Here is a 56422-nt window from a genome sequence, read left to right on the forward strand (position 1 = left end):
ACTTCGCCGTACGTCTGCCACCCCTGATCGCGGATGTAGTCGTGCAGGTGCTTGGCGAACGCCTTGCTGGTGAGCTCGGGATCTGCGACGAGTTGCTCGTGATCGGAGGTGGCGACGGTTATCACATAACTGTTCGGCGCGAGCAGGTGCCCGCCGCCGACGTCCTGGACCCGATCCGAGGCCTCACGCTGCAGCGCCGCCTCCACTTCCTTGGGGACGACGCTGCCACCGAAGACGCGAGCGGCCGCATCACCGACGGCGCCTTGCAGGCGCCGTTCGAATCGATCGACGATGCCCATCTCAGCCTCCCTCCGGTGTGTGAACTCCTACCGATCCGTAACAACGACACAACTGGTTGGCGTGTCGTGGTTCGAGCACGTTCACTGCATGATATCCACGATCCTCCACCCCTGTAACTCCCGGAAAGCCCAGGAGGTTCCCGGAGTGGTCAAGGACTGGTCACAGCTTGTCAACAGGCGATTTCGGTTTGGCCGACGGTGCGTGATACGGTCTTCGAGTCGCTCGGGCGAGTGGCGGAATGGCAGACGCGCTGGCTTCAGGTGCCAGTGTCCGTAAGGACGTGGGGGTTCAAGTCCCCCTTCGCCCACAGTATGAGAGCCCGGTCCCTCGGACCGGGCTTCTCGCGTTTCCGGGTGCTGTTTCGGGGGTGCTAATCGACCCCGCGCCGCCCGGCGAGCACGTGGAACGGGAGCTGGGTGCCCTCCGGGTTGCTGCGCTGCACCCGGAAGCCGCTCTGCTCCAGCGCGGCTGCCACCTCGTCGGCGGGGCGCAGCCGGAAACCGTGCGCGGTGAAGGGCAGCTTCGCCATCGCCTCCGGGTCGCCGATGCCGACCACAGCGACGCCGCCGGGGCGGATCGTCCTGGCGAGTTCGGCGAAGGCGGCGGGCAGGTCGTCGACGAAGTAGACCGTGTTGACGGTGATCGCGGCGTCGAGCACGCCGTCCCGCAGCGGCAGCGCGGTGAGCGAGCCCTCGGCCACCTGCAGGGTGCCGGAGCGCACCTGCGGCGCGTACCGCTTGCGCGCGCTCGCGATCATGTCCGGGGAGATCTCGACGCCGTGCACGATGCCGCTGGAGCCCACCTTGTCCAGCAGCATGGCCAGCCCGGCCCCGCCGCCGAAGCCGAGGTCGGCGACGGTGGCCCCCGGTGTGATGCCCGCCGCGGCGACGGCGGCCGCCACCGCGGGGCGATTGCCCCGATTCAGCATCCCGGCCACCACCGTGCCGAGGATTCCGTGCGGATTGCCGAGCTGCCCGGCCAGGGTGCCGAGGGCGCGAGCGCGCAGACCTGCCATACCGCCATGCTAGCGCCGGGCGGCGCGGTGAATTGCGCTCTGCGCGGCTCGAACTCGCCGGGTCAGCGCGCGCCGGGGCCGGTGGCGAGGCCGCGCGCGACCATCCCGAGCACGGCATCGATCGCGGCGTCGCGCTCCATCCAGGTGGAGACCCCGTCCAGGAGCAGCCCGGCGACGCCGTGCACCGAGGCCCAGGCCGCGATCTCGGCGTCGGGGCGGTGCTCCGGCGCTGTGTAGCCGGTCTCGACCAGCTCGTCCAGGAGCGTGGACAGCAGCGCGAAGGCGGGCTCGTCGTCGGCGGGCGCGCCGGTGTTCGCCGGGGCGCAGAAGGCGGTGCGGAAGAGCCCCGGCTCGCGCAGCGCGAAGGTGATGTAGCCGCGGCCGGCCGCGCGCAGCCGCTCGATCGCGGGGGCGCCGGGATCCACGTCGGCGGACATGGCGGTGAAGAGCGTGTGCTGGGCCTGCTGCTGGGCCGCCCGCAGCAGCGCCTCCTGGTTGGTGAAGTGCCGGTACGCCGCCGTCGGCGTCACCCCGACCTCGCGCGCCGCCGCCCGCACCGTCACCGCGCCCGGCCCGCCGCGCACCGCGAGCGCGCCCGCGGCCTGGACCAGCGCATTGCGCAGGTCGCCGTGGTGGTAGACGCCGGCAGGCTTCTTCTTCGTCACCCGCTCGATGTTGACGCCTGTGCACATCGTATGGCAAGTTAACGCTCACAAAGTTTATGGTCGTACACATTGAAGGAGCGGGGAGTCGGGGATGTTCGAGAAACTCGGTGGATTCGTCGTCCGCCACGCGCGGCTGGTGCTGATCGCGGGCGTGCTCGCGCTGATCGGCGGGGGGCTGCTCGGCGCGACCGCCTTCGGCAAACTGCAATCCGGGGGCCAGACCGATCCCGGCGCCGAGTCGAGCCTGGCCGCGAGCAGGCTCGCCGCGGAGTTCGGGACCGACAGCGACTACGTCTTCCTGGTCACGGCGGACCGGGGGGTCGACGACCCGGAGGCCGCGGCGGCGGGGCGGGCGCTGGCCGCGCGGCTGGCCGCCGACGACCGGTTGGTGAACGTGGTCTCGTACTGGGACACCGGCTCGCCCGCCATGCGCGCCGCCGACGGCGGCGCCGCGGTGGTGCTGGCCGGGAACGCCGCCACCGACCCGGCCGAGCAGGACCGCGCGGCCGCGCGGATCGTGGCCACCTACCAGGCCGACGGGCCACCGGTGCGGGTGCTGGTCGGCGGCGGCTCGGCCGTCTTCCACGCGGTCTCCGAGCAGATCGGCTCGGACCTGGCGCTGGCCGAGGCGATCGCGGTGCCGCTCATCCTGATCCTGCTGGTCCTCGCCTACGGCAACGTGGTGGCCGCACTGCTCACCCTCGTCGTCGGCGGGATCGCCATCCTCGGCACCTTCGCCGAGCTGTCGGTGCTCGGCTCGATCACCGACGTCTCGATCTACGCGGTCAACCTCATCACCGGGCTCGGGCTCGGGCTCGCCGTCGACTACGGGCTGCTCATGGTGGCGCGGTTCCGGGAGCACCGGGCGGCGGGCCGGAGCCCGGACGAGGCGGTGGTCGGCGCGGTCGCCACCGCGGGCCGCACCATCGCGTTCAGCGCCGCGACGGTGGTGGCCGCGCTGGCCGCGCTGGTGATCTTCCCGCAGTACTTCCTGCGCTCCTTCGCCTACGGCGGTATCGGCGTGGTCGCCATCGCCGCGGTGGCGGGCGTCGTGGTGCTGCCCGCGCTGCTCGCGGTGCTCGGCGCGCGGGCGGACGCCTGGAAGGTGCCCGGCGTGCGCGGCATCCGCGGCGCGGCGGCGCCGTTCTGGCAGCGGGTGGCCGGCTTCGCGCTGCGCCGCCCGGTGCTGGCCGGGCTGCCGGTGCTCGCGCTGCTCCTGCTGGCGGCCGCGCCGCTGCTCGATGTGCGGTTCGGCACCCCGGACGACCGGGTGCTCCCGGTCAGTACCGAGGTGCGGCAGGTCGGCGACGCCATGCGCGCGGACTTCGGCGGCGGCGACCTCAACTCGCTCACCGTGGTGACCACCGGCGCGGTCGCCCCCGACGCGCTGGCCGGGTACGCGACGGCGCTCTCCGCGGTGCCCGGCGTGACCCAGGTCGACTCCGCCGCGGGCACCTTCGCCGACGGCGCGCTCCGGGCGAGCTCGCCCGCCGACGCCCGCTTCGCCCGGCCCGATGCCGAGCGGCTGACCGTCCGCACCGAGCTGGACCGGGAGACCCCGCAGGCCCGCGAGCTGGTCGACCTGGTGCGCGCGGTGCCCGGCCCGGCGGGCAGCACCGCGCTGGTCGGCGGCCAGGTGGCCGAGCTGCGGGACAGCCTCGCCTCGATCGGGTCGCGGCTGCCGTACGCCGTCGGCTGGATCGTGCTCTCCACCTTCGTGCTGCTCTTCCTCTTCACCGGGAGCGTCGTGCAGCCGCTGCGCGCGCTGCTCTCCAACGCGCTGAGCCTGGCCGCCACGCTCGGGCTCATGGTCTGGGTGTTCCAGCAGGGGCACTTCGCCGGGCTGCTCGGCTTCACCCCGGCGCCGCTGGACGTCTCGATGCTGCTGCTGCTCTTCTGCATCACCTTCGGGCTCTCCATGGACTACGAGGTCTTCGTGATCAGCCGGATCAAGGAGCTGCGCGACGGCGGCGTCGGCGACGAGGAGGCCGTGGTCGAGGGGCTGGCGCGGACCGGGCGGCTGGTGACCACCGCCGCGGCGCTGATCTCGATCAGCTTCCTCGCCTTCGTGGTGAGCGACGTGCGCTTCATCCAGTTCTTCGGCCTCGGCGCCGGGCTCGCGATCCTGATCGACGCCACCCTGGTGCGCGGCGTGCTGGTGCCGGTGACCATGCGGCTGCTCGGCGGGGCGGCCTGGTACGCGCCGCAGCCGCTGCGGCGGGTGCACCGCCGCTTCGGCCTGGCGGAGGCGTGACGCCGGGTACCAGAAGCTGATCTTGATTTCTGCCCGCATAACCGGATTTCGGGTCTGTTGTGCGGGCAGAATCGCGTGGCTACCGGGGTCTATCCGACCCTGGACTGCTGAATCAAGGGCTGTGGCGGGCTGACGCGGCAGTGGCCGCTAACTGCTGGCGATCGTGATGCTGTCCAGCGGGCCCGGAGCTTCATAGGATGTCCACCCCGGCGGCCGTCAATCGTTCGCGTTGCCGACGGTTCATATCGTTTCCGCAGGTAGCGGTGTAGGTGAGGCGAAGATCACACCGCGAATTCGGGTTGCGGTATCGGTGCTCGGGAGCCCTTCCCGAGGGGGTTTTCGGGGCTCTTTCACGGCCGGTGAAAATCGCGGTCGTACAAATGCAAGTACATCTGTATGAACCGCCACGGACGCGGCATGTGGTGAATTGCATCCGGAACCAACTTCAGGTTTTTTTCTGCTTGTCCAACCGGTGGCTATCTGCGTGAACTTCCGGAAAACCCCTGGTGAAACTGGGTGTCATGGAAACATTCCGATTCCTTCGGTCCTGGTCCGCAAACGGCCGCGGAGCGCCCCCGGAAGTCGGGGCGCGTGCTCCGCGGGGCTCGGTGCCCGGGGGCGGAAAAGGGGGTTCCGATGGCCGTCCGGCGCGGCCGCGAATGTGCGGAAACGGGTCGGCCGAAGGGGTTGCCGAGGGGCTGCCGCACCCCCGCTGACCTCGCAGGAGAGGGTTGCGTCCCGATAACGACTGTGTAGAGTTGTCGGTAACGCTGGCCGCAGTTGAGCGGCGACTCGCTGCGGCCAGCGGAACTCAATGGGGGAGTAGGGAATTCATCCCGGCAGGAGCCTCGGTGCAGGCCGCTTTCCGGCCCCGTGGTAGCCCTCCCCGAACCTCCGCTCCGCAGCCCGTTCACCGGTGTGGCTGCTCGGAGTTGGCTGGAGTTGCGGTATTCGGTTCGCGGGATGATGTCGCGAGGTGTGCCGGATGCTGATTCGGAAACGAGTTCCTCAGCGCGCGAGCGCTTTCTGGTCGGCCGCTGCCGCCGCCCTGCGGCCGGGGCCGAAGACGTAGGCGAGGAAGGCGAGCTCGGCGGCGAGCCCCACCCCGATCCGGATCGGGGTCGGCCAGCCGCTCGGCGTCACGAACCCCTCCAGCAGGCCGGAGACGAGCAGCACGAACACCAGCCCGAGCGCGATCGTCGCGGTGGCCCTTCCCTGCCTCGCTGCGGCCTCGATCCGGCTCAGCCCGCCCGGGTCGATGATCGTCCAGCCCAGCTTCAGCCCGGCGCCGCCCGCCACGAAGACCGCGGTCAGCTCGAGCATGCCGTGCGGCAGGATGAAGCCGAAGAAGGCGTCCAGCCTGCCCGCGTCGGCCATCAGCCCGGCGCTCACCCCCACGTTCACCGCGTTCATCACCAGCACGTAGACCGCGGGCAGGATGAGCGCGCCGGTGAAGAGCGCGACCGCGGCCACCAGGGCGTTGTTGGTCCATACCTGGGCCGCGAAGGCGTCGTTCGGGTGCTCGGAGTAGTACGACTCGAAGGCGCCGCCCGCCGCGGTGAGCTGCGAGGTGTCCGCGGGCAGGCCGAGCGCCGAGCGGGCGGAGCCCGACCCGGCCACCCAGCCGGCCACGCCCGTGGCGACGGCGAGGAAGAGCAGCGTCACCGTGGTCCACCACGGCCACGCGCGGTAGACCGCGGCCGGGAAGCGGTGCGTGCAGAAGCGGCCGACCTGCGACCAGTTGTCCGAGCGGGTGCGCAGCACCCGGACCCGGGCCCTGGTCAGCACCGCGCTCAGCCCGGCGACCAGCTCGGGGTCGGGGCTGTGCTGCTGCAGCCGGGCCAGCTGCTGCGAGGTGAGGCGGTAGCGGGCGAGCAGCTCGTCCACCTCCTGGCCGGTCAGGCGGCGTTTGGTGGCCAGCTCGTCGAGCCGGGCCCAGGACCGGCGATGGGTGTAGCCGTACGCGTCGACGTCCATTCGGTTGCCTCCCACTCCCGCCGGTAGCAAGAATGCTAGGCGACATGGCTGCCTTCACCACGGGCGAAGCGGTCGCGCTCGAACTGCCGATCGCCCGCATCCCCACTCGCGCCACCGCGTTCCTCATCGACGTGGTGCTCCAAATCGTGCTCGCACTCATCGCGGCGGGCGGGCTGCTGGTGCTCGGCACCAGGTACGACCTGGACTCCGCCTGGTTCGAGGCACTCGTCGTCGTGCTGATCGTCGCCGTGCTGATCGGCTACCCGGTGCTCTGGGAGACGCTGACCACCGGCCGCACCCCCGGCAAGTTCGTGCTCGGGCTGCGGGTGGTGCGGGCCGACGGCGGGCCGGTCGACCTGCGGCACACGCTGACCCGCGGGCTGGCAGGGGCCATCGTCGACTTCTGGCTGCTCGGGGTATTCGGGGCGGTCGCGGTGGTGACCTCGCTCTGCTCGCCGAACGCGCGGCGGGTCGGGGACGTGCTCGCGGGCACCGTCGTCGTGCACGGGCAGCGGCGGTTGCCGCTGCCCGCGCTCGCGGTGCCGCCACCCTGGTTGGCCGGGTGGGTCGCGCGCACCGACCCGACCGCGCTGCCGGACGATCTGGCGCTCTCGGTGCGCCGCTACCTCACCAGGCTGCCCGACCTCACCCCCGCCGCGGCGCACGAACTCGGGGTCGCGCTGGTGCGCGCGGTCTGCGCGGCGCTCGGCGTCCCCGCGCCGGGGGAGCTTCCGCCGGTGCAGATCCTCGGCGCCGTCGTCGCCGAGCGGCAGCGCAGGGCCCTGCCCGGTCTGCGCGGGCCGGTGCTGGTTCCGGGGGCGGGCAACGGTTTCGGGCCCGCGGTGCCCCAGCCCCTCGCCGCACCGGGCGTGGCGACCGGCGGGCCGTCGCCGTGGAGTGCGCACGCACCGCTGCCGGATAGTTCGGCCGCCGGGAGCCCGCAGGACGGGAACGGCTTTCTTCCGCCGCCGGTGGGCTGAGCCCTACAGCGTCCCGGACCGCTTGAGTTCCAGGTACTCGTCGGCGAGCGCCTCCGGAAGGCGCTCCGGCCCGGCCGCGACGACGGCATAACCACCGCGCCGCAGCGCCTCGGCGACGACGGCGCGCTCCGCCAGCACCTGCTCGGCGGCGGCCGCCGTGTACGGATCGGCGCCGCGCCCGGCGACCGCGGCGGCGATCTCCGGATCGGTCACCGAGACCAGCAGCACCCGGTGCCTGCGGGCGAGCACCGGGAGCACCGGGAGCAGGTTCTCCCGGACGGCGGCGCCGTCCAGCGCGGTGAACAGCACCATCAGGCTGCGCCGCCTGCTGCGCCGGATGGCCGCGCGCACCAGCCCGGCGCAGTCGGTCTCCACCAGCGCCGGGGTGATTCCCGCGGTGGCGTGCAGCAACCGCTGCTGCAGCTTGTTCCCGGTGACCCCGCGCACCTCGGCGCGCACCTCGCGGTCGAAGGCGAGCAGGTCGACGGTGTCGCCCGCCGCCGCGGCCAGCCCGCCGAGCAGCAGCGCCGCCTCGATGGCGGCGTCCAGCCGCGTCCCGTCGCCGACCCGCCCCGCGGCCTGCCGCCCGGTGTCCATGAGCAGCACCACGTGCCGGTTGCGCTCCGGCCGCCAGGTGCGGACGAGCACGTCGGTGGCGCGGGCGGTGGCGCGCCAGTCGATGGCGCGCACGTCGTCGCCTGCCACGTACTCCCGGAAGGAGTCGAACTCGGTCCCCTGACCGCGCATGTTCGCGACATTGCGGCCCTCCAGGTGCTGTAGCCGCTTGACCGCCGAGCGCAGCAGCTTCTCCGCGCGGAAGGCGGGCAGCGCCCGCACCCGCGCCGCGGCCTCGTAGCGGAACTGCCTGCCCGCGAGGCCGAGCGGGCCGCGCAGCCGCACCGTGACCGGCCCGGCGGTGCGATCGCCGCGGTAGGTGGGGGTGAGCGTGGTGTGCAGCCGGGTGGTGGTGCCCGCGGGCAGGTCGAGCGGGTGCTCGCGGCCCGCGGCGCGCGCGCTGTCCGGCCAGTCGTCCCAGAGCGTGCCGCGCGCCGCGCGACCGCCGGTATTGGTGACGACGAGCTCGACGCTCGCCTCGCGGCCGAGCCGGACCGTGGTGATCGGCGCCCGGCGCAGCGTCAGCTCGTCCCGCCGCGGCAGCCCGAGCACGTCGACCAGCACCGCGAAGGCCAGCGCCGCGGTGGCGCCTGCGACGCCGACCCAGGAGGGAAACACCAGCGCGACGAGCAGCCCGAGCACCGCCGCCGCGGCCGCCGTCCGGCCGGTGACGACCATCGGGCTAGACCGGAACCGGGACGGCGTGCAGCAGCGCCGCCATCACCGCCTCGGTGCTCGCACCGTCCAGCTCCGCCTCCGGCTTCAGCTGCAGCCGGTGCCGCAGCACCGCCACGGCGACCACCTTGACGTCGTCCGGGGTGACGAAGCCGCGGCCGTTCAGCCAGGCGAAGGCGCGGGCCGCCGCCATCAGCGCGGTGGCGCCGCGGGTGGAGGCGCCGTGCTGCACGGCGGGCGCGGTCCTGGTGGCCCGGCACAGGTCGACGATGTAGGCGAGCACCTCGGGGGCGAGCGTCACCCTGGCGATCGCGGCGCGTCCGGCGGCCACGTGCGCGGCGCCGGCGACCGGGCGCAACCCGGCGGCGTTCAGGTCGCGCGGGTCGAAGCCGCTCGCGTGCCGGTGCAGGATGCGGAACTCGTCGTCCCGGCCGGGCAGGTGGATGTCGACCTTGAACAGGAAGCGGTCGAGCTGCGCCTCGGGCAGCGGGTAGGTGCCCTCCTGCTCGATCGGGTTCTGCGTGGCGACCACGACGAACGGGTCGGGCAGCGGGCGCGGCGTCCCATCCACCGACACCTGCCGCTCCTCCATCGACTCCAGCAGCGAGGACTGGGTCTTCGGCGGGGTGCGGTTGATCTCGTCGGCGAGCAGCAGGTTGGTGAAGACCGGGCCCTGCCGGAAGGTGAACTCGGCCGAGTGCGGGTCGTAGATCTGCGACCCGGTGACGTCGCCCGGCATCAGGTCGGGGGTGAACTGCACCCGGGTGTGCGTCAGGTCGAGCGCGGTGGCCAGCGCCCGGACCAGCAGCGTCTTCGCCACGCCCGGTACCCCCTCCAGCAGCACGTGCCCGCGGCAGAGCAGGGCGAGCACCAGGTACATGACGGCGTCGTCGTTGCCGACCACCGCCTTCCCGATCTCGGCGCGCAGCGCGGTGAACGCGGCGTGCGCGTCCGCCGCGGTGGGGGTGTGCGTGGTGTCCGTGCTGGTCATCCGACCTCCGCTTCGATCAGATCAAGGTGGGTGGCGACGTGGTCGATGGTCGGTGCGTCCGGCACCGGGCCGTAGAGCACGCCGTACAGCAGCGCGGGCTCGACGCGCAGCCGGGTGGCGAGCACCGCGACCACCCGCTCCGGCCCGTCCTCGGGGTGCAGCCCGAGCCGCGGCCGGACCCGGCGCAGGGTGGCGCGGCGCAGCGTGGCCGCGATGTGCTCGTGGTCGCCGGAGCGGCGGTACAGCGCGGCCTGCCCGGCGAGCAGCTCGTTGGCCCGCACCTCGATCGGGCGCGGCTCGCCGACCAGCGCGCCGCGCCGCCGCGCCCGCCACCAGACCAGTACCGCGGCGGCGATGAGCAGCTGCAGCCCGCCGAAGGCGAGCGGGGCGGGGAGGCGGCTGAAGATCGAGTCCGAGCCGGGGCCGAAGCCGGGGAAGTCGATATCGTCCGGGTAGTCGGTGGGCGGCGGCGGTAGCTCGGGCGGCGGTTGCTGCGGCGGGATCATCGGGGCGCTGCACGCCTGGAGCAGGGCGTAGAGCAGGAAGCCGATGGCGATCGCGGCGGCGAGCATGCCCCAGAAGCGCGGGTTGCGCAGCAGCCGCGGCAGTTCCGGGCGGGCGCGGCGGCGTTTGCGTCCGTGGCTCTCGACCTCGGGGCGCTCCGCCGGCTCCGGGGCCGGTGGCGGTGCGCCCGCGGAGTAGCGGTCGGCGTACTCGAGCCGGCGGTACTCGTCCTCGGTGGCGTGCCTGCCGCCGTAGACGACCTCGTCGAACGAGCCCGCCGCCGGGTGCAGCGGGGTCGCGGACTCCAGCGGGAGCGTGGTGGAGGCGTCGTCCGCGGTCTCCTGCGCGGTGCGCGAGCGGCGGACCTCCAGCGTGCCGTTCTGCTCCAGGCCGCGCAGTACCGCGCGGAAGCGCTCGCGCAGCGCGGTGTCGTAGTCGCGGCGGGCCGCCGCCGCCTCCGACGCGGCCCGGTGCTCGGCCGCTGGGCCGAGCCGGGGAGTGGCGGGCGTCTCGGGGCCGCGTTTGCTCAGGTCGGGGCTCACCGGGCGCCGCCGGTGACGACGATGTCCAGCCCCTCGCGGCGGCAGCGCCGGTCGACGTAGCAGACGACCCGGCCCGCGGCGTCGATCAGCTCGCCGATCGCGGCGATCAGCAGCACACCGCCGGTGATCAGCAGGATCACCGCCCAGCGGCGCGTGCCGGTGTAGTCGGAGAGGTAGAGCGGGATGGCGAGCAGCGGAACCGCGAGCACGGTGAGCAGCAGCATCCGGCAGATCCAGAGCCAGGCCAGCGACCAGCTCGCGCGGTCGGCGAGCAGCCGGGAGCGGGCGACGGCCGCTCCGTACGGCAGCCGCTCCCCGAGCAGCAGCGGGATCACCAGGTAGTACCGCGCCCGCAGGTAGGCGAGCCACAGCACGCCCGCCCCCCCGGTCAGCGGCAGCACGAACCCGCCGATCAGCACACCGACGCCGGTGAACCAGAGCTGGTAGCGCAGCAGCCCGCCGAGGCGGGGGCGCAGCGCCGCCAGCGCGGCGATCGGGCCCGGCTTGTCCCCGCGCAGCGTCGCCAGCCCGAGCGCGACGGTGCAGCCCCGGATCAGGAAGCGCAGCAGCAGGATCGCGAGCGCGCTGCCGAGCACGGCTCCCCACGCGATCCCGGCATCCGACCCGCCACTCAGTTCGGAGAACAGCGCCGTGATCCCGAAGACCAGCGCCTCGGCCAGCGCGACCCCGGCGCCGGTGAGTACCGCGAGCGCGACGACGCATCCCTGGAGCAGCGCGAACGGCTCGTCCAGCTGTTCGCGGAAGGTGAGCGGGCGCACCGGGACCGTCGTGCCGGGGGAGCCCGGTACCGGATCACCTCCCACCCCGACGGCACCGGCCGGGGCAGCGGCAGGTAGCACGCGGCGAGTCTAACCGGACGGACGGGCCAGCCGCGTCGGCTCCGGACGCCCGCGCAGCGTCACCGATTCGCCGAGTTCCCAGTGCGCGGCCTCGGCCGGGTCGGCGGCGCGCACCGTGCTCGCCGAGCTGAGGACGAGCAGCGGCTCGCGCTTGGCGAGTTCGCAGAGCCGGGCCGCCTGGTTCACCGCGTCGCCGATCACGGTGAACTCGTAGCGCTGCCGCGCGCCGACATTGCCCGCGACCACCCGCCCGGCCGCGACCCCGATGGCCGCGGTGAAATCGCTCGCGCCGACCAGCCTTTCGCGGATGGCGCGGGCGCAGGCCAGCGCCGACCCCGCCGCGTCGGCGAGCGGCGCCGGGGTGCCGAAGACCGCGAGCGCGGCATCGCCCTCGAACTTGTTCAGCAGCCCGCCGTGGCGCTCCACCTCGGCCACCACCACGTCGAAGAAGCGGTTCAGGATGGCGACGATCTCCGGCGCCGGCCTGCTCGCGGCCATCGCGGTGGAGCCGACGATGTCGATGAAGAGCGTGGCGGCGTCGGTCTCCATGCCGCCGAGCACCGGGTCGCGCTCCAGCGCGGCGGCGGCGACGTCGCGGCCGACGTGCCTGCCGAACAGGTCCCTGAGCTGCTCGCGCTCGCGCAGCCCGGCGACCATGCGGTTGAAGCCGCTCTGCAGCTCGCCGAGCTCGGTGCCGTCGTAGACGACGACGGCGGCGTCCAGGCTGCCGTCCTCGACCAGCCGCAACGCGCGGCGCACGCCGTTGATCGGCGCGACCGTGGCGGAGAGCGTCTGCGCCAGCAGCACCAGGCCGAAGACCAGGGTGGCGCCGCCGAACGAGAGCACACAGACCGCGAGCCGGGCCGCGCTGACGTCGTCCCTGGCCAGCGCCAGGATCGCGACCACCATGGTGCCCGCGACCGGGACACCGGAGCCGAGCATCCAGACCAGCAGGGTGCGGCCGAAGACGCCGATGCCGCGCCTGCTGCGGGTCGGCGCCGCGTCGAGCACCCGCGCGGTCACCGGCCGCAACGCGAATTCGATCAGCAGGTAGCTGTTCGCGCACACCACGATCGCGCTGAACGCGATGCCGAGCGCGACCTTGGGGATGAAGCGCGGATCGGCCAGCCCGGCGAGCACGGTGAGCAGCGTGACCCCGCCCAGCCAGAGCGCCGCCTGGTAGAGCACGAGCGTGCGCGGCACCCGGCCCGCGGCGATCTGCTCGGCCTCGGTCGGCACGTGGTCCGGGTCGATGGCCCAGCGCAGCGCGCGCAGCCCGCCGGTGGTGCCCCACCAGACCCCGATCAGAATCGCGACCAGTGCGTAGACCGGGGCCGCGATCACGCTCAGCAGCAGCTCGCCGGTGAAGACCGACGGACCGGGCAGCACGAAGCCGATCAGCGCGATGGAGACGACGACGCCGACGAAGTTCGCCAGCACGATGGAGACGGTGAGCAGCCCCTGGATCCGGAGCCGGCGCAGCCCGGCAGGCTCCTCGACGGTGCCGAGCAGCGGCGAGCCCCACGGCGCGCCGACCACCGTCGGCGCGGCGGGGGCAGGCTGCACCGCGGCGTCAGTCTCGGGCATATCGGTCACCGAAGGTCATGGACGCAGCCTAGAGACCGGGGTAGCGCCCGGCTCGGGCTTGTCCGCCTGGCGGCGGGAGGGGTCGGTCGATGCGCGGGGGCGGTGGCGTCGCCGGGGCGCCGGCCGATCGACCGTTTCGCCGGGGCGCCGGCATCGGGCTCGGTCCGAGCCCGGGCGGGAGCGCCGGGTTCACCGGGCCGGGGGCAGGGCGGGGTGCTTCGTCCGGGCGCTGGCATCCGACCCGGAGCGGCCCGGGTGCCGCACCGGCGCGGCGGCGACGCCCGGGTCTCGAGGGCCGGGGGCGGCCACTTCCGGCCCGGACAGGGCGGGGTGCCGACCCGGACCGGCGGGGTCCGGCTCGAACGGGGGCGGCACGGTGGCGACCACCGGATGCTCCGGCTCGCCGTCCAGGACCGCCCCGACCACCACGGTGCGGGTGCGCCGGACGGTGAAGGTGATCTCCTCCCGCTCCTCCAGCGCCCGCACCGCGATCCGCAGCGGCTGGGCGGCGGTGCCGATGGCAGCGGCGACGACGCCGGGCACGAACGGCCGGACGAGCCGGACGGCGGTGCCGGAGAACGGCACCGTGCCGAGGACAGGCAGGTGCACGGCGTCCGGGTCGGTGCGCGCGGGCAGGCCGGTGACGCGCGCCGGCTCGACCGGCACGGCGGCGGGCAGCGCGGGCGTGCCTGCCCGGTCGCCGGGCAGGGCGAGCCCGGCCGCCCGCGGCGACGGCTCGGTGATCCCGATCTCCAGCCCGCCGATGGCCGCGATCACCCGGGTGCGCTGGCGCTCCCGGTCGATCGCGGTATCCGCGTCGGCGACCAGCTTGACGGCGGTGAGCTCCTGCTCGGCCCGCACCCGCTCGGTCTCGGTGCGGGTCTGCGCGCGCAGTACCGCGATGGCCGCGTCCGCCTCCCGCTCGGCCCGGTCGCGCACCAGGTCGGCGGCGATCCTCCGGTCGAAGGTGGTGTCCCCGCGCCAGCGCCGCAGCAGCAGCGGGAGCAGCGCCAGCGCCACGAAGACCAGCAGGCAGAGCAGCCGGGGGAGCAGCGCGGCGCGCTCGTTCATGGCCGACCAGCGGGCGCCGAGCCCGCGATCGGTGGTGGCGGCCGCCGCCCTCGTGCTCAGCTCCCGCTCGGCGATGCCGACCCGCTGGTCCAGCGCGGGCGCGCGCTGCTCGGCGGTGGCGAGCCGGTTGCGGGCGTCGGTGAGCAACTCGTTGGCGGTCCGCGCCTCCGGCCCGTCGCCGGGCACCCCGGTGATCCTGGTATCCGGGCAGCCGGGGCCGGGGTTGAATTCGCAGCGCGCGGTGACAAGGGCGGTGTCGATATCGGCGCGCGCGGCGGCGACGGCGGCGTCCAGCGCGGTGCGCTCGGCGCGGGCCAGCTCCAGCTCGGCGCGGGCGGCGGTGACCGCGGGCCCGGACTCCGCCGCGGCGAGCGCGCGGTCGTCGAGGGCGCGGTCGACGGCGCCTGCGAAGAGCACGGTCGCGGCGAGTTCGGCGAGGACGACGCCGGTCAGCACCGCGAGCAGCGCGCGCCCGGCCGTGCCGAGCGGGTCCGGCATCCGCCCGGGGCGCGCGGTGGCGCAGGCCCGCCCGACCAGCGCGGCGAAGGCGGCGGCCGCGGTACCGGCCGCGACGGCACCGGCGACCGGGAGCGCGGGAGCCGAGGCCGCTGCCGTGACGCCGCCCGCGACCAGGGCGAAGCCGAGCACGGCCGCACCGGTGGTGACGTAGCCCGAGCGCTCGTGCGGCAGCGCGGGAGCATCGGCAGGCGCACCGCCGAGCCGGGTGAACAGTCCGGTCGCGGTCATGGACTCCACATCCTCGGTGTCGGTGGCGGACCGGGGCGTTCACAGAGTGACAGCATCCGGCCGACGCTTCGAGGGGGTGCGCGGCGATGTGGTCGAGTTCACACGGAAGCCCTTGCCTCCCAGGACGACAGGGCGCCGCCGCTGGACCGGACGCCCGGTCTGTGGTGAACCCCACTCGACGGGTTAGCTGAAAGTGTGCCGGACTCCGCGCCGGAACAAGGATGCCGTACGGTCGGATCGCGTCACCCGCTTGTCACATCCCTGTCATATCCGTCTCAGCCAGCACGCGCCCGAGTTAGCCGCGGTGCGGCTGGTTTGTTCTCCCCTCCGCGGGGGAAATCTGTATCGACGCAGGTGGGCGCTGCTTCTTCAGTTCCGCACCCGGGTTTCGCCGCCGAAACCCGGGTGCGTCGCGTCGCTGGCACCCGGTGCCAGGGGATCGATCGACCCGCGAGCCCTGCCTTACACTGGACAACGCGCACAAAGTGGAGGACCGCATGAAGAAGCCCAGCTAGACCTGATTTCCATTGAATCTGAGTTGGTTGGGCTTCGGACCTGACTTATCGTTTGCTCTTACGCCGGACACCGTCCGGCCTGCCGCCCCGCGCGCCGCAGCCCCGAGTCGGTGCTCAGGTAGCGGGCGGCCACCCGCACGGAGGTAGCGATCGCCCCAGCGCTTCGCTATCACCGAGCAGCCCACACGTAACACCCTGCGGGTGGACAACTGGAGACGTGACTGCACGCCGAGACCATCAGCGCGGCTGGATTCGGAACGTACGGACGCAGTCTTGACCAGGCGTTCGAACGAGATGGCCGCCACCGCGATGGCCCCGCTCCTCGATCGCCTACTTCCTGAAGGCAGAGGCATGACGCAACTTCCCGGCCACCGGTCACCCGGACCCATCGGTCTCTACGATCCGGCGAACGAGCACGACTCCTGTGGCGTCGCGTTCGTCGTCGACATGCACGGCCGCCGCAGCCGCGACATCGTCGACAAGGCCATTACGGCTCTGTTGAACCTGGAGCACCGCGGTGCCGCGGGCGCCGAGCCGAACTCCGGCGACGGCGCGGGCATCCTGATCCAGCTTCCGGACCGCTTCTTCCGTGCCGTGGCCGGCGTCGAGTTGCCCGCCGAAGGCTCCTACGCCTCCGGGATCGCCTTCCTGCCGCAGGCCCGCCGCGAGGCGGCAAGGGCCGCGTACGGCGTGGAGAAGATCGTCAAGGAGGAGGGGCTCGAGGTCATCGGCTGGCGCGATGTGCCGATCGACGAGAGCTCGCTCGGCGCGCTCGCGCGCGACGCCATGCCCACCTTCCGGCAGATCTTCATCGCCTCCCCGAAGAACGCCGCCGAGCAGCTCTCCGGCATGGACCTGGAGCGCCGCGCCTACGTCATCCGCAAGCGGGTCGAGCACGAGCTCGGCAAGCAGGGCGCGGGCGAGGGCGCGACCGGTCGGGAGACGGTCTACTTCCCCAGCCTGTCCGGGCAGACCTTCGTCTACAAGGGCATGTTCACCACCCCGCAGCTGCGCGCCTTCTACCTGGACCTGCAGGACGACCGGGTGGAGAGCGCGCTCGGCATCGTGCACTCCAGGTTCTCCACCAACACCTTCCCCTCGTGGCCGCTGGCGCACCCGTTCCGCCGGGTCGCGCACAACGGCGAGATCAACACCGTCACCGGCAACGAGAACTGGATGCGCGCGCGCGAGGCGCTGCTGCGCAGCGAGGTCTTCGGCATCGACCAGGCGGGCAAGAACCGGCTGGAGAAGATCTTCCCGGTCTGTACGCCGGGGGCGAGCGACACCGCCCGCTTCGACGAGGTGCTGGAGCTGCTGCACCTCGGCGGCCGCAGCCTCCCGCACGCCGTGCTGATGATGATTCCCGAGGCATGGGAACGCAACGAGACGATGGACCCGGCCAACCGGGCGTTCTACCAGTACCACTCGATGCTGATGGAGCCGTGGGACGGCCCGGCATCGGTCTGCTTCACCGACGGCTCGGTCGTCGGCGCCGTGCTCGACCGCAACGGCCTGCGCCCGAGCCGGATCTGGGTCACCGACGACGGCCTGGTCGTGATGGCCTCCGAGGTCGGCGTGCTCGACATCGACCCGGCCAAGGTGGTCAGGAAGGTCCGGCTGCAGCCGGGCCGGATGTTCCTCGTCGACACCGCCCAGGGCCGGATCGTCGGCGACGAGGAGATCAAGGCCACGCTGGCCGCCGAGCACCCCTACCAGGAGTGGCTGGACGAGGGCGTCAAGAAGCTCTCCGACCTGCCCGACCGCCCGCACGTGCACATGTCGCACGACCGGGTGCTGATCCGGCAGCAGATCTTCGGCTACACCACCGAGGAGCTGAACCTGCTGCTCTCGCCGATGGCGAAGACCGGCGGCGAGGCGCTCGGCTCGATGGGCACCGACACCCCGATCGCGGTGCTCTCCGCGCGGCCCCGGCTGCTCTTCGACTACTTCTCGCAGATCTTCGCGCAGGTCACCAACCCGCCGCTGGACGCGATCCGGGAAGAGGTCGTCACCAGCCTCAAGCGCAACCTCGGCCCCGAGGGCGACCTGCTGCACCCCAGCGTGGAGTCGTGCAGGCAGATCGCCATCGAGGGCCCGATCCTGGACAACGACGAGCTCGCCAAGCTGGTGCACATCAACGACGACGGCTCGCAGCCCGGGCTGCGCTCGGTGGTCGTGCGCGGGCTGTACCCGGTCGCCAAGGGCGGCAAGGGGCTGCGCCAGGCGATGAAGGCGATCAATACCCAGGTCTCGGCCGCGATCGAGGGCGGGGCGCGGATCATCGTGCTCTCCGACCGCGAGTCCAACGAGAAGCTGGCGCCGATCCCGTCGCTGCTGCTCACCGCCGCGGTGCACCACCACCTGGTGCGCGAGCGCACCCGCACCATGGTCGGGCTGATCGTGGAGGCCGGTGACGCCCGCGAGGTGCACCACATGGCCACCCTCGTCGGCTTCGGCGCGGGCGCGGTGAACCCGTACATGGCCTTCGAGTCGCTGGAGGACATGCTGGAGCGCGGCGCGCTCGCCATGCCGGGCAGCACCGGCGACACCGGGGCCGACTACCGCGCGGCCGTCGCCAACTACATCAAGGGCGCGGGCAAGGGCGTGCTCAAGGTGATGTCCAAGATGGGCATCTCCACCCTCGCCTCGTACAACGGCGCGCAGCTCTTCCAGGTCATCGGCCTGGCGCAGGAGCTGGTCGACGAGTACTTCACCGGGCTGCGCTCGCACCTGGACGGCATCGGCCTCGACGAGATCGCCGCCGACGTCGCCGCGCGGCACGGCGTGGCCTTCCTGGAGAACCGCAACGAGCGCGCGCACCGCGAGCTCGAGGTCGGCGGCGAGTACCAGTGGCGCCGCGAGGGCGAGTACCACCTGTTCAACCCGGACACCGTCTTCAAGCTGCAGCACGCCACCCGCAGCGGGCAGTACTCGGTCTTCAAGGAGTACACCAAGCTGGTGGACGACCAGTCCGAGCGGCTGGCCTCGCTGCGCGGGCTCTTCCAGTTCCGCAACGGCGCGCGCTCGCCGATCCCGATCGAGGAGGTCGAGCCGGCCACCGCGATCGTCAAGCGCTTCTCCACCGGCGCGATGAGCTACGGCTCCATCTCGGCCGAGGCGCACGAGACGCTGGCCATCGCCATGAACCGGCTCGGCGGCCGCTCGAACTCCGGCGAGGGCGGCGAGCACCCGGCCCGCTTCGAGGTCGAGGAGAACGGTGACTGGCGGCGCAGCGCGATCAAGCAGGTGGCCTCCGGCCGCTTCGGCGTGACCGCGCACTACCTGACCAACTGCAGCGACATCCAGATCAAGATGGCCCAGGGCGCCAAGCCGGGCGAGGGCGGCCAGCTGCCCGCGCACAAGGTGTACCCGTGGGTCGCCGAGGTGCGGCACTCGACGCCGGGCGTCGGGCTGATCTCGCCCCCGCCGCACCACGACATCTACTCCATCGAGGATCTGGCGCAGCTGATCCACGACCTGAAGAACGCGAACCCGCAGGCTCGGATTCACGTGAAACTTGTCGCGGAGCCCGGCGTCGGCACCGTCGCCGCAGGCGTCTCCAAGGCGCACGCCGACGTGGTGCTGATCTCCGGGCACGACGGCGGCACCGGCGCCTCGCCGCTCACCTCGCTCAAGCACGCGGGCGGCCCCTGGGAGCTCGGCCTGGCCGAAACCCAGCAGACGCTGCTGCTGAACGGGTTGCGCGACCGGATCGTCGTGCAGGTCGACGGCCAGATGAAGACCGGCCGCGACGTGATGATCGCCGCGCTGCTCGGCGCCGAGGAGTACGGCTTCGCGACCGCGCCGCTGGTGGTCTCCGGCTGCATCATGATGCGCGTCTGCCACCTGGACACCTGCCCGGTCGGCGTCGCCACGCAGAACCCGGTGCTGCGCGAGCGCTTCACCGGCAAGCCGGAGTTCGTCGAGAACTTCTTCCTCTACATCGCCGAGGAGGTGCGCGAACTGCTGGCCTCGCTCGGCTTCCGCACCATCGACGAGGCCGTCGGCCGGGTCGACCTGCTCGACACCAGCAAGGCCAAGCAGCACTGGAAGGCGAGCAAGCTCGACCTCTCGCCGATCCTGGACGACGTCGAGACGGCGTTCATGTACCAGGACCGCCGCTGCACCAAGACCCAGGACCACGGCCTGGACAAGGCGCTCGACCAGCAGCTCATCACGCAGAGCCGGGACGCGCTGGAGCGCGGCAAGGCGGTGAGGTTCGAGACCAAGATCTCCAACGTGAACCGCACCGTCGGCACCATGCTCGGCCACGAGGTGACCAAGCTCTACGGCGGCGCCGGGCTCCCCGACGACACCATCGACATCACCTTCACCGGCTCCGCGGGCAACAGCTTCGGCGCCTTCGTGCCCGCCGGCATCACGCTGCGGGTGCAGGGCGACGCCAACGACTACGTCGGCAAGGGGCTCTCCGGCGGCCACCTGGTGGTCCGGCCCTCGCCGAACGCTCCGGCCGATTTCGTGGCCGCGGAGAACATCATCGCGGGCAACGTGATCCTGTTCGGCGCGACCAACGGCAAGGCGTTCATCAACGGCGTGGTCGGCGAGCGGTTCGCGGTGCGCAACTCGGGCGCCGTCGCGGTGGTCGAGGGCGTCGGTGACCACGCCTGCGAGTACATGACCGGTGGCCGGGTGGTGATCCTCGGCGAGACCGGGCGCAACTTCGGTGCGGGCATGTCCGGCGGCGTCGCCATCGTCTACGACCCGGACGGCACCTTCGCCGCGAAGGTGAACCCGGAGCAGAGCGAGGCGGTGGAGCAGCTCTCGGGTGACGATTTCACCTGGCTGCGCGACATCATCGCCGAACACCGCGAGCAGACCGGTTCCGCGGTGGCCGATCGCATTCTCGGCGATTGGTCGCAGCAGGTGAACCACTTCGTGAAGGTCATGCCGCGCGAATACAAGAAGGTCCTGTTGGCGATCTCCGAGGCCGAGAAGGCCGGCCGGGACGTCGACGCTGCGATTATGGAGGCCGCTCGTGGCTGACCCTCAGGGTTTTCTCAAGCACACCGCACGGGAGCTGCCCAAGCGGCGTCCGGTCCCGCTCCGGCTGATGGACTGGAAGGAGGTGTACGAGGATTTCTCGCACGACACCCTCCGCACCCAGGCCAGCCGCTGCATGGACTGCGGTATCCCGTTCTGTCACAACGGCTGTCCGCTCGGGAACCTGATCCCGGACTGGAACGACCTGGTGTACAAGGACAACTGGCGCGACGCCATCGACCGGCTGCACGCCACCAACAACTTCCCGGAGTTCACCGGGCGGCTGTGCCCGGCGCCGTGCGAGGCGTCCTGCGTGCTCGGGATCAACCAGGACCCGGTGACCATCAAGCAGGTCGAGGTCGAGATCATCGAGAACGCCTTCGACGAGGGCTGGGTCGCCCCGGTGTACCCGACCCGGCTCACCGGCAAGAAGATCGCGGTCGTCGGCTCCGGCCCGGCGGGCATGGCCGCCGCGCAGCAGCTGACCCGCGCGGGCCACACCGTCACGGTGTTCGAGCGCGCCGACCGCATCGGCGGGCTGATGCGCTACGGCATCCCGGAATTCAAGATGGAGAAGCGCTTCATCGACCGCCGGATGGCGCAGATGGAGGCCGAGGGCACCATCTTCCGGGCAGGCGTGAACGTCGGCGTCGACATCACCGCCGACCAGCTGCGTGAGCAGTTCGACGCGGTCGTCCTCTCCGGCGGCGCCACCCAGGCCCGCGACCTGCCGATCCCCGGCCGCGAGCTGGACGGCATCCACCAGGCCATGGAGTTCCTGCCCTGGGCCAACCGGGTGCAGCTCGGCGACGAGGTCACCGACGAGCGCGGCCTCCCGCCGATCAACGCGCGGGACAAGAAGGTCGTCATCATCGGCGGCGGCGACACCGGCGCCGACTGCCTCGGCACCTCGCACCGGCAGGGCGCCGCCTCGGTGCACCAGTTCGAGATCATGCCGCGCCCGCCGGAGGAGCGGGCAGGCTCGACCCCGTGGCCGACCTACCCGCTCATGTACCGGGTCTCCTCGGCGCACGAGGAGGGCGGCGAGCGGGTGTTCTCGGTGAACACCGAGCGCTTCGTCGGCGCCGACGGCACCGTCACCGGGCTGCAGGCGCACGAGGTGAAGATGGTCAACGGCCGCTTCGAGAAGGTCGACGGCACCGAGTTCACCCTCGAAGCCGACCTGGTGCTGCTCGCCATGGGCTTCGTCGGCCCGGAGAAGGGCGGGCTCCTCACCGACCTCGGCGTCGGCTACGACCAGCGCGGCAACGTCCAGCGCGACAAGAGCTGGGCCACCAACGTCCCCGGCGTCTTCGTCGCGGGCGACATGGGCCGCGGCCAGTCGCTGATCGTGTGGGCCATCGCCGAGGGCCGCGCGGCCGCCGCCGCCGTCGACCGCTACCTGGAGGGCGAGACCGCGCTGCCCGCGCCCATCACCCCCACCATGGTCGCCCAGCGCTGACCCCGATTTCCCCGGCAGGGGAATGCGGGCGCCTGTGGACAACGGAGTCCACAGGCGCCTTTCGCGTCTCGCGGGCTGTCATCCGACCAGCTCGCCGGGGTTGTCCGCGGGTATCGAGGTAATCGGACAAGTCCGGGGTTCGGATGGCGTCGCCTCGGCGGTACCTCTATTGTGGTCGGCGGTGTGCCGGTGATCTTGGGATGGGTCCGGTGGCAACGACCCGGGGTGAGAACTGTTCACCCGCCGTGCACAGGCGTGAAACGCATCGAGGACAGCATCGAGGCGGCAACTTGTCGGGCTCGCTCCTGCGGGGGCAACGGTTTTGGAACTGGAGCGGAATGCAGTTGAAGAAGGTCGTCGCGGCTCTCGGTGCGTCCGCGGCACTCGTTTCCGGCATGGTGCTCGGCGGCACCGGATCCGCGGTCGCGGATCCCGGCTGCCCCAGCCTGTACGTGGTCGCGATCCCGGGCACCTGGGAGACGGGGCGCGACAAGGAGCCGGGGCCGGGGATGCTGGCCGGGGTCACCAACAACCTGCCGCGCTCGGTGGAGGTCGACTACGTCACCTACTCCGCCACCGCGTTCCCGTGGGAGGGCGAGGTCTACGGCAACTCCAAGAAGGAGGCCGTGAACGCCGCCCGCGGGCTGATCGGCGACATGGCGCGGGCCTGCGGGGCCACCCAGATCGCGCTGGTCGGCTACAGCCAGGGCGCGGACGCCGCCGGTGACCTGGCCGCCGACATCGGCACCGGGCTCGGCGTCGTCTCGCCGGACCGCATCGCGGGCGTCGGGCTCATCTCCGACCCGCGCCGCTCCCCGACCGACGTGCAGGTCGGCCCGGTGGCGGGCGGCGCGGGCGCGGGCGGGCCCCGGGTCGGCGGCTTCGGCTGGATCAGCGACCGCACCCGCACCATCTGCGCGGTGGACGACCTCTACTGCGCCACCGCGACCGACGACTTCATCACCCGCTTCGCCGGCTTCCTCGCCATGAGCTCGGAGGCCAACGTCGCGAATATGGGCCGCTACCAGCAGGAAGCCGGCAACATCTTCAACGACCTGATGGCGCACGGCGGCGTGCCGACGCTGCAGGGCCAGCTCAGCGAGTCGGCCAACGAGCAGCGGGTGAAGGATCTGGAGCGGTTCTACAGCTCGCAGGCGCACACCCTGTACGGCAGCTACCGGGTGGACGACGGCAAGAGCGCGGTCCGCTGGATGCACGACTGGATCGCGGGCATGGCCTGACACCTCCTTGACCACGACGAAGGCCACCGCCCGATCCGGGCGGTGGCCTTCGTCGTACTCAGCTCAGAGCGCCGAGCCGGTCGGCGGCAGGAACTGCTGCTGGAACTGCCGGAACGTCTCCGGCGCCCGGTGGTCGTCGCGGCGGTCGTTCCGCTGCCCGTCCCACGGGCGGTCGCCGTCGCGATGGTCGGGGCGGGCGACCTCGGTGCCGGCGGGGTCGACCTGGACGGTGGCCGCCGGTTCGGCGGCGGAGGCGGTGCCGGCGAGCAGGGCTGCCGGGGCGGCGAAGAGCGCGCCTGCCAGCGAGACACCGGCGACGCGTCGAGCGATCTTCGAGGAGAGCAACACGGTTTCCTTTCCTGGGAACAGCGCGCCGTGGAGCGGCGCACTGCACCCATCGAAAGGCTTCTCCCTGGGACCGCGGTGCGACCAGTCTGGCAGTCCGCTGTGCGGGGTCAGGACTCGAGGTTGCGCGGGAGCAGATCCCAGACGTGTGCGTTCTCGTTCACCGTCGCGACCGTGCGATCGCCGTTGCGCGAGTACAGGATTCGGGTGATCGAGCAGTAGTCGATCGGGAAGGTGAGCGGGCGGGGCAGCCCGAGCACGTCCTGCAGCGTCACGTTCACCACGCCGCCGTGCGCGAAGGCGAGCACGGTGTCGGCGGGGTCGGCGGCCTTCACCAGATCGGTGACGACCGCCGCGACCCTGGCCGCGAAGGCGGGGCCGTCGATCTGCTCCGGCAGGTGGCCCGCCTTGATCCGGTCGTAGGCGGCGCGGAACTCGGTCTTCGCGTCCTCGATCGGGATGTAGGCGGGCAGGTCGCGGTCGTACTCGGCGAGGTCGTCGAAGACCTCGACCCCGAGGCCGAGCGCGGCCGCCGCGGGCGCCGCCGTCTCCAGGGCGCGCCGCTGCGGGCTGCTCACGATGCGGGTGATCCGGCGGTGGTGCAGCAGCGCATCGGGGACCCGCGCCGCCTGGCTGATCCCGAGCGGGGCCAGCTCCGGGTCGGCGGGGGCCTGTGAGCCCACGATGCGGACCGGCTGGGCATGGCGGACGAAGATGAGCTGCACCCGTCCACCGTATCCGGCGCTACTGCTGCTTCTTGCGCTTGGTGAGCAGGTAGATGCCGACCACGATCGCCACGACGACCAGCAGGCAGCAGATGCCGCCGAAGATCAGGCCGCCGCCACCGCGTGACTTCTTCTTCTTGGCGGCCTCGTAGTCGATGACCGAGGTCAGGACGTCCGGGCTGGCCCAGACGTGCGGGTCGAGCAGCGGGGCCTGGGTGAGCAGGTCGAGATACATGGTGTTCCCCTCGTCGGCGGGTTCGGCCTCCTCCCGGAGCCGAATGTCTAGGCTAGCCGCCGGGTTTGCCCGCGGGAGCGGTTCCGGCCCGGTGGCCTGCCTTCAAGATCGCGGGTTCGCCGCCGGGCGTTTACATCGCGGGCGCGAAATTTTCTCGCTCAGTGCGGGGGCCACTGGCCGCCCGGGCGACCGCGGTCGTGAGCGCCCGGTTGCACCGGGGCGCCGTACCCCGGCTGTGGCCCCTCGCCGTACCCCGGCTGTGGCCCTTGCCCGGCAGGGGGGCCGTAGCCCGGGGGCGGACCGTAGCCGGGCTGGGCACTGCCGTAGCCGGTTTGCGGGCCGTAGCCCGGTTGACTGCCGTGACCGGGTTGCGGGCCGGGGCCGTAGCCCGGCTGACTGCCTTGACCGGATTGCGGGCCGGGGCCGTAGCCCGGCTGACCGCCATGACCAGGTTGCGGACCGGAGCCGTACCCCGGCTGACTGCCGTGACCGGATTGCGGACCGGGGCCGTACCCCGGCTGACCGCCTTGACCGGGCTGCGGACCGGGGCCGTACCCCGACGCCTGCGGGTTCGGGGTCCCCGACCCCGACTTCCGACTGCGGAGCACCAACCCGATGACGATCGCCGCGACGAGCCCGAGGCAGACGATCCCGACGGCGAACGCGCCGATCCCACCACCCCCGCTCCCGCGGCTGCCCCCGCGCTTGCGCGCCTCGAGTGCGTCGGCGAGCAGGGCCGGGTCTGGTTGAGCGGACAGGAGCGGATCGAGCAGCCCCGATGTTACGAGCAGGCCGACAGGCACGACGAATTTCCCTCCGAGATGTGAGCGGCGTCCTCCCTGGCGCCGAATGCCGAACCCTAACAGGGTGATTCGGCCTTCACCGCCCCCAGTTCGGGGGGCAGGACGCGGTCAGCGCGGCTTGACCAGCGGGAACGGCAGCGTCTCCCGGATACTGCGGCCGGTGATCAGCATGACGATCCGGTCGACGCCCATGCCGAGCCCGCCGGTGGGCGGCATGGCGTGCTCCAGCGCCTGCAGGAAGTCCTCGTCCAGCTCCATCGCCTCCGGGTCGCCGTTGGCGGCGAGCAGCGACTGCTCGGTGAGCCGCTGCCGCTGGTCGATCGGGTCGGTGAGCTCGCTGTAGGCGGTGCCGAGCTCGACGCCCCACGCCACCAGGTCCCAACGCTCGGCGACGCCGGCGATGCTGCGGTGCGAGCGGGTGAGCGGGGAGACCGAGGTGGGGAAGTCGCAGTAGAAGGTGGGGCGCTCGGTGCGCGACTCCACCAGGTGCTCGTACATCTCCAGCACGATCTGCCCGGCGTCCCAGTTGTGCTGGAACGGGATGTCGGCGCCGTCGCAGAGCTCGCGCAGCCTGGTCACCCCGGTCCCGGGCGTGATGTCGGTGCCGAGCGCCTCGGAGACCGCGCCGTGCACCGTCTGCACGGTCCACTCGCCGGAGATGTCGACCTCCTCGTACCCGCCGCCGTCGGTGGGGCGCAGCGCCACCTCGGCGCCGTTGGCGGCGACCGCGGCCTCCTGGATCAGGCGCCGGCAGAGGTGCATCATGCGCTGGTAGTCGCTGTGCGCCTCGTACGCCTCCAGGATGGTGAACTCGGGGTTGTGGCTGAAGTCGACGCCCTCGTTGCGGAAGGTCCGGCCCAGCTCGAAGACCTTCTCCATGCCGCCGACGCAGAGCCGCTTGAGGTACAGCTCGGGCGCGATGCGCAGGTAGAGGTCGAGGTCGTAGGCGTTGATGTGGGTGCGGAACGGGGTGGCGTTGGCGCCGCCGTGCACCTGCTGCAGGATCGGCGTCTCCACCTCGAGGAAGCCGGCGCCGTGCAGCGAGTCGCGCAGCGAGTGCAGCACCGCGCTGCGCTTGGCCATCACCTCGCGGGTGTCGGCGTTGATCGCCATGTCCACGTAGCGCTGGCGGACCTTGGCCTCGGGGTCGGCGAGCCCCTTCCACTTGTCCGGCAGCGGGTGCAGGCACTTGCCGAGCATCCGCCAGTCGGCGGCGAGCAGCGAGAGCTCCTCGCGCCTGCTGACCCCGATCTGGCCGCTCACCTCGATCAGGTCGCCGAGGTCGAAGTACTCGGTGAACTCGGCGCTGTGCTCGGCGCCGACCCGGTCGCGGTCGATGAGCAGCTGGATGTCACCGGACCAGTCGCGCAGCAGCGCGAAGATCACCCCGCCGTAGTCGCGAATCCGCAGGAGCCGCCCGCAGACCCGGACCGTGGTCCCGCGCGGGGTGCGCCGCGCGCCCGCGATGCTGTGCGTCGGCGGGTAGGCGACCGGGTACGCCTCGATGCCATGGTCGGAGAGTTTGCGGAGCTTGTCCAGCCGCACCCGGACCTGCTCCGGGCGCCGGGAGCGGACCTCCTCGTCCTCGTCCTCCGGCCAGTCCGGCGGGCTGCCGTCGGCGTGCAGCCCGGCGACGCTCGCGGGCACGGCGCTGTGCAGCCCGGTGTGCACGGCGGTGTCGCCCTCCGGGCCGAAGCGGGGCAGGAAGCCCTCGGCGAGCGCGCTGGCCAGCGCCACCCGCGGCAGCTGCCTGCGCTCCTCGAAGAGGAAGAAGCGCGGCACCCAGGTCGGCTGGTACTTCACGTTCGAGCGGTACAGCGCCTCCAGCTGCCACCAGCGGGAGAAGAAGAGCAGCACGCCGCGCCACAGCCGCAGCACCGGCCCCGCGCCGATCCGGCCGCCCTCCTCGAAGACCGAGCGGAACACCGCGAAGTTCAGCGAGACCCGGGTGACGCCGTACTGCTCGGAGTTCAGCGCGAGCTGCGAGATCATCAGCTCCATCACGCCGTTCGGCGCGCCCGGGTCGCGGCGCATGAGCTCCAGCGAGGCGCCGGTGCGGCCCCAGGGGACGAGGGAGAGCATGCCGAGCACCCGCTCCTGCGGGTTGACCGCCTCGACCAGCAGGCAGTCGGCGTCCTGCGGGTCGCCGAGCCGGCCGAGCGCCATCGAGAAGCCGCGCTCCTCGGCGGTGTCCCGCCAGGCGTCGGCGCGCGCGGTGATGCTCCCGAAATCCCGCGCGGGGATGTCGCCGTGCCGCCGGATGCGCACCGTGACGCCCTGCTTGCGCAGCCGGTTGGCGGCCTGGCGCACCTGCTTGAGCTCCGGCCCGGCCAGCGAGAAGGAGCGGGTATCCAGGATCGCCTCGTCGCCGAGGCGCAACGCGGCGAGCCCGGCCCGCCGGTACGCGGTGGCCCCCGGTTCGCTGGCGCCCATCACCGCGGGCGCCCAGCCGAAGCGATCGGCCAGCCGCAGCCACTCGTCGATCGCCTGCGGCCAGGATTCGCGCCTGCCGATCGGGTCGCCGCTGGCCAGGCAGGTGCCGAGCTCGACGCGGTAGGTGATGGCCGCCTTGCCGTTCGGCGCGAAGACGACGGCCTTGTCCCGCCTGGTGGCGAAGTAGCCGAGCGAATCCTCGATGTCGGAGTGCGCGAGCAGGCCGCGGATCGCCGACTCGTCCACGCCGGTCATGGCGTTGGCGGCGCGCTGCGAGCGCAGCAGCACCAGCACCGCGGCGAGCAGCGCGAGCGCGCCGAAGAGCCCGAGCAGGAAGTTCACGAAGGGGTGCGGGTGCCCGTCGAAGTGTTCGTTGTCGGCGAGCACCGCCGCGGTGACCCGGTACAGCGACCAGCCGGGGCGCTGCCAGCCACCGGGCAGCGAACCTGGGAAGAGCTCTAGCAGCCCCCAGCCGACCAGGAACCCGAGCGTCAGCCCGCCGAGCAGCACGCCGAGCGCCTTCAACCCCGCGCCCCGCCGGACCCGGGTGTAGAACTCACCCCACGAGGCCAGCAGCACGCCGATCACCGCCAGGTGCAGCACCATGGCCACCAGCGCGTTGACATCGCCCTGGGTGGTGAAGGTGACGACATTGATGATCGTGTACAGCGCCAGGTAACCGACCAGCAACCACCAGGCGATGCGCTTGCGGCTGGCCAGCGCACCGGCGAGCAGCCCGACGAGCAGCGCCCACATGAGGTTGGTGTCGGGCGCGTCGAAGTAGTAGTCGTCGATGTAGCGGCGCGGGGTCGCGGTGATCCAGCGCAGGGTCGGCGAGAGGCTCCACAGGAAGATCAGCACGGCGAAGACGCCGAGCACGGTCGCGGCGATGTGCGGAACCTCGCGCAGCCTGCCGTGGCCGCGGTGCGGAACCGGCGGTGTCGGCCGATCCGGTGGTAGCTCGGTGTCGGCGTGCGGAGCGGCCTGCGTGGAAGTCACCGGACCAGTGTGCGTGCCGATCGGGCGGAATGCCGAGCCTTTCGCCCGCCGCGTGTCCGACCGTTCGCCGGATGGTAACTGAATCGGAACGCCGTGCTCAGCCGCCCGGCCCGGTGCCCGACCCGTTCGGACGGGGGAGTATGCATAGTGGCATGGCGGATACAGTCGACGTCCCGATTCAGGACGAGGCCATCAAACTCGGCCAATTCCTCAAGCTCGCCGATCTCATCGAGTCCGGCGCCGAGGCCAAGACGGTGATCGCGGCGGGGCTCGTCCGGGTGAACGACGAGGTCGAGACGCGTCGCGGCAGGCAGCTCGAGGTCGGTGACACGGTCGCCCTCGCGGGCAGGCAGGTCCGGGTGATCGCGCCGCGCCGCCGCTAGGCGGTGTCGTCCTCGGCGCGCACCACGACGCCGTCGTGGTCGCTGTAGAGCACCTCGCCGGGCACGAAGGTGACGCCGCCGAACTCCACCGGCACGTCCTTCTCGCCGGAGCCGGTCTGGGTGCTCTTGCGCGGGTTGGTGCCGAGCGCCTTGACGCCGATGTCGAGGGTGCGCAGGATCGCGGAGTCGCGCACGGCGCCGTTCACGATCACCCCGGCCCAGCCGTTGTCGACGCCGCGCCCGGCGATGATGTCGCCGACCAGGGCGGTGTGCACGCTGCCGCCGCCGTCGACGACGAGCACCTTGCCCGCGCCCGGCTCACTCAGGGTCTGCTTCACCAGCAGGTTGTCCTGGAAGCAGCGGATGGTGGTGATCCGCCCGGAGAACGCGGCCCTGCCACCGAACTGCGTGAACTGGGTGTCGCAGCTGCGGATCTCGGGGCCGATCTCGTCGGCCAGGTCGGCGGTCGCCACGGAATCGACGTTCGAAGTATCGGTCACGCCCCCGATTGTGCCCGGTCACCCGGTGTGACCGGCGCCTCCCCGGCCGTGTCTGCGCTCGTACTCGGCGCGCTCGGCGGCACCCCGGGCGCGGGTTTCGGCGTCGGCGAGCGCGGGGTCGAGGCCGTGCTGGACCAGCCGGTGCCGCCGGTAGACGTACATCAGCGCGACGGTGAAGTAGACGAGCGGGATGTAGAGCAGCGCCATCATGGCGGCGCCCATCCAGAGCGGGCCGGGCAGCAGCAGGAAGAGCAGCAGCGGCGGAAGCACCGGAATCAGGATGCGCAGCAGGTACCTGCGGGTGGCGCCGGGGCCGGTGAGGTCGCGCAGCACCCAGTCCGACATCGAGGCGGGCAGGGTGCGGCCGAACAGGTAGCCGAGGCGCTGGGTGAGCGAGGGCGTCACGGCTCGCGGGTCAGGTGGAAGGCGGCGATCTGCGCGACCAGGTTGTCGGTGGTGTGCTTCACCGCGAGCTTGACGAAGGGCTCGATGGTGCGGCCGAGCGCCTTCCCGGCGAGCCCGCCGGGCACCCGGTACTCGACGATGGCGTCGATGGTGCAGAGCGCGGCGGCCTTCGGATGGAAGACGAAGGTGCCGGCGATCTCGAAGCCCTTGATCGAGGTCACCTCGATGAGGGCGTTCTCGGTCCAGCGGGTGACCTCCACCCGGGAGGTCAGCGCGACCGGGCCGAGCTTGATCCTGCCGTCGAAGACCGCGCCGAGCCCGGAGTCCTTCGCGCCGACCGGCGTGAAGGACTCCAGGCCGTGCAGGAAAACAGGCAGATTGCGGTAGTCGTTCACGTAGGCGAAGGCGGATTCGGCCGATGCCACGCAGTCCTCGACGATCGTCACCACGGTCACGCCGCCACTGTAATCGCCCGATTCCGGCTACGCCGTGCCTGCGAGCGTCGCGGCGAGGCCGAAGGCGAGCGCCATGACCAGCGTCTCGGTGATCGCCCGGCGCAGCGAATCCTCGGCGCGCACCCGGTGGTCGGCGGCGCGCGGCACCCAGCTGCGCCGCCACCACCAGCCGAGCCCGGCCAGCACCAGCAGCACCGCCGTCTTGGCGAGCATGATCCGGCCGTACCCGGAGCCGACCAGCCCGCTCACCCCGCCGAGCCGGACCAGCCCGTTCAGCACCCCGGTCAGCGCGACCACCGCGATCAGTACCCCGGCCAGCGCGGAGTAGCGGGGCAGCGCGGCGGCCCACTCGCCGCGGCCGCGCAGCACCAGCGCGAGCGCGACGAGCAGCCCGAACCAGAGCCCGGCGGCCAGCGCGTGCGCGGCGGCGAGCACCGAGCCGAACGCCTGCTGCGACATGTGCCCGGTGATCGGCCGCAACGCCAGCGCCACCGCGGCGAAGACCAGCACGAGATCGGGCGAGCCGTCCCCGGTGCGGAAGGAGTACGCGCCGTAGCAGGCGATCAGCGCGGTGGCGGCCAGGACCGCCACCCCGACCTGGCCGCCGCTGGTCTCCCGGACGAAGGCACCGAACGCACCGGCCCCGAGCTCGCCGACCGGCACGTCGACCACCTCGGCCGCCTCGAGGACGAGCACCGCGAACTCGGCCGCGCACCAGCCGCCCGCCACGGCCGCGAGCAGCCGCCACGGCGGCCGTAGCCGCTCGCCGAGCCGGGGCAGCGCCGCCAGCCCGAGAACGGTGGCACCGAGGCCGTCGGCGAGCATCCGGACCGGCGCCTCGGCCGGGGCGCCGCGGCCGAGCAGCCACGCCACCCCGACCCCGAGCAGCCCGGCCACCGGGAGCAGCCAGATGGCGCGGCGCCGTGCGGTGGAGGGCGGGGTCACGCGCGTTTTCCGCGGCCCCTGCCGCCGGCCAGCGCGACCGCGAGGCCACCGGCGAAGACGAGCACGCCGCCCGCGACGAAGATCCAGACCGGGATGCCGCCCGACCCCTCGTCGGCCGCCGACACCTCCGCGCCGGGCGTACCGCTGCCCGCCCTGGTCAGGGTGAAGGCGCGCTTGCCGTTCACCGCGTGCCCGTCGGCGGAGGTGACCCGGAAGGCGATCGTGTAGGTGCCGGCGGGGCCGAGCTCACCGACCGGGACGCTCACCGTCGCGCCGTCGACCACCGGGTCGCCCCGCTGCCAGAAGTGGTTGTCCGGGCCGACGACGGTGAGCGCGGGGAAGCTCGGCTGCAGCGGTTCGTTGAAGGTGACGCTGACCCGCTCCGGGCCGACCTCGACCGCCGAGCCGTCCGTCGGCACGCTGCCGACCACGATCGAGTGCGCGGCCGCGGTACCGGCGCCGACGGTCACGAGCAGCCCGGCCAGCGCGGCGAGGGCGAGCGCGCGCAGCGGTCTCACGGCCGGCGCCCGCGGAACACGGAGCCGAGCCCGAGCGCCACCGCGAAGAGCCCGAACGCGAGGCCGATGCCCGCGAGCCAGCGCGCGGTCTGGTCGGTGCTGTCGGGGGCGGCGGCCTCGGTGTCGCTGCCGCCGTGCGAGTGGCCGTCGGCGGCGGCCTCGGCGAGGTGCACGCTGGGGGCGGGGCGCTCCGGCTCGGAGCCGTCCGCGGCGGCGGGCTGGTCCCAGCGCACCACGCTGCCGTCGCTGTAGCTCTGCGTGGCCGGGAAGCTCACCTCGTGCTCCTTCGGCAGCGGGCCGATGGAGACGACGAAGCGCTGGAACTGGCCGGGGCCGACGCCCGCGTTGCCGGGGTCGGCGGTCCAGGTGACGGCGGTGACCTCGCCCGCCGGGTTCTTGTCCACCTTGGCCGTCCAGCCGGGCAGCGGCTCGGTGCGCACGCTGCGCACGCCGGGGATGGTGACGGTGAGCGCGGTGGTGCTCGCGGTGTCGGATTCGGTCGGCACCCGGAAGGTGGCGACGGAGTAGCCACCCTGGGCCGCGCCCGGGGCGTCGACGGTGACGTGCGCGGCGGCGCTGCCACCGGCGGTGAGGATCAGGCAGGCGGCGGCCGCGGTCGTGACGGAGGCACGGGTGAGCGTCGAGTGCATGGGGGATTCGCTTTCGGTCGGTGCGGGTGTCGGTCGGGGTTCAGCGCCCGACCGGCGGGGCCCGCGGACCGATCGCACCGAGCGGTCCGGCCGCGCGGAGCAGGGGAGTGCCGGGGAACCAGGCGGGGCGGGTTGGCAGCGGCTGCGCGCGGGGTGGGCCGAGCAGCGCCCGCAGCGTGCCCGCGGCGAGCGCCGCGAACCGCTCCGCCGCCGGAATCGCCGATGCGATCAGCAGCGTCGCCACCACGTGCGCACCGGCCATCAGAGCTGTGCGCACGGTCGAGGTGCCGTGTTCGTGCGCGGTGAGCAGCAGGTGCGTCGCGTACTGACCGCAGCCGAGCACCGCGAGCAACCCCGCCGCGTCGGCGAGCCGCCCCGATCGCCGGACCAGCACCGCGACCGCCCCGGTCAGGACCGAGACAGCTTGCAGCAGCGCGAAATCGGCACCCGAGGGAAAAACCCCACCGGCCGCGCCGTGCGCGGCGACGGCGAGCGCCGCCACCAACCCCCCGACGACCGGGCCGCGGAGCCCGGCGGGATCGGGGGCGGTGCGCACGGGACGGTCAGCGCACGCCGAGGCGTGCGAGCACGTCGGCTTCGAGCCCGGCCAGCTCGCTGGAGACGGCGGTGTGCACCGCACGCCTGCGCGCGGCGGGCATCTGGTCGGCGGTGCGCACGGCGGAGCTCAGGCTCTCCAGCCGCTCCTTCGTCGTCCCGACGAAGGAGCGGGTGTCGTCCGCCTTGCCCTCGCCGCTCACCTTCTCCAGCGCCGCTTCGGTATTGGCGATCCGCGCCTGCAGCCTGCCGCCGTGGCCCGCGTAGTCGCCGAGCTGGTCGATGCCGATCCCGAGCTGCTGCGCGCGCCGCACGTCGAGCTGCCCGCGCACGTAGGTGGCGGCCCGGTAGGCCAGCGGGGCGAGCACCGGGATCAGGATCCGCGCGACGCCGAGGTACTTCTTCACCTGGCCGGGGCTGAACGGATCCCGCTCGGCCTTGGCGGCCAGCTTGTCGGCGGCCTTCTCCTCGGCCTGGTAGGCGGCGATCTGCGCCTTGGCCACCTTGCGCTGGGTGCGCGCCTCGGCGCGCCGTGACTTCCGGTCGTTCTTGGCCACCAGCTTGGCTTCCAGCCCCGCCTTGTGCTTGAGAGCCTTGGCCTCGGCCCGTCGGCTCGGGCGCCGCTTGCGCTTGGTGAACAACCCCATCGAAGGCCCTCCGTCATGCCATGGTCACGAGCACGCAATTCGCGCCCAACCCTACTTGCTCGGCAGCGGGCCGCCACCGTCGGATTCGCGGAACTGTCGGGGGTAGGGCTCATACTGCTTCACGTGATCACGGGTGATGGCGGGGGCGGTGCCCCCGGGGCCGACGGACCGGGCGAGCGCGTGCCCGCGTTCATCGATGCCCGCTCCCTGATCGGGTGCAGGCACCGGCTGCACCTGGACGCGGCATACGGGCAGCAGATCGCGGGGGTCAGGGAGGACGCGGGGGTCATCGAGCGTCGCGAGGCGGCCGCGCTGCACCGGCAGCAGGTGCGCGCGGCGCTGGTCGGCGCGGCGCCGGAGCAGTGGGTGGTGATCGACCCGGCGGGCCGCGCCGCCGATCGGGCCGCCGCCACGCTGCGCGCCTGCGCGGACGCCGCGCCGCGGATCTGGGGCGCGCTGCTGCCCCAGGAGCCGGACACCGGCCGCCGCGGCGGCGTCGAGATCCTGCTCCGCGACACCGAGCGCGGCGGCTACATCCCGGTGCTGGTGGTCAACCACAAGGTCACCGACCCGCGCAGGCCGGAGCCGGCCGACTTCCACCCGACCACCACCGACCCCTACGTCTGGAACCCCGCGCCCGACCCGTACCGCAAGCTGCGCCAGCAGCCGCGCGACCAGCAGCGCCTCGCGCACCTGTACCGGATGCTGCAGCGCCACGGCCTCGCCTCGCCCGCCCTGGTCGGCGGCGTGATCGGCTACGAGGGGAGCCGCATCCTGGTGCACGAGCTCGGCCCGCTGCTCGCCGAGTACGACCGCCGCTACGCGGACCGGATCGCGGTGGTCCGCGGCGAGCTGCCGACGTTGCCGTCGAAGATCCCGGAGTGCAGGCAGTGCCCGTGGTGGAGCCGCGGCCCCGAGGCCGGGCCCGGCTGCGAGGGCGTGCTGATCGAGCGCAGGGATGTCAGCCTGGTCGCGCCCGGCTCGCGCGCCGAGGTGCTGCGCGGGCACGGCGTGCAGACCATCGACGACCTGGCCGCGTGGTCCGGCCCCGAGCCGGCGGACTGGCAGCACGGGCCGTTCGTCGAGGCCGTCGTCACCGCGCGCGCCTGGATCGCGGGCGCGCCGCTGGTGCGCCGGGTGCAGCCGGTGCGGGTGCAGCGCGCCGACGTCGAGGTCGACGTCGACCTGGAGAGCTTCCAGGAGTTCGGCGCCTACCTGTGGGGCACCCTGCTGGACGGCGTCTACCGCCCCTTCGTCACCTGGGATCCGCTGCCGACGGTGGACGAGGCGCGCTCCTTCGGCGAGTTCTGGAGCTGGCTCATGCGCACCCGCGCGCAGGCGCACACCGCGGGCCGCACCTTCGCCGCCTACTGCTACTCCCGCACCGCCGAGGACAAGTGGCTCTACGAGTCGGCGCGCCGCTTCGCGGGCAAGCCGGGGGTGCCGAGCGTGGAGCAGGTGCGCGCCTTCGTGGACGGGCCGGAGTGGGTGGACATGTTCCAGGCCGTCTCCGAGCAGTTCATCTGCCCGAACGGCAAGGGGCTCAAGAAGATCGCGCCGGTGGCCGGGTTCGCCTGGCGCGACCCGGAGGCCGGTGGCGAGGCATCGATGAGCTGGTACCGCCGGGCCGTCGGGTACGAGGCCGAGCCGGATCTGAGCCAGCGCACCCGGCTGCTCGAGTACAACGAGGACGACGTCCGCGCCACCCGGGTGCTGCGCGAATGGATGACCGAGCGGGCAGACCTGGAGGTTCCGGCACTCGACGATTTCGCCCGTCGTACTATCGCGACGTGACAGAGCACGTCGAACAACTCGAGTTCCGGGCGGAAACCCATCAGCTGCTCGACCTGATGATCCACTCGGTCTACTCCAACAAGGACACCTTCCTTCGCGAGCTGATCTCGAACTCCTCCGACGCGCTGGACAAGCTACGGCTGGAGTCCTACCGCGACAAGGATCTCGAGGTCGACACCTCGGATCTGCACATCGAGCTGGCGACCGACACCGAGGCGCGCACGCTCACCGTGCGGGACAACGGCATCGGGATGTCCCGCGCGGAGGTCGTCGACCTGATCGGAACGCTCGCCAAGTCCGGCACCGCGGAGCTGCGCAAACAGCTCGCGGAGGCGCAGAGCACGGACGCGGGCGAGCTGATCGGCCAGTTCGGCATCGGCTTCTACTCGACCTTCATGGTCGCGGACAAGGTCGTGCTGACCACGCGGAAGGCCGGAGAGACCGAGGGGACGCGGTGGGAGGCCGCCGCGGGCAGCTCCACGTACACCATCGAAAGCGTCCCGGACGCCCCGCAGGGCACCTCGGTCGGGCTGCACCTGAAGCCCGCCGACGAGGACGACCACCTCTTCGACTACACCCTGGAGTGGAAGCTCAGGGAGATCGTCAAGAAGTACTCCGACTTCATCGCCTGGCCGATCCGGATGAAGGTCGAGCGCACCGTCACCGAGGGCGAGGGCGAGGAGAAGACCGAGAACACCGTCGTCGAGGAGCAGACCCTCAACTCCCGCAAGGCGCTCTGGACCCGGCCCCGCTCGGAGGTCTCCGACGAGGAGTACACCGAGTTCTACAAGCACGTCAGCCACGCCTGGGACGACCCGCTGGAGATCATCCCGCTCAAGGCCGAGGGCACCTTCGAGTACCAGGCGCTGCTGTTCATCCCGTCGACCGCGCCGTTCGACCTGTTCACCAGGGAGCACAAGCGCGGGGTGCAGCTCTACGTCAAGCGGGTGTTCATCATGGACAACTGCGAAGAGCTGATGCCGGAGTACCTGCGCTTCGTCAAGGGCGTGGTGGACGCGCAGGACCTGTCGCTGAACGTCTCGCGCGAGATCCTGCAGCAGGACCGGCAGATCCAGATGATCCGCAAGCGGCTGGTGCGCAAGGTGCTCTCCACCGTGAAGGACCTGCAGGGTGCCGAGGATCAGGGCAAGTACCAGACCTTCTGGCGCGAGTTCGGCCGCGTCCTCAAGGAGGGGCTGCTGAACGACGTCGACAACCGGGAGACGCTGCTCCAGGTGTCGTCGTTCGCCTCGACGCACTCCGACTCCGAGCTGACCACGCTGGCGCAGTACGTGCAGCGGATGCCGGAGGGCCAGGACGCGATCTACTACATGACCGGCGAGAACCGGCACCAGGTGGAGAGCTCCCCGCACCTGGAGGCGTTCCGCGCCAAGGAGCGCGAGGTGCTGATCCTCACCGACCCGGTCGACGAGATGTGGGTCGGCTCGGTGCCGGAGTTCGACGGCAAGCCGTTCACCTCGATCGCCAAGGGCGAGGTCGACCTGGAGACCGAGGAGGAGAAGAAGGCCTCCGAGGCGCTGCGCGAACAGCAGGACAAGGAGTTCGCCGAGCTGCTCGGCTGGCTCGGCAGCACCCTCTCCGAGCAGGTCAAGGAGGTCAGGCTGTCGTCGAGGCTGACCTCGTCGCCCGCCTGCCTGGTCGGTGATGTCTTCGACTTCACCCCCATGCTGGAGCGGATGTACCGCGCCTCCGGGCAGGAGCTGCCGGAATCCAAGCGGATCCTGGAGCTGAACCCGGCGCACCCGCTGGTCACCGGGTTGCGCGACGCCTACGACGCCCGCCGCGACGACGCCGACGCGGGCAAGGTGCCCGAGCTGGCCGAGACCGCGGAGTTGCTCTACGGCACCGCGGTGCTGGCCGAGGGCGGCGAGCTGAAGGATCCGGCGCGGTTCGCGCACCTGCTCACCGATCGGCTCACCCGCACGGTGTGACCTGCCCGCCGGGGACCGGTCGGATCCGGTCCCCGGCGGCACGTCCGTTTTCCGCACGATTCCGCGTACCGCGGTTTGCCAGCCGGATGCGGACGTAGTCTGGTGCGGTCGAGAGGATCGTCGGAACATGTCGGGGAGCCCGCTGGAGGCCGCGGAGGTCTGGGACGCGGTCGCGGTCGGGTACGGGGAATTCGCCGCCGCGGTCATGCGGCCCTTCGCCACGCTCGCGCTGGAGTTCGCCGCGCTGACCGGGGAGTCGGCGGTGGTCGACGTGGCCGCGGGCACCGGCGCGCTCACCCTGCCCGCCGCCGCGCGGGCCGGTCGGGTCTGCGCGGTGGACATCTCGCCGGGGATGCTGCGTTTGCTGGAGGCCGCGGCGGCCGCCGCCGAGCTGGACAACATCGTGACCGACGTGGCCGACGCCAGGGCGCTGCCGTACGCGAACCGCAGCTTCGACGCCGCCTTCTCCATGTTCGGGCTGATGTTCTTCCCTGACCGCTACCGCGCGCTCGGCGAGCTGTACCGGGTGCTCCGCCCCGGCGGCACCGTCGTGATCTCGAACTGGGCGCCGATCTGCGAATCCCCGCTGCTGACCCTGCTCTACGAGGCGTTCCGGGAGGCGGTGCCCGAGCTCGGCGAGCCGCAGCAGGACTTCCTCAGCCTGGAGAACCCGGAGGTGTTCCAGAGCGAGCTGCGCCGGGCCGGGTTCCACGGGGTGGTGATCCAGCGGCACTCCATCGTCACCCGGTTCGCCGACGGCGTCGAGCTCTGGGAGACCATGGTGGCCAGCAGCGCCGCGCTGCAGGTGATGCGGGTGCTGTGGGGCGTGGAGCGGTGGAGCGAGCGCTCCGGGCGGGTCAGGGACTACCTGGACCGGCGGTACCGCCCGAACCAGCCGCTGCCCGCCATCGCGCTGCTCGGCATCGGGCACAAGCCGCAGCCGGCCTGAGACGGGTGAACCCCCCGCGACCGGAGCCGTGGGGGGTTCGCCGTGCGCGGAGACTAGCGCGGGGCCATGCGCAGCGCGCCGTCCATCCGGATGGTCTCGCCGTTGAGGTAGTCGTGCTCGACGATGTACTGCGAGAGCTGCGCGTACTCCTCCGGGCGGCCGAGCCGGGACGGGAACGGCACCCCGGCCTCCAGGCCCTTGCGGTACTCCTCGGTGACACCGGCCAGCATCGGGGTGTCGATGATGCCGGGGGCGATGGTGTTCACCCGGATGCCGAACTGCGCGAGGTCGCGCGCGGCCGGGACGGTCATGCCGTGCACGCCGCCCTTGGAGGCGGAGTAGGCGATCTGGCCGATCTGGCCCTCGAAGGCCGCGACCGAGGCTGTGTTGATCACCACACCGCGCTGGCCGAACTCGTCCACCGGGTCGGTCTTCGAGATGGCGTCGGCGGCCAGCCGCATGACGTTGAACGAGCCGAGCAGGTTCACCGTGATGACGGTGCGGAACAGCTCCAGATCGTGCGGGCCGTTCTTGGACAGGATGCGCCCGGCCCAGCCGACCCCGGCGCAGTTCACCACGATGCGCAGCGGGACGCCGGACTCGACGACCTTCGCGACCGCGGCGGCGACATCGTCACCGCTGGTGACATCGGCGGCCAGCAGCGTGACGCCGTCGGGTACGTTGTCGCCTGCGCGCTCGATCGACTGCGGGATGTCGAGCCCGAACACGGTCGCACCCAGGTCGGCGAAGCGCTTGGCGGTGGCGGCACCCAGGCCGGATGCCCCTCCGGTGACGATGGCGGCGGAACCCGAAATCTCCACGATGGTCCTCTCGTTCGTGACAGCCCATTGGCACTCTGGGTCATTCGCACCCTAACCGGTCAGTTTTTCCGGTTCGCCCGCGTCCCTGCCCCCGCGATCAGCGAACACTGTTGTTCGTGAGGTGGTACCGTCGAAACATGAAGCTGTCCGCCGGTGCTTCGCTCGCCGGTCGCAAGATTCTGATCACCGGTGCGGCCCGCGGTATCGGCGCCGCCCTCGCCAGGCAGTTGCACGCCCGCGGCGCCGCGGTGGCGCTGCTCGGGCTGGAGCCGGACCTGCTCGCCGATGTCGCCGCCGACTGCGGCGACGCCCCGTGGCGCTACTGCGACGTCGGTGACCAGGCCCAGGTGGAGCGGGTGGTCCGGACCCTGGTGGGGGAGCTCGGCGGGCTCGACGTCGTGGTCTCGAACGCGGGCATCGCCAAGCAGTTCCCGCTGTTGAGCGGGGACGCGGGGGTGCTGGAGGAGACGCTCGCGGTGAACGTGCTCGGCGTCTACTACACGCTGCGCGCCACCGGCCCGCACGTCGCGCACCCCGGCGGCTACGTGCTGCTGGTCTCCTCGCTCGCCGGCGCGGTGAACCTGCCGCTGGCCGGGGCGTACAGCGTCTCCAAGGCCGGGGTCGAGGTGCTCGGCAACACCCTGCGCAACGAGATCAGGCACACCGGCGCCAAGGTCGGGATCGCCTACTTCGCCGAACTGGACACCGATATGACCTCGCGCGGCTTCGGCACCGCGGCCGCCCGCGCCATCCTCGGCCGGGCTACGGTGTCCGGCGTCGCCCCGCTCGGCCCGGCGATCGATACGCTCGAACGCGCCATTCTGCGGCGCCGGAGGCAGGTGGTCTCGCCCTGGTGGGTGGCCGGGGTGCTTCCCTTCCGCGGGATCGCCCAGCGCGTGATCGACGTGGCCCTGCGGCACGGCGTCGAGCAGGCGGTGGAGATCGCGCGCACCGAGCGCGCCGGCTTCACCACCGACCAGCCGCCGCGGACACGGAGGATCGAGCGATCGGCCTGACACCGGGTTGTGCACAATGGACAGGCCCGGTGGCCCGTCCAGGATTCGGCGGCGGCGCTACCCCCGAGCAACGGAGCCGACCCAGATGACCGAACCGGTGCCAAGCCGCCGTCACCTGCCGCGCGGCAGGCACGGCCTGCCGCGCGAGCAGGTGGTGGCGTCCCAGCGCGAACGCATCCTGAGCGCGATGGCCGAGGCGATGGTGGAGTACGGCTACATCGGGACGTCGGTGGCCGCCATCCTCAAGCGCGCCGGGGTGTCGAGGGAGACCTTCTACGAGCAGTTCCGCTCCAAGGAGCACTGCTTCGAGGCCACCTACGAGCGCGCGGTGACCCTGCTCCTCGACAAGATCGAGCGGGCCGCGGCGACCGTGGACGACCCGGCGGCGATGGACGAGTGGGCCATCCGCAGCAACCGGATGGACCGGATCTTCGATGCCTACCTCGAGTATCTGGTCGACGATCCGGCCAGCGCGCGGGTCTTCCTGGTCGAGGTGTTCGCGGTGGGCTCGCCCGCGGTGGCCCGCAGGGCCGAGCTGCAGCGGCTCTTCGTCGAGCTGATCGCCGAGGTGCTCGACGTGCAGACCGACGCGCAGATGTTCGCCTGCGCCGCGCTGGCGGCCGGAATCGGCGGCATGGTGACCGGGCGGATCGCGGCGGGCGACATGGCCGGGGTGCGCGCGCTGCGCGCGCCGCTCCTGGATCTGGTGCACCGCGGCGGCGCGCTCTACGGCAACGCCTTCGCCGAGCCGGCCCGGCGCTGAGGAGTCAGCGCTCGGCGCGCACCGGCGGCTCGGCGGGCCGCTCCGCGCGCCCGCGGCGCAGCGCGAGCAGCGCGGCACCGGCCAGCGCGGGGGCGACGAGGGCGAGCAGCGCGGCGATCGGTGCGGTGAGTACGGTGCCGAGCCCGGTCAGCGAGCCGAAGTAGAGGAAGAGCAGCCCGGAGCCGATGCCGATGGCGTGCTCGGGCAGGTGCTTGCCGAGCAGGATGCCGAGCGCGATGGCGAGCGCGTCGGCGGCGACCATGCCGATGGTCGAGCCGATCCAGACCCCGAGCCAGTCGTAGTCGGTGGCGAGCGCCGCGGTGGCGAACATCGTGCGATCGCCCAGCTCCGCGAGCAGGAAGGCCGAGCTGACGACGAAGAACGGCGCCGCCCGCGTCCTGAGCTTCGGTTCTTCCTCGGGCTCGTCCTCGGCGCCGCCCGCGTGCTCCCGCAGCGTCCAGACGCCGACCGCGAGGAAGATCACCGCGGCGAGCAGCGCGATGGCGGTGGTCGGCAGCGCCGAGCCGAGGAAGTGGCCGACGCCGACCGAGATCAGGTGCACGCCCGCGGCGGCGACGGCGATGCCGCTCAGCACCACCCACCAGCGGTACTTGAGCGCGAATGTCAGCGCCATCAGCTGCGACTTGTCGCCGAGCTCGGCGAGGAAGACGATGCCGACGGCCAGCATTGCGGTGGTGAACACAAATCGAATCTACCTGCGGAAACGCGGGTAGGGCAATAGTGTTCTCGTCAAAAGGCAACCGCCACAATAAGTTTGGGAATCCCCGTTCCGAAAGTTAGGGAACCCTCAAGCTGCGAGCAGCATGGCCAGAACCGCGGTGTCGGGATCGCTGATCGGGTCCACCCCGACCCGGCTGACCAGCGACGTCACCGTTCCGTCCGACTCCGCCTCGGCCCACGCCGCGCGGTGCTGGAGGCCCAGGTGCGGCACTCCGGGCAGCAGCACGCAGCCCGAAGCGGCGCCGGCGCACTCCGGAAGTGTGGGCTTCGTCTCCGACGGCGGGTGCAGCATGATCAGCGCGGGCGGCACCGGATCGGCGAACCGGCCGGGCGGCAGCGCCTCCGCGCCGAGCACCGGCCCCTCGGCCAGCACCATGCCGATGGTGCCGGGCGCCGGGTCGTCGGGCAGGTCCTCGCGCACCCCGAAGACGGTGGTGGTGGCGAGCAGCCCGGGCATGGAGGCCACCCGGACGGCCAGGATCAGGAACTGGGCCCACTCCTTGGTGCTGTCCGGCCAGCGGCCGGAGATCACGAAGCCGCGCAGTACCCCGCTGGAGTGGAACGGTGTGATGCCGATGGGTTCGTTCGCGCGCATTGCTGCCTCCCGTGCCGTGGGAGTTCCGAGGATGACGCAGAGATCATCTGGCACACAAGTACCAACGACTGCCAGCGACGAACGCTTTACCCGCCCGAAACACACGCCGGCCCGCGGACATTCGTCCGCGGGCCGTCGGAGCGGGTCGGCTCAGCCGAAGATCAGGCCGTTGGCCTGGCCGGTCGCCTTGGCGAAGCGGTCCTGGACGTCGGCCCAGTTGACCACGTTCCAGAACGCGGTCACGTAATCCGCCTTCACGTTCTTGTACTGCAGGTAGAAGGCGTGCTCCCACATGTCCACCTGGAGCAGCGGGATGATGCCGAGCGGCACGTTGGCCTGCTGGTCGTACAGCTGGAAGGTGAGCAGCTTCTGGCCGAGGGTGTCGTAGCCGAGCACGGCCCAGCCGGAGCCCTGCAGGCCGTTGGCCGCGGCGGTGAACTGCGCGCGGAACTTGTCGAACGAGCCGAAGTGGTCGTCGATCGCGGCGGCCAGCTCGCCGACCGGCTTGTCGCCGCCGTTCGGGGAGAGGTTCTTCCACCAGATGGAGTGGTTGACGTGGCCGCCGAGGTGGAAGGCGAGGTTCTTCTCGTGCAGGAAGATCGCGCCGTGGTCACCCGCCTCGCGGGCACCCTCGAGCTTCTCCAGCGCGGTGTTCACGCCCGCCACGTAGGCGGCGTGGTGCTTGGAATGGTGAATCTCGTTGATCTGCCCGGAGATGTGGGGCTCCAGGGCGCTGTAGTCGTAATCCAGATCCGGCAGCGTGTACTCAGCCACGTTGTCCCTTCCTGTGTCGGGCCGGGGCGCGTTCCGGCTCGGAACCACCCCCGACCATCATTCGTACACTTGCTCGGTATCAACCGGCGTCTCGGCACGGTATTCCGCGCACCCTGATCACAACGGCGGCGCGATACCGGGCCGGACGGCGCGCGGGTCGCCCGCGTCGTGCGCCGCCCACCAGCGCCTGCCGTCGGCGACGAAGTGCGCCGCCGAGAGCTCGGCGCCGGTGGCGTCCTGCACGGCGAGCTCGTCGAACCACACCCGGACGTCCAGCTCGCGCGGGTCGACCCCCTCCTCCTGGGAGAACTCGAAGACGTGCGCGCCGGGCCGCTCGGGGTCGAGCACCGCGTCGAAGCTGAGCAGTTCGCGCCAGAGCGACCAGCCGCTGTCGTCCACGTCGACGAACTCCCAGCCGTGCAGCCTGCCGCCGCCGAAGCTCTTGATCGCCTGGTCGAGGGTGTCCGGGGTGAGCGGGAGGATGTCGGCGTCGACGTGGTTCCAGCGCTGGGCGCGCAGCGAGGCGGCCACCCGGCCGACCCCGCGCAGCGTCAGCCGGACCCTGCCGTCCCTGCCGTCCGCTGGGACCCCGGAGCGGGTCTCCGGTAGCCGCAGCACCTCCAGCTCCAGGCAGAGCGTGCGGCCGTCCGGGTCGAACGCCGAGCCCAGGCAGACCGCCTCGGCCAGGGCGATGTTCAGCCCCGCGGTATCGAGCAGCGGATCGAGGGCGCGGGAATCGTGCCCGGCATCACGCCGCGCGATGACCTCGGCGGGTGCGGCGGCCGGCTCGGTTTCCGGCGTCGAGGTGGGGTCGAGTGCCGTCTTCCGTGCGCCGCTGGTCATAGCGCCAGGCTACCGATGGCGCCGCCCCGCGTCGGTATTTCCGCAGGAAGAGTCCCGTGGCCCGGCAGCGAGGTCGCCGGCCGAGGGAACCGAAACGATCTCGGCGCCGTCCAACTAGATATCGGGACCTCCCTGGGTTTCGAGCCGGCGGCGAGTGGCCGCTCCGGGATGTTTGGAGGGGAGTCCCGGATCGGTCGCTCCCACCGCCGGCGAAGCGCGCAGCCTGTGGATAACTCGGTGGACAGCTTCTGCGACGAAGTTCACCGAGAGGTAGCTGAAGAGCCTGATGCGATAGTCGCCGCCTGTGAATCGCGTACGGCGCGATAGCTGACCCCTGTGGATCAGGTTGTGGAATCTGTGGATAACTCGGTCGTGGCCATGCACAACACGGGGAGATCGAGAGCGGCGTCCGGCGCCGGAGCTTCGAAACCTACCCCATGCTCGTTCGCGCTGTCGAATAGGCGACCGGGCGGTGTGCGGATCCGGCGGGAGCGGTCAGCTGTGGATACCCGGTGGACAATTCGCACGGGCGCCCGGCACGCATGGCAGGATCGGAACCGTGACGAGCCCCGATGTTCCGACGGTTCCGGTCAGGGAGGTCCCCGGCGCGTTCGACGCGGTCGAGCCGGCGGCGGTCACCCCGCCGGCGATCCTGCTCGACGTGCGCGAGGACGACGAGTGGCGCCTCGGCCACGCGCCCGGCGCGGTGCACATCCCGATGGCCGACGTGCCCGCCCGGGTCGGCGAGCTCGACCCGGATGCCGACATCTACGTGATCTGCCGCCAGGGCGGCCGGTCGCTGGAGGTGGTCAGGTACCTGGCCAACATCGGGTACGAGGCGGTGAACGTCGGCGGTGGCATGGTGTCCTGGCAGCAGGCGGGGCGCCCGCTGACCGCCGACGGCGACCACGAGGCGCGGATCTACTGAAGGGCGGGAAGCGGTGAGTACGGTGGTGCAGCCTTGCGCCAGGTGCGGCGCGCGCTGGGCGGTGCACGGCGCGCCCATGCACTGGTGCCCGCGCTGCCGCGGCGTCCTGCTCTCGCCCGGGCCGGTGGACGCGCCGCCGGAGCGGCGCAACTACCGCTGGGTCGCGCGCAAACCTGAGCATCGCGGCGTCCGCGGCGCCGGGCGGCCGCGGGCCGCCGCGGCGCCGGGCACCCCGAGCTACGCCGAGATCCCGCGCTGGGGGCTGCTCGACACCCCGGCCGCGCCTGCGGCCGGCCCCGCGAGCAGGCAGGCCCGCGCGGCCGCCGCGGCCGGGCGGCTGCTGCTCTGGACCGCGCTCGCCTTCGCGCTGGCCGCGCTGGCCGAGCTGGGGCGCTACGCGATCCTGCTCTACAACCGCACCCGGCTGGTCGCGCCGCTGCTGCTCCGCGTCTCCGACGCGGCGGTGCTCACCTTCGCGGTGCTCGCCTGCGTGCTCGCGCTGCTCGCCGCCATCGCCGCGGTGGCCAGACTGATCGAGCTGCGTGCGGCGGCCTACGTCCGGGTCGGCGGGCGGGATCCGCGCTCGCCGCGAACGCTGCTGCTCGGCAGCCTGATCCCGGTGCTCAACCTGGTCTGGCCCGGCGTCTTCCTCACCGAGGCGCTCACCGGCCGGGACGACCCGCGCGCGCTGCGGCTCATCCGGATCTGGTGGGTGCTCTGGGTGCTCGGCGGCATCGCCGCGGTGGCCGCGCTGGGCTGGCGTGGTGCCGACTCGCTGCAGAGCAAGGCGGACGGCGTGCTCTTCACCGCGCTCACCGACCTGGTCGCCGTCGCTGTCGCGCTGCTGACATTCGGTGTGCTCAACGCGCTCTCCGGCCGCGACCTGCGCGGCCGGGCCCGGAGCGCGCACCGCCTGACCGTCGCGGTCGACCCCGCGGTCCCGGTCATCGCGCCGCTGCACCGCACCGAGCAGCCGCAATCGACCGCCGACGCGCGCGAGAACTCGGCGGCGGGTGACAATACCGGCGACGAAGCGGGCGACCGCGAACAGGAGGAGGTCGGGGCCAAGTGACCCAGGGCAGTCGCGCGCCGTTCGTGGTCGCGCACCGCGGCGCCTCGGCGGCGCGGCCGGAACACACCCTCGCCGCCTACGAGCTCGCGCTGGAGGAGGGTGCCGACGGCGTCGAGTGCGACGTCCGGCTGACCCGCGACGGGCACCTGGTCTGCGTGCACGACCGCACCGTCGACCGCACCTCCGACGGCAGCGGCCTCGTCAGCGAGCTCACCCTGGCCGAGCTGGCCGACCTCGACTTCGGCGCCCCCGGCGCCCCGGCCGGGCTGCTCACCCTCGCCGAGCTGATCCAGCTGGTGCTGGACTGGCGCAGCCGACCGACCAAGCTCTTCATCGAGACCAAGCACCCGGTGCGCTACGGCGCGCTGGTCGAGAACAAGCTGCTCGCCGAGTTGCAGCGCTTCGGGATCGCGACCCCGGCCTCCGCGGACCACTCGCGCGCGGTGGTGATGTCGTTCGCGGCGAGCGCGGTCTGGCGGATCCGCCGCGCCGCGCCGCTGCTGCCGACGGTGCTGCTCGGCGAGTCCTCGCGCTACCTCGGCGGCAGCGCGGCCACCACGGTCGGCGCCACCGCCGTCGGGCCGTCGGTCAAGACCCTGCGCGAGCATCCGGACCTGGTGGACAAGGCCGCCGCGGCGGGCCGCGCCACCTACTGCTGGACCGTCGACGACCCGGAGGACGTCACGCTCTGCGCCGAACTCGGGGTCAGCTGGGTGGCCACCAACCACCCCGGCCGCACCAAGGCGCTGCTCGCCGCCCCCGCTTGAACCACACCGGCTCCGCGACCCTGTAGGTTGACCCCTCGTGGGTAAGAGCAAGCGCAACACTCCGAAGCCCGAAAGCAACCGGGCCCAGCGGCTCGCCGAGCGCAGGGCGGCGCAGGAGCAGGCGGCCAACGCCGTCACCCGGCCGTTCCAGGGACTGGCCGCCGAGTGCGACCTGGTCGCGCTCCGCGAGTTCGTGCCCTCCGCGACCGCGGAGCTGAAGCTCGCGCCCGGCGTCGCCGCCGAGCGCTCGGTGGTGCTGGCGACCGTGCTGCCCGGCGCCGTCGCCGCGCTGGTGCGGGCGGGCGACGAGGAGATCGGCTTCGTCGGCGTCCAGGTGCAGCAGCAGGGCCCCGACCCGGCGGCCGACCTCGCCGCCGCCATCCTGTGGACCCAGTCCGCCGAGGGCGGCGAGTCGCTGAGCAGCGCGAATGCCATCGAGGGCGGCCCGAGCCTGTTCGACGTGCTCGATCCGGGCGCCGACCTGGAGCTCACCGTGCACCAGGACTTCGACTGGTGGGTGCCCGCCGGCGTCACTCCGGACGCCCAGGTGGCCGCCACCATCGAGCAGGCGAAGCAGGCGATCATGCCGTCGGCGCGGATCGCGCTCGGCCCGGACGCGACCGGCGCCGCCTGGTGGGTGGATGCCGGGGAGAAGGCGCACGTGCGCTGGGTCCGGCCGGAGCCGGAGGACGAGCTGATGGCCGCGCTGGCCCGGCTGCACGCCGCGGGTGGGCTGCACCTCGGTGACGGCTCGCGCTTCGCGGGCACCTTCCGCACGCACGGCCTGCTGGTCCCGGTCTTCGACCTGGACCGCGAGCGGCACCCGGACGAGTGGACCGCCCCCGCCGACGAGTTCGCGGCGCGGCTGGCGGCCGCGCTCGGCACGGACGAGCCGCTGAGCTCGGAGGAGCGGCGCTCCAGGGACGGGCTGCGCTCCCGCCAGGTCACCCTGCGCTGAGCGAACGGCAGCGGGCCCGGCTCCCCATGGGGAGCCGGGCCCGCGGTGTTCAGTCGCCGTAGAGCCGTCCGGGTTCGGTCAGACGTGCCCGCCGGCGGCGTGCGGCGCGCCGGAGGTGTCGGCGGGGCCGTCCATCTCGCGGGCGATGAACTCCTCCAGATCGAACAGGTTCGCACCGGCCCGGTCGGCGATGGTGAGCAGGGTGGTCATCCGTGCGACCTCCTCGACCTGCTCCTTCAGGAACCACTGCATGAACTGCTCGCCGAGGTAATCGCCCTCCTCGCGGGCGGTGCTGGCGAGCTGGACCACCTGGTCGGTGACGGTCTTCTCCTGCGCCAGCGCCAGCGCGATCGGCTCGCGGGCGTTCTCGAAGTGCGACTTGGCGGCGTCGACGCTGCTGATCTCGACGCTGATGTCGCGGTCGAGGAAGTACTGGACGATCATCATGGCGTGGTTGCGCTCTTCGACCGCCTGCTTGTAGAAGAGCTTGGCGAGCTGCGGCAGATCCGCGTTGTCGTACCAGACCGCTAGCGCGATGTACTGGTGCTCCGCATTGAATTCGTTGTGGATCTGATCCTGCAGCAGGCCGTGGAATTTACTGCGCGGGGGCTCCGGGTGGGTCGACATGTGAACGAGATTAGTGCTGGTCAAGGGCCTTGTCATCCAAGTACACCCTTATTGAGGATAGTATTGCCTAAACTCCGCGCGGAATGGAAAGCGCAATTCAGCTCGAGCTCCGGGAAACAATTCCGGGAATGCGCGGCGGTACTCCGATGGGCAGCGACGGGCGCGCCGACTGCTCCCGCGCCAGGAACTCCTCGACGTCGAAGAGATTGCCCCCGGCCCGCTCCACCACGGTGACCAGCGTGTTCGCCCGCGCCGCTTCCTCGATCTGCTTCTCCAGGAACCAGCCGGTGAACTGCTCGCCCAGGTAGTCGTTCGCCCGCCGGGCCTGCTGGGCCAGATCGGTGAGGCGCGCACTGCGCTCGCTCTCCAGCGCGCTGATGTGCGTGGCGGCATCCTGTGACGAACCGAACTCCGTGCGGATCGGATCGATTCCGGTCACCCCGACCGGCAGTTCCCGGTCCAGCAGGTAGCCGATCATGCGCAGCGCGTCGGTGCGGTTGTCCTCGGAACGCCGATACGCGTACGCCGCCGAGCGCGGCAGCTTGGCCGCGTCGAAGTACACCGCGACCGCGAGGTACTGCTGGGACGTGGTCAGCTCGAAACGGATGTGGTCGCGGAGCAGCCCCGCGAAGGGGTGCTCCACCGATAGCCCGGACATCCCTCGAAACTACCCCGTGCGGAGGTCATCGGGAATCGGCTGATCGTTGGCGAGGGCGTCGAAGAACCGGCTGGCCCGGTCCCGGTCCCAGAGCAGCACGTTGCCGCTGTCGGTGTCCTCGAAGCCGCCGATCGGCACCGTGGTGTTCACGGTGTCGCCGCGCATCGCCAAGCCGAGCGAGGCCACGTGCCAGAGGTGGTCGCCCTCGTCCACCTTCAGCGAGCCGACGGTGTCGGTGGCCAGCGGCCAGAGCGTGAACGGGTTGGCCAGCGTGCCCGCGCCGGTCGCCTTCTTCAGCAGCGCGGCCATGAACTTGCGCTGGTTGTTCATCCGGTCGATGTCGGCGAGCGCGGTGGCCCGGCTGCGGACGAAGCCGAGCGACTGCGGGCCGTCCAGGGTCTGGCAGCCTGCGGGCAGGTCGATGCCTGCCAGCGGGTCGCTGATCGGGGCGTCCAGGCAGACGTCGATGCCGCCGAGGGTGTCGACGACGGCGGCGAAGCCACCGAAGCCGATCTGCGCGTAGTGGTCGATGTGCAGGCCGGTGGCGCCCTCGACGGTCTGCACGAGCAGCGGCGGGCCGCCGAACGCGAACGAGGCGTTCAGCTTGTCCCTGCCCTGGCCGGGGATGCTCACGTAGGAGTCGCGCGGCAGGCTGACCAGCGTCGCCTGCCCCGACTTGGGGATGTGCACCAGGATGATGGTGTCGGTGCGCTCGGAGCCGACCTCGCCGCCGGTGGCGAGATCCTGCTCCTGCTCCGCCGAGAGCCCGGCCCTGCTGTCCGAGCCGACGAGCAGCCAGTTGGTGCCCGGGGTGTCGCCGATCCGGTCCTCGTACGCGCTGAGCGCGTCGATCCGGGTCAGCGAATTGTCCAGGTGCACGACGGCGGCCACCATGCCGACGATCAGGACCAGCAGGACGACGAGGAACCAGCGGAAGGGGTGCCGCTTGCGGCGCCTGCGCTCCGGCTGCGGGGCGCGCGGGGGAGCCCCGCGGCCGCGCGACGGCGGCGGGGGCGGGCGGCGCTCGTCCCGGTAGGGCTGCGGCTGCTGCGGCGGCGCGTGCCGCGCCCGCTGCGGCCGCTGCTGCGATTGCTGCGGTTGCTGGGTGGGGTGCTTGCTGGTGTAGCGCCGGGTGGCCTGCTCCGGCTCGGGTGACTGCGAGTAGGCGAGCCCCGGATCGCGCCTGCCGTCCCGGCGCACCACCTGGGTCGGCTCGATCCCGCCCGCCCCCGGCGGCGGGCGGCGCTGGTCACCGCCGGGCTGGCGGGCGCCGGGGGGCTGGCTGCGGCGTGGATCCCCGCCGGCGGGCTGATCGCGGCGGGGATCGCCCCCGGCGCGCTGGTCGGAGCGTTGATCGCCGCTGCGCGGCGGCTGCGCAACGGGGCCCGCCGGATTGCCCCGGCGCGGCGGCTGCCCACCCGGCCCGACCGGATTGCCGCCGCGCGGCGGCTGCCCGCCCGGGCCGACCGGGTTGCCGCCGCGGGGCGGCTGCCCGCCGGAACTCGGCTGGTTGCCGCCGCGGGGCGGGTTACCCCTGCCGGGAACGGGTCGGCCGCCCGCGGGATTTCCCCCGCCCGGCGGGGGCCCCGGCCGGTGCCCTTGCTGTCCGGGCGGCGGCGTCCGGCGCGCAGGGTACTTCGGGTCCTCGCCGTTCATCATGCAGACTCTACTGATCCGTCGGGTCGATCGGGCGGTACGCGGGATCCCCCCGCTCACTTGATGAATCACCCCGGGGGCCGCCGGTGTTATCGGCTCAGGGCAACCAGCCGACGTGGCCGCGGAGCGCGGTGTAGCCGACGTAGGCGATGGTGTCGATCAGCGCGTGCGCGACGAGCAGCGGCCAGAGCCGCCCGGTGCGCTGCCACCAGCGCCCGAAGACCAGCCCCATCACCACGTTGCCGAGCCCGCCGCCGAGCCCCTGGTACAGGTGGTAGCTGCCGCGCAGCAGCGCCGAGGCCAGCAGCGACGAGTTCTCCGACCAGCCGAGCCCGCGCAGCCGGGTGAGCAGGTACCCGACCACGATGATCTCCTCCGCCGCCGAGTTGGCGCAGGCGGAGAGGATCAGCACCGGCAGCCGCCACCAGTGCTCGCCGAGCGAACTCGGCACGATCGTCACGCTGAAGCCGAGCGCCTGCGCGAGCAGGTAGAGCCCGAGCCCGGGCAGCCCGATCAGCGCGGTGAAGCCGAGCCCGGCGAGCAGGTCGCCGCGCAGGCGGTCCCTGGCCAGCCCGACCGCCTTCGGCCCGATCCCGCTGCGCCACAGCAGGTAGAGCCCGAGCGCGGCCCACGCGACCAGCCGGAGCACGCCGAGCAGCTGGAAGGCCAGGTCGAGCAGCGGCTGGTCGGCGCGCGAGGCGTTCAGCGCGACGGTCCGGCCGCCGACCCCGCCGGGCTGCAGCGCGCTCTCCAGCAGCGACAGCGCGGCGCTGAGCCCGCTCGCCCCGAAGGTGAGGGCGAGGACGATCACGACCTCGATCCGGAGTGCGCGCCGCTCGGACTCGTCGAGCGGGCTTGGCGGGGCTGGGTCGGCGGGCATGACAGCGAATCTAGTCAGCGGCGGAACTCCTCGACCGGCGTGTACTCGGCTGCCGCCGCGCCCATCTCGTTGCGGTACCAGCTCTCCCTGCGGGCGCGCTGCACTCGATCGGCCACCCGGTCGAGGCCGGGGATCAGCCTGCGCGCCGTCTCCAGCGTGAGCAGCACCGGGAACTGCGCCAGCGGGTGCAGCACCCAGGGCAGCCTGCGCGGCATGGCGTGCCTGGCGTAGGTGCCCGGCGGCAGCCAGAAGGCGGTGTAGCCGATCTGCATCCGGTAGTTGACCTCGTCGCGCAGCCGCTTGCGCCAGGGTGTGCCCGGCTTCGGCTCGAAGGCGGGCAGGTAGGACTCGACCAGTTCAGCCCCGTCCGCCCCCGCGGTGTGCGCGCGCTTCACGAAGGCGGCGAACATGAGCTGCACCGACTCCCGGAAGTCGCGCGGGTACCAGTCGGGCTGCACGCCGAGCAGGTACCCGACGTAGCGCCAGAAGTGCAGCGTCGCCTCGATCTCCCGCTTCGTGGTCTGCAGCCCGATGCTCCAGAGCGCGAGCCCGGGCACCACGCTGCCCGCCATCAGGGTGAGCGTGGCGTCGCCGACGCTGATCGGCACGCCCAAGGCGGCGGCGTCCCACTCCGGGCGCCGCACCAGTTTGCGCCGGATGAAGACGTGCATGATCCGCACCCGCATGGTGGTCTGCCTGCCGCGGGCGCCGAGCTCCAGGCCGCCCGGCTCGGAGATGTCGATCCAGAACCGCACCGTCTCCAGTTGCCGCTTGTGCGCGCGGGCGCCCGCGTAGCCGCCGGTGTAGGCCAGCGGCTTGGTGATCGAGCTCTCCGAGTACATCTCCAGCGTGCTGGTGGTGGCGAAGGCGAAGACCGAGGTGCCCCAGCGGCGGAAGACCTCGGCGCCGCGCTCGACGAGCGCCGGCTCCAGCCAGGGCGGCGGGGTCTCGAACTCGGCGAAGAGCCGGACCAGGGTGGCGGGCGGGTCGGGCACGGCGTCGATGCCGTGCTCCAGCGCGAGGTCGAGCATGGCGCGGCCCGCCTTGGGACCGGCTTCGCCCAGGTAGACCTCGTCCACGAAGGCCTCGGCGACCGGGTCGGCCTGGTAGTAGGCGGCGGCGAAGCGGTGCACGAGCTCGTCGTCGGGTTGCGGGTCGAAGCGGAAGATCGTGCGCCAGAGCCTGCGCATGCGCTGTACGGCCGGGTCGTTCACCCGGTCCCAGTACCTGAATTCGTCCGGCGCTATTCGAGTTGCCACGTATTCAGCGTAAAGTGAGCAAAAGCTCAGGTTCTACTCGCATTTTCCGGGGGTGGGTTCAGTGGCCCAGAAGATCGGTGACCAGCGGCGCAGGCCGCAGCAGGAGCGTTCGCGGGAATCCCGCGAGCGGATCCTGACCGCCGCGACTCAGCTCTTCGCCGCGCACGGGGTCGGAAACGTCTCGACCAATCGCATCGCCGCGCACGCGGGCATGAGCATCGGCTCGCTCTACCGCTACTTCGCGGACAAGGAGGCGATCCTGGAGACGCTGCGGCTGCGCCTGGTCGGCGAGCTGGAGGAACAGTTCACCGCCGCCGTGCTCGCGGGCATGACCCTCGCCCCCGCCGAGTCCTTCGCCCGCAGCCTGCACGGCATCGCCGACACCCTCGCCCGCCGCCGCGAACTGGTCCGCGCCCTCTCCCCGCACGCCACCCTGGAGGCGCTCGGTCTCGGCGACCTCGAACGCCGCCTGCTCGTCCTCACCCGCGGCTACCTGCTCAACCTGCTCGGCCCCCTCCCCGACGCCGAACTGGAGGTCAAGGCCTACGTCATGGTCAGCGTCGGCGTAGCGAGCAGCCTCCGCATCGGCCTGGAGGCCCCGGCCAACCTGGACCGCGACCAGGTCATCGCGGAGATCGCCCGCATGGTTGCCGGTTGGCTCCAGCCGTAGTGCGTCAGATTCTCCGCAGGCCGTTCAGGAAGGGGCAGCCTGCCAAGGTGCGGACCGCCCGGCTCAACCCTTCGATGTCGTCGGCGGGGGTGCGGAAGGGCAGGCGGAAGTCGTGGTCGCCGTCCATGCCCTCGATGCGCAGGGTCAGCCCGTAGCGGTCGATGGCGAGCGGGTGCACGATGCCGCGCTGCAGGTGGGCGGGGAGTTGCCTGGCGATCATCGCGACCAGGTCGGCGTGGTCGCTCTCCATGTGCTGGAGCCAGGCCGATTCCATGGCGCAGAAGGGGTCGGGGGCGGCGGTGCGCAGCTCGTCGACGTCCACCGATTCGGCGCCGGTCGCGTCGGCGACGACGGCGGATTTGATCACGACGCGGAGCAGGGTGAGGCCGTGCCCGACGTCGAGCAGCATGGGGTGCGGCAGCTCCGCGGCGACCTCGCCCGCGAGCGCGCGCTGCGCGGGCAGCGGCACCGCCCGCACCCAGCCGCGCAGCCAGACCAGGGAGCGCACCGGCTCGCGCACCACGATGGGGGCGTGGTCGGTCAGCTCGAGGACCGCGGGCGCGCCGCCGCCGCCGGAGTTGGCGACCAGCACCGCCGCGACCGAGGTGCTCGGCACCGCGACCACCGCGTCGCCGCACTCACGCAGGTGGTGCACCGACACCGGGGTCGGGTCGATGCCGGGCATGGCGAGTACCGCGTGCTCGGCGTGCGCACAGGCGCTGCGCACCCGCTCCGCGGTCGACGGTGCGAGGGTCGATTGCGGCATGTAGTCCTCCTGGTGCCCGCTCGCCCTGCTCGGCGAGAATTAGGTTACCCTAAGCTAAGTGAGCGGACGATCTTGCGCAAGAGCTTCGATCCGGGTGGTCGGAAGGCCCGGCGCGGCCGGGAGCGCGCGCCGCTGCCGGTCCAGCCGGGGTTACCGTGATCGGATGACCGAGTCGTCCGCCACGCCACGCGTCGAGGCACCCATGCCCCGCACGGAGAGTGGCGGTGCCACGCTGCCCGGCGCCGGCTCGGCGGACGCGGCGGGTCGAGGTGCTGTGGCACCCGAGACCGGAAGCGGCGCGGTGCCGTCGGGAGCGGGCGGTCCGGAGCCGGTACTCATGTCGCTGCGCCCGCCCGCCCGGCGCAGCCTGGCCGATGGCCTGGTGCGGCCGCCGGGGCCGGTGCCGCCGGGGATCAGGGCGCTGGAGCCGGAGCTGCCCGACGCCGAACTGGCCGATCTCGTCGGCACGGTGGTGCACACCGCCGACGGGTTCGTCGCCCGCACCGGGAACGCCGCGCGAGCGCTGGCGATCCTCGCCGCCACCGCGGCCGCGCTCTGCGGCGAGGACGTTCGCCGCGCGCTCGCCGCCCCGGACATCCCCTTCCTGACCGGGCTGAATCCGCAGGCCGTCGAGGCGGTGCGCGGCGTGTTGCTGTGGATCGAGGCGGAGAATCCGGCCGAGTTGACGGCGGAACTGGCGGCCCTGCTGCGCGGGGGCGGCGCAGGCAGCGCGACGGCGGGATGAGTTCCGCGCGACGCAAGTAGTGTCATAGGCGTGCCGCGCATCGCCTACTTCGGACCATCCGGAACCTTCACCGAGATGGCGCTCGCCCGATTCGAATCGACGGGCGCCTTCGACGGGCAGGTGGAGCGGGTCGCCGCGCCGAGCCAGGGCGCCGCGCTGGAGCTGATCCGGGCGGGCGAGGTCGAGGGCGCGGTGGTGCCGATCGAGAGCTCGGTCGAGGGCTCGATCGCCGCCACCCTCGACTCCCTCGCGCTCGGCGCGCGGCTGCAGATCGTCGCCGAGACCGAGCTCGAGGTGACCTTCAGCATCCTGGCCAGGCCGGGCACCGAGCGCGAAGACGTGCGGTTGCTCGCCGCCTACCCGGTGGCCGCCGGACAGGTGCGCGAATGGGTGGCGCGCGAGTTGCCGGATGCCGCCTACTACACCTCCACCTCGAACGCCGCCGCCGCCGAGGACGTGCAGGCGGGCAAGGCCGACGCCGCCGTCTCCACCGTCCTGGCCGGCGAGCGGCTCGGGCTGGCCACGCTGGCCGCCGGGGTCGCCGACCACGACCAGGCCATCACCCGCTTCGTGCTGGTGACGCCGCCGCGCTCGGCCCCGCCCGCCACCGGTTCCGACCGCACCTCGGTGGTGCTGGAGCTGACCAACGAACCGGGCTCGCTCATGCGCGCCTTCGCCGAGTTCTCCACGCGCGGCATCGATCTCACCCGGATCGAATCGCGGCCGACCCGGACCGGCATGGGCGCCTACCGCTTCTACCTCGACTGCGTCGGGCACATCGACGACAGCGCGGTGGCGGAGGCGCTCAAGGCGCTGCACCGCTCGGCGCCGCGCATCCGCTACCTCGGATCGTGGCCCGCGTTCGCCAAGCCCGGCGCGCCGCCGCCGCCGGATACCGATGCCGCGCTGTGGCTTTCCCAGCTACGAAAGGGGGTGGCGGACCGTTGAGCGCACGACTGATCCTGGTTCGGCACGGAGAGACCGAGGGCAACGTCGCCAAGTTGCTCGACACCAGGGTGCCCGGCCTCCCGCTCACCGAACGCGGGGTGGCACAGGCGAAGACCCTCGGCGCCGCGCTGGCCGCGCCGCCGCGCGCGCTGTACTGCTCGGCCGCGCTGCGCGCCAGACAGACCGCGAGCTACATCGAGGAGGCCACCGGGGTGGCCGCCCAGGTGCTCGACGGCACCTACGAGGTGCAGGTCGGCGATATGGAGGGGCAGAACACGCCCGCCGCGCACGACCTCTTCCAGGACATCTACCACGCCTGGCACGAGGGCGAGCTGGACCGCAGGCCGCCGGGCGGGGAGTCCGGGTACGAGGTGCTCGCCCGCTTCCTGCCGGTGGTGGAGCAGCTGCGGCAGACCTGGTTCACCGACGGCGCCGACGGCGACGTCCTGCTGGTGATCCACGGCGCCGCCATGCGGCTGCTGGCCCGGGTACTCACCGATATCCGGCCGCCGTTCACCACGAACAACCACCTGGACAACACCGAGACCATCGAGCTGCTGCCGCGGCCGGACCGCGGCTGGGAGCTCATCCGCTGGGGCCGCTTCACCCCGCCCTTCGGCCCGGATACCCAGCCGGAGCA

The 56422-nt window shown here is 72.3% G+C and carries 52 protein-coding genes and 1 tRNA gene (2 of these 53 cut by a window edge); 20 read left to right on the forward strand and 33 right to left on the reverse strand.

From position 1 onward, the window contains the following. Nucleotides 1-299, reverse strand: the beginning of a protein-coding gene (locus tag LTT61_RS18740) for a DUF3662 and FHA domain-containing protein (RefSeq protein ID WP_233015392.1). 1321 nt of this gene lie to the left of the window's left edge; the window shows 299 of its 1620 coding nt (coding positions 1-299); its start codon is at nt 297-299; its stop codon lies beyond the left edge, outside the window. 225 nt (nt 300-524) lie between these two features. Here LTT61_RS18740 and LTT61_RS18745 point away from each other — a divergent pair. After that, nucleotides 525-607: transfer RNA gene (locus tag LTT61_RS18745), tRNA-Leu, on the forward strand. 63 nt (nt 608-670) lie between these two features. Here the strand turns inward: LTT61_RS18745 and LTT61_RS18750 are convergent. Both LTT61_RS18750 and LTT61_RS18755 read right to left on the reverse strand, forming a co-directional pair. Beyond that, nucleotides 671-1315, reverse strand: a complete 645-nt coding sequence (locus tag LTT61_RS18750; protein WP_233015393.1) for a class I SAM-dependent methyltransferase — start codon at nt 1313-1315, stop codon at nt 671-673. Nucleotides 1316-1377: 62 nt separating this feature from the next. After that, entirely contained in the window at nt 1378-2007 is a 630-nt protein-coding gene (locus LTT61_RS18755) for a TetR/AcrR family transcriptional regulator (protein WP_233015394.1), read from the reverse strand. Nucleotides 2008-2071: 64 nt separating this feature from the next. On the opposite strand from LTT61_RS18755, the gene LTT61_RS18760 reads away from it, so the two are divergent. After that, a complete protein-coding gene (locus LTT61_RS18760) occupies nt 2072-4234 on the forward strand; it encodes an MMPL family transporter (protein ID WP_233015395.1) in 2163 nt (720 codons plus the stop codon). Between the two features lie 1008 nt (nt 4235-5242). Here LTT61_RS18760 and LTT61_RS18765 read toward each other — a convergent pair. After that, on the reverse strand, nt 5243-6211 hold the full coding sequence (locus LTT61_RS18765; RefSeq protein ID WP_233015396.1) for a stage II sporulation protein M: 969 nt from the start codon (nt 6209-6211) through the stop codon (nt 5243-5245). A 44-nt stretch (nt 6212-6255) separates the two neighbouring features. On the opposite strand from LTT61_RS18765, the gene LTT61_RS18770 reads away from it, so the two are divergent. Then, nucleotides 6256-7191 (forward strand): RDD family protein, encoded by a 936-nt coding sequence (locus LTT61_RS18770; RefSeq protein WP_233015397.1) that lies wholly within the window; start codon nt 6256-6258, stop codon nt 7189-7191. A 3-nt stretch (nt 7192-7194) separates the two neighbouring features. Here LTT61_RS18770 and LTT61_RS18775 read toward each other — a convergent pair whose 3' ends face one another. The 6 genes from LTT61_RS18775 to LTT61_RS18800 form a co-directional block, all read right to left on the reverse strand. Further along, nucleotides 7195-8484: a DUF58 domain-containing protein gene (locus LTT61_RS18775; protein ID WP_233015398.1), complete on the reverse strand. Its 1290-nt coding sequence runs from the start codon at nt 8482-8484 to the stop codon at nt 7195-7197. A gap of 4 nt (nt 8485-8488) precedes the next feature. Then, a complete protein-coding gene (locus LTT61_RS18780) occupies nt 8489-9472 on the reverse strand; it encodes an AAA family ATPase (protein WP_233015399.1) in 984 nt (327 codons plus the stop codon). After that, nucleotides 9469-10518: a DUF4129 domain-containing protein gene (locus tag LTT61_RS18785; protein ID WP_233015400.1), complete on the reverse strand. Its 1050-nt coding sequence runs from the start codon at nt 10516-10518 to the stop codon at nt 9469-9471. The genes LTT61_RS18780 and LTT61_RS18785 overlap by 4 nt, the downstream gene beginning before the upstream one ends. Beyond that, entirely contained in the window at nt 10515-11378 is an 864-nt protein-coding gene (locus tag LTT61_RS18790; RefSeq protein WP_233015401.1) for a hypothetical protein, read from the reverse strand. The genes LTT61_RS18785 and LTT61_RS18790 overlap by 4 nt, the downstream gene beginning before the upstream one ends. A gap of 9 nt (nt 11379-11387) precedes the next feature. Continuing rightward, entirely contained in the window at nt 11388-12965 is a 1578-nt protein-coding gene (locus LTT61_RS18795; protein WP_233015402.1) for an adenylate/guanylate cyclase domain-containing protein, read from the reverse strand. Between the two features lie 189 nt (nt 12966-13154). Continuing rightward, on the reverse strand, nt 13155-14783 hold the full coding sequence (locus LTT61_RS18800; RefSeq protein ID WP_233015403.1) for a DUF4407 domain-containing protein: 1629 nt from the start codon (nt 14781-14783) through the stop codon (nt 13155-13157). 866 nt (nt 14784-15649) lie between these two features. Here LTT61_RS18800 and gltB point away from each other — a divergent pair. From gltB to LTT61_RS18815, 3 genes are all read left to right on the forward strand, one after another. Beyond that, nucleotides 15650-20302 (forward strand): glutamate synthase large subunit, encoded by a 4653-nt coding sequence (gltB, locus tag LTT61_RS18805; RefSeq protein ID WP_233015404.1) that lies wholly within the window; start codon nt 15650-15652, stop codon nt 20300-20302. Continuing rightward, nucleotides 20295-21761 (forward strand): glutamate synthase subunit beta, encoded by a 1467-nt coding sequence (locus tag LTT61_RS18810; RefSeq protein WP_233015405.1) that lies wholly within the window; start codon nt 20295-20297, stop codon nt 21759-21761. Before gltB ends, LTT61_RS18810 begins: the two co-directional genes overlap by 8 nt. A gap of 338 nt (nt 21762-22099) precedes the next feature. Continuing rightward, a complete protein-coding gene (locus tag LTT61_RS18815; RefSeq protein WP_233015406.1) occupies nt 22100-23002 on the forward strand; it encodes a cutinase family protein in 903 nt (300 codons plus the stop codon). Nucleotides 23003-23065: 63 nt separating this feature from the next. On the opposite strand, the gene LTT61_RS18820 is transcribed toward LTT61_RS18815, so the two are convergent. From LTT61_RS18820 to lysX, 4 genes are all read right to left on the reverse strand, one after another. After that, nucleotides 23066-23347, reverse strand: a complete 282-nt coding sequence (locus LTT61_RS18820) for a hypothetical protein (RefSeq protein WP_233015407.1) — start codon at nt 23345-23347, stop codon at nt 23066-23068. Between the two features lie 110 nt (nt 23348-23457). Continuing rightward, nucleotides 23458-24072, reverse strand: a complete 615-nt coding sequence (locus tag LTT61_RS18825) for a histidine phosphatase family protein (RefSeq protein WP_233015408.1) — start codon at nt 24070-24072, stop codon at nt 23458-23460. A gap of 19 nt (nt 24073-24091) precedes the next feature. Continuing rightward, on the reverse strand, nt 24092-24307 hold the full coding sequence (locus LTT61_RS18830) for a hypothetical protein (protein WP_233015409.1): 216 nt from the start codon (nt 24305-24307) through the stop codon (nt 24092-24094). A 911-nt stretch (nt 24308-25218) separates the two neighbouring features. Beyond that, nucleotides 25219-28542: a bifunctional lysylphosphatidylglycerol synthetase/lysine--tRNA ligase LysX gene (gene lysX, locus LTT61_RS18835; RefSeq protein ID WP_420094661.1), complete on the reverse strand. Its 3324-nt coding sequence runs from the start codon at nt 28540-28542 to the stop codon at nt 25219-25221. A 152-nt stretch (nt 28543-28694) separates the two neighbouring features. Between lysX and LTT61_RS18840 the strand changes: the two genes are divergently transcribed. Next, a complete protein-coding gene (locus tag LTT61_RS18840; protein ID WP_233015410.1) occupies nt 28695-28925 on the forward strand; it encodes an RNA-binding S4 domain-containing protein in 231 nt (76 codons plus the stop codon). Here LTT61_RS18840 and rraA read toward each other — a convergent pair. The 8 genes from rraA to LTT61_RS18880 are packed head-to-tail and all read right to left on the reverse strand — an operon-like array spanning nt 28922 to nt 33600. Beyond that, nucleotides 28922-29425, reverse strand: a complete 504-nt coding sequence (rraA, locus tag LTT61_RS18845) for a ribonuclease E activity regulator RraA (RefSeq protein ID WP_233015411.1) — start codon at nt 29423-29425, stop codon at nt 28922-28924. The genes LTT61_RS18840 and rraA overlap by 4 nt on opposite strands. 18 nt (nt 29426-29443) lie before the next feature. Next, nucleotides 29444-29830, reverse strand: coding sequence for a DUF5313 family protein (locus LTT61_RS18850; protein WP_269821760.1), 387 nt, complete (start codon nt 29828-29830; stop codon nt 29444-29446). Continuing rightward, nucleotides 29827-30285, reverse strand: coding sequence for an SRPBCC family protein (locus LTT61_RS18855; RefSeq protein WP_233015412.1), 459 nt, complete (start codon nt 30283-30285; stop codon nt 29827-29829). Before LTT61_RS18855 ends, LTT61_RS18850 begins: the two co-directional genes overlap by 4 nt. Before the next feature lie 27 nt (nt 30286-30312). Continuing rightward, nucleotides 30313-31230: a CopD family protein gene (locus tag LTT61_RS18860; protein WP_233015413.1), complete on the reverse strand. Its 918-nt coding sequence runs from the start codon at nt 31228-31230 to the stop codon at nt 30313-30315. Continuing rightward, on the reverse strand, nt 31227-31739 hold the full coding sequence (locus LTT61_RS18865) for a copper resistance CopC family protein (RefSeq protein ID WP_233021079.1): 513 nt from the start codon (nt 31737-31739) through the stop codon (nt 31227-31229). The genes LTT61_RS18860 and LTT61_RS18865 overlap by 4 nt, the downstream gene beginning before the upstream one ends. A 5-nt stretch (nt 31740-31744) precedes the next feature. Continuing rightward, the gene (locus LTT61_RS18870; RefSeq protein WP_233015414.1) at nt 31745-32398 is read right to left on the reverse strand and encodes a YcnI family protein; all 654 of its coding nucleotides are present in this window, start codon (nt 32396-32398) and stop codon (nt 31745-31747) included. A gap of 40 nt (nt 32399-32438) precedes the next feature. Next, on the reverse strand, nt 32439-32954 hold the full coding sequence (locus tag LTT61_RS18875; RefSeq protein WP_233015415.1) for a hypothetical protein: 516 nt from the start codon (nt 32952-32954) through the stop codon (nt 32439-32441). Between the two features lie 7 nt (nt 32955-32961). Further along, nucleotides 32962-33600, reverse strand: a complete 639-nt coding sequence (locus tag LTT61_RS18880; RefSeq protein ID WP_233015416.1) for a DUF6474 family protein — start codon at nt 33598-33600, stop codon at nt 32962-32964. A 180-nt stretch (nt 33601-33780) separates the two neighbouring features. Here LTT61_RS18880 and LTT61_RS18885 point away from each other — a divergent pair, with 180 nt between their 5' ends. The 3 genes from LTT61_RS18885 to LTT61_RS18895 all read left to right on the forward strand — a co-directional run bounded on the left by LTT61_RS18885 (nt 33781) and on the right by LTT61_RS18895 (nt 38295). After that, entirely contained in the window at nt 33781-35394 is a 1614-nt protein-coding gene (locus LTT61_RS18885) for a TM0106 family RecB-like putative nuclease (protein ID WP_233021080.1), read from the forward strand. Continuing rightward, nucleotides 35391-37346 (forward strand): molecular chaperone HtpG, encoded by a 1956-nt coding sequence (gene htpG, locus LTT61_RS18890; RefSeq protein ID WP_233015417.1) that lies wholly within the window; start codon nt 35391-35393, stop codon nt 37344-37346. Before LTT61_RS18885 ends, htpG begins: the two co-directional genes overlap by 4 nt. 127 nt (nt 37347-37473) lie before the next feature. After that, nucleotides 37474-38295: a class I SAM-dependent methyltransferase gene (locus LTT61_RS18895; RefSeq protein WP_233015418.1), complete on the forward strand. Its 822-nt coding sequence runs from the start codon at nt 37474-37476 to the stop codon at nt 38293-38295. 53 nt (nt 38296-38348) lie between these two features. On the opposite strand, the gene LTT61_RS18900 is transcribed toward LTT61_RS18895, so the two are convergent. Beyond that, nucleotides 38349-39116: an SDR family NAD(P)-dependent oxidoreductase gene (locus LTT61_RS18900; RefSeq protein WP_233015419.1), complete on the reverse strand. Its 768-nt coding sequence runs from the start codon at nt 39114-39116 to the stop codon at nt 38349-38351. A gap of 137 nt (nt 39117-39253) precedes the next feature. On the opposite strand from LTT61_RS18900, the gene LTT61_RS18905 reads away from it, so the two are divergent. Together LTT61_RS18905 and LTT61_RS18910 are read left to right on the forward strand one after the other, a co-directional pair. Then, nucleotides 39254-40132 (forward strand): SDR family NAD(P)-dependent oxidoreductase, encoded by an 879-nt coding sequence (locus tag LTT61_RS18905; RefSeq protein ID WP_233015420.1) that lies wholly within the window; start codon nt 39254-39256, stop codon nt 40130-40132. A gap of 85 nt (nt 40133-40217) precedes the next feature. After that, on the forward strand, nt 40218-40895 hold the full coding sequence (locus LTT61_RS18910; protein WP_233015421.1) for a TetR/AcrR family transcriptional regulator: 678 nt from the start codon (nt 40218-40220) through the stop codon (nt 40893-40895). A 4-nt stretch (nt 40896-40899) separates the two neighbouring features. On the opposite strand, the gene LTT61_RS18915 is transcribed toward LTT61_RS18910, so the two are convergent. From LTT61_RS18915 to LTT61_RS18930, 4 genes are all read right to left on the reverse strand, one after another. Beyond that, a complete protein-coding gene (locus tag LTT61_RS18915) occupies nt 40900-41598 on the reverse strand; it encodes a TMEM165/GDT1 family protein (RefSeq protein WP_233015422.1) in 699 nt (232 codons plus the stop codon). Between the two features lie 105 nt (nt 41599-41703). Then, on the reverse strand, nt 41704-42231 hold the full coding sequence (locus tag LTT61_RS18920; protein ID WP_233015423.1) for a peptidase: 528 nt from the start codon (nt 42229-42231) through the stop codon (nt 41704-41706). A gap of 150 nt (nt 42232-42381) precedes the next feature. Then, nucleotides 42382-43005: a superoxide dismutase gene (locus tag LTT61_RS18925; protein WP_233015424.1), complete on the reverse strand. Its 624-nt coding sequence runs from the start codon at nt 43003-43005 to the stop codon at nt 42382-42384. Between the two features lie 117 nt (nt 43006-43122). Next, a complete protein-coding gene (locus LTT61_RS18930) occupies nt 43123-43848 on the reverse strand; it encodes a hypothetical protein (RefSeq protein ID WP_233015425.1) in 726 nt (241 codons plus the stop codon). 559 nt (nt 43849-44407) lie between these two features. Between LTT61_RS18930 and LTT61_RS18935 the strand changes: the two genes are divergently transcribed. Genes LTT61_RS18935 through LTT61_RS18950 form a run of 4 tightly spaced genes read left to right on the forward strand, consistent with a single transcriptional unit; the run spans nt 44408 to nt 47573 of the window. After that, entirely contained in the window at nt 44408-44776 is a 369-nt protein-coding gene (locus LTT61_RS18935; RefSeq protein ID WP_233015426.1) for a rhodanese-like domain-containing protein, read from the forward strand. A 22-nt stretch (nt 44777-44798) separates the two neighbouring features. Continuing rightward, nucleotides 44799-45848, forward strand: a complete 1050-nt coding sequence (locus tag LTT61_RS18940; RefSeq protein ID WP_233015427.1) for a DUF4328 domain-containing protein — start codon at nt 44799-44801, stop codon at nt 45846-45848. Continuing rightward, nucleotides 45845-46615: a glycerophosphodiester phosphodiesterase gene (locus LTT61_RS18945; RefSeq protein ID WP_233015428.1), complete on the forward strand. Its 771-nt coding sequence runs from the start codon at nt 45845-45847 to the stop codon at nt 46613-46615. Before LTT61_RS18940 ends, LTT61_RS18945 begins: the two co-directional genes overlap by 4 nt. Before the next feature lie 37 nt (nt 46616-46652). Continuing rightward, entirely contained in the window at nt 46653-47573 is a 921-nt protein-coding gene (locus LTT61_RS18950; protein ID WP_233015429.1) for a DUF5926 family protein, read from the forward strand. 78 nt (nt 47574-47651) lie between these two features. On the opposite strand, the gene LTT61_RS18955 is transcribed toward LTT61_RS18950, so the two are convergent. The 5 genes from LTT61_RS18955 to LTT61_RS18980 all read right to left on the reverse strand — a co-directional run bounded on the left by LTT61_RS18955 (nt 47652) and on the right by LTT61_RS18980 (nt 52653). Beyond that, nucleotides 47652-48200, reverse strand: a complete 549-nt coding sequence (locus tag LTT61_RS18955) for a ferritin (protein ID WP_233015430.1) — start codon at nt 48198-48200, stop codon at nt 47652-47654. Nucleotides 48201-48297: 97 nt separating this feature from the next. Next, nucleotides 48298-48858: a ferritin gene (locus LTT61_RS18960; protein ID WP_233015431.1), complete on the reverse strand. Its 561-nt coding sequence runs from the start codon at nt 48856-48858 to the stop codon at nt 48298-48300. Nucleotides 48859-48867: 9 nt separating this feature from the next. Further along, nucleotides 48868-50061 carry an LCP family protein gene (locus LTT61_RS18965; RefSeq protein ID WP_233021081.1) on the reverse strand — a complete coding sequence of 398 codons (1194 nt, stop codon included), beginning with the start codon at nt 50059-50061 and terminating at the stop codon, nt 48868-48870. Between the two features lie 550 nt (nt 50062-50611). After that, nucleotides 50612-51394 (reverse strand): CPBP family intramembrane glutamic endopeptidase, encoded by a 783-nt coding sequence (locus LTT61_RS18975; RefSeq protein WP_233015432.1) that lies wholly within the window; start codon nt 51392-51394, stop codon nt 50612-50614. A 14-nt stretch (nt 51395-51408) separates the two neighbouring features. Continuing rightward, nucleotides 51409-52653 carry an oxygenase MpaB family protein gene (locus tag LTT61_RS18980; RefSeq protein WP_233015433.1) on the reverse strand — a complete coding sequence of 415 codons (1245 nt, stop codon included), beginning with the start codon at nt 52651-52653 and terminating at the stop codon, nt 51409-51411. Between the two features lie 61 nt (nt 52654-52714). On the opposite strand from LTT61_RS18980, the gene LTT61_RS18985 reads away from it, so the two are divergent. Continuing rightward, nucleotides 52715-53323 (forward strand): TetR/AcrR family transcriptional regulator, encoded by a 609-nt coding sequence (locus LTT61_RS18985; protein WP_233015434.1) that lies wholly within the window; start codon nt 52715-52717, stop codon nt 53321-53323. Between the two features lie 4 nt (nt 53324-53327). Here the strand turns inward: LTT61_RS18985 and LTT61_RS18990 are convergent, their stop codons facing one another. After that, nucleotides 53328-54089, reverse strand: a complete 762-nt coding sequence (locus LTT61_RS18990) for a DUF2470 domain-containing protein (RefSeq protein ID WP_233015435.1) — start codon at nt 54087-54089, stop codon at nt 53328-53330. Between the two features lie 163 nt (nt 54090-54252). Between LTT61_RS18990 and LTT61_RS18995 the strand changes: the two genes are divergently transcribed. The 3 genes in view from LTT61_RS18995 to LTT61_RS19005 are tightly spaced (at most 30 nt apart) and all read left to right on the forward strand, a layout consistent with a single transcriptional unit that may run on beyond the window. Next, nucleotides 54253-54834 (forward strand): hypothetical protein, encoded by a 582-nt coding sequence (locus LTT61_RS18995; protein WP_233015436.1) that lies wholly within the window; start codon nt 54253-54255, stop codon nt 54832-54834. Nucleotides 54835-54864: 30 nt separating this feature from the next. Then, complete coding sequence (gene pheA, locus LTT61_RS19000) at nt 54865-55782, forward strand: prephenate dehydratase (protein WP_233015437.1); 918 nt, start codon at nt 54865-54867, stop codon at nt 55780-55782. Next, nucleotides 55779-56422: the 5' portion of a histidine phosphatase family protein gene (locus LTT61_RS19005; RefSeq protein WP_233015438.1), read on the forward strand. Its footprint extends 19 nt past the window's final position; 644 of the gene's 663 nt are visible here — the first part of the coding sequence; the start codon lies at nt 55779-55781; its stop codon lies off the right edge, out of view. Before pheA ends, LTT61_RS19005 begins: the two co-directional genes overlap by 4 nt.

Origin of the sequence: Nocardia asteroides (assembly GCF_021183625.1) — a bacterium.
In the GTDB taxonomy this organism is placed as follows: Bacteria; Actinomycetota; Actinomycetes; order Mycobacteriales; family Mycobacteriaceae; genus Nocardia; species Nocardia asteroides_A.

Bases quoted from the DNA above. Each gene is read 5' to 3' on its own strand.
- LTT61_RS18770 (WP_233015397.1), top strand. From the start codon at position 6,256: ATGGCTGCCTTCACCACGGGCGAAGCGGTCGCGCTCGAACTGCCGATC.
- LTT61_RS18840 (WP_233015410.1), top strand. From the start codon at position 28,695: ATGGCGGATACAGTCGACGTCCCGATTCAGGACGAGGCCATCAAACTC.
- LTT61_RS18765 (WP_233015396.1), bottom strand. From the start codon at position 6,211: ATGGACGTCGACGCGTACGGCTACACCCATCGCCGGTCCTGGGCCCGG.
- LTT61_RS18750 (WP_233015393.1), bottom strand. From the start codon at position 1,315: ATGGCAGGTCTGCGCGCTCGCGCCCTCGGCACCCTGGCCGGGCAGCTC.
- LTT61_RS18780 (WP_233015399.1), bottom strand. From the start codon at position 9,472: ATGACCAGCACGGACACCACGCACACCCCCACCGCGGCGGACGCGCAC.
- LTT61_RS18815 (WP_233015406.1), top strand. From the start codon at position 22,100: ATGCAGTTGAAGAAGGTCGTCGCGGCTCTCGGTGCGTCCGCGGCACTC.
- LTT61_RS18795 (WP_233015402.1), bottom strand. From the start codon at position 12,965: ATGCCCGAGACTGACGCCGCGGTGCAGCCTGCCCCCGCCGCGCCGACG.
- LTT61_RS18895 (WP_233015418.1), top strand. From the start codon at position 37,474: ATGTCGGGGAGCCCGCTGGAGGCCGCGGAGGTCTGGGACGCGGTCGCG.
- LTT61_RS18830 (WP_233015409.1), bottom strand. From the start codon at position 24,307: ATGTATCTCGACCTGCTCACCCAGGCCCCGCTGCTCGACCCGCACGTC.
- gltB (WP_233015404.1), top strand. From the start codon at position 15,650: ATGACGCAACTTCCCGGCCACCGGTCACCCGGACCCATCGGTCTCTAC.
- LTT61_RS18920 (WP_233015423.1), bottom strand. From the start codon at position 42,231: ATGCGCGCGAACGAACCCATCGGCATCACACCGTTCCACTCCAGCGGG.
- LTT61_RS18975 (WP_233015432.1), bottom strand. From the start codon at position 51,394: ATGCCCGCCGACCCAGCCCCGCCAAGCCCGCTCGACGAGTCCGAGCGG.
- LTT61_RS18910 (WP_233015421.1), top strand. From the start codon at position 40,218: ATGACCGAACCGGTGCCAAGCCGCCGTCACCTGCCGCGCGGCAGGCAC.
- LTT61_RS18760 (WP_233015395.1), top strand. From the start codon at position 2,072: ATGTTCGAGAAACTCGGTGGATTCGTCGTCCGCCACGCGCGGCTGGTG.
- LTT61_RS18930 (WP_233015425.1), bottom strand. From the start codon at position 43,848: ATGACCAGCGGCGCACGGAAGACGGCACTCGACCCCACCTCGACGCCG.
- LTT61_RS18880 (WP_233015416.1), bottom strand. From the start codon at position 33,600: ATGGGGTTGTTCACCAAGCGCAAGCGGCGCCCGAGCCGACGGGCCGAG.
- LTT61_RS18955 (WP_233015430.1), bottom strand. From the start codon at position 48,200: ATGTCGACCCACCCGGAGCCCCCGCGCAGTAAATTCCACGGCCTGCTG.
- LTT61_RS18775 (WP_233015398.1), bottom strand. From the start codon at position 8,484: ATGGTCGTCACCGGCCGGACGGCGGCCGCGGCGGCGGTGCTCGGGCTG.
- LTT61_RS18905 (WP_233015420.1), top strand. From the start codon at position 39,254: ATGAAGCTGTCCGCCGGTGCTTCGCTCGCCGGTCGCAAGATTCTGATC.
- LTT61_RS18870 (WP_233015414.1), bottom strand. From the start codon at position 32,398: ATGCACTCGACGCTCACCCGTGCCTCCGTCACGACCGCGGCCGCCGCC.
- LTT61_RS18990 (WP_233015435.1), bottom strand. From the start codon at position 54,089: ATGCCGCAATCGACCCTCGCACCGTCGACCGCGGAGCGGGTGCGCAGC.
- LTT61_RS18995 (WP_233015436.1), top strand. From the start codon at position 54,253: ATGACCGAGTCGTCCGCCACGCCACGCGTCGAGGCACCCATGCCCCGC.
- LTT61_RS18755 (WP_233015394.1), bottom strand. From the start codon at position 2,007: ATGTGCACAGGCGTCAACATCGAGCGGGTGACGAAGAAGAAGCCTGCC.
- LTT61_RS18800 (WP_233015403.1), bottom strand. From the start codon at position 14,783: ATGACCGCGACCGGACTGTTCACCCGGCTCGGCGGTGCGCCTGCCGAT.
- LTT61_RS18960 (WP_233015431.1), bottom strand. From the start codon at position 48,858: ATGTCCGGGCTATCGGTGGAGCACCCCTTCGCGGGGCTGCTCCGCGAC.